The sequence below is a fragment of the Nonomuraea composti genome, from assembly GCF_012034275.1.
Classification (GTDB): domain Bacteria; phylum Actinomycetota; class Actinomycetes; order Streptosporangiales; family Streptosporangiaceae; genus Nonomuraea; species Nonomuraea composti.
On record NZ_JAATEP010000004.1, the window covers coordinates 113,584 to 167,903 of the forward strand.

Annotated in this window: 55 protein-coding genes, 1 tRNA gene and 3 pseudogenes (1 of these 59 running past the window's edge); 28 read left to right on the top strand and 31 right to left on the bottom strand. The window is 70.9% G+C overall.

What is annotated here, in order from left to right:
* On the top strand, positions 1-73 hold the 3' end of the coding sequence (locus HCN51_RS07845; RefSeq protein WP_168008247.1) for a basic amino acid/polyamine antiporter. 1,349 nt of this gene lie to the left of the window's left edge; 73 of the gene's 1,422 nt are visible here — the last part of the coding sequence; its start codon lies beyond the left edge, outside the window; its stop codon occupies positions 71-73.
* Between the two features lie 12 nt (positions 74-85).
* The gene (locus tag HCN51_RS07850; RefSeq protein WP_346433571.1) at positions 86-1,360 is read left to right on the top strand and encodes an arginine deiminase; all 1,275 of its coding nucleotides are present in this window, start codon (positions 86-88) and stop codon (positions 1,358-1,360) included.
* On the opposite strand, the gene HCN51_RS07855 is transcribed toward HCN51_RS07850, so the two are convergent.
* Positions 1,357-2,184: an alpha/beta fold hydrolase gene (locus tag HCN51_RS07855; protein WP_168008250.1), complete on the bottom strand. Its 828-nt coding sequence runs from the start codon at positions 2,182-2,184 to the stop codon at positions 1,357-1,359. The genes HCN51_RS07850 and HCN51_RS07855 overlap by 4 nt on opposite strands.
* A gap of 105 nt (positions 2,185-2,289) precedes the next feature.
* Between HCN51_RS07855 and HCN51_RS07860 the strand changes: the two genes are divergently transcribed.
* Positions 2,290-2,703, top strand: a complete 414-nt coding sequence (locus tag HCN51_RS07860) for a winged helix-turn-helix transcriptional regulator (protein ID WP_168008252.1) — start codon at positions 2,290-2,292, stop codon at positions 2,701-2,703.
* Here HCN51_RS07860 and HCN51_RS07865 read toward each other — a convergent pair.
* Positions 2,655-3,974 carry an alpha/beta hydrolase family protein gene (locus tag HCN51_RS07865; RefSeq protein WP_168008254.1) on the bottom strand — a complete coding sequence of 440 codons (1,320 nt, stop codon included), beginning with the start codon at positions 3,972-3,974 and terminating at the stop codon, positions 2,655-2,657. The genes HCN51_RS07860 and HCN51_RS07865 overlap by 49 nt on opposite strands.
* Before the next feature lie 362 nt (positions 3,975-4,336).
* On the opposite strand from HCN51_RS07865, the gene HCN51_RS07870 reads away from it, so the two are divergent.
* Entirely contained in the window at positions 4,337-4,666 is a 330-nt protein-coding gene (locus tag HCN51_RS07870; protein WP_168008256.1) for a hypothetical protein, read from the top strand.
* Between the two features lie 222 nt (positions 4,667-4,888).
* Entirely contained in the window at positions 4,889-6,418 is a 1,530-nt protein-coding gene (locus HCN51_RS59195) for a PQQ-dependent sugar dehydrogenase (RefSeq protein WP_168008258.1), read from the top strand.
* Between the two features lie 12 nt (positions 6,419-6,430).
* Here the strand turns inward: HCN51_RS59195 and HCN51_RS59200 are convergent, their stop codons facing one another.
* Entirely contained in the window at positions 6,431-6,994 is a 564-nt protein-coding gene (locus HCN51_RS59200) for an ArsR/SmtB family transcription factor (protein ID WP_168008260.1), read from the bottom strand.
* An 82-nt stretch (positions 6,995-7,076) separates the two neighbouring features.
* Between HCN51_RS59200 and HCN51_RS07885 the strand changes: the two genes are divergently transcribed.
* Entirely contained in the window at positions 7,077-8,480 is a 1,404-nt protein-coding gene (locus HCN51_RS07885) for an alpha/beta hydrolase family protein (RefSeq protein WP_168008590.1), read from the top strand.
* A gap of 29 nt (positions 8,481-8,509) precedes the next feature.
* Here HCN51_RS07885 and HCN51_RS07890 read toward each other — a convergent pair whose 3' ends face one another.
* Positions 8,510-9,475: a helix-turn-helix domain-containing protein gene (locus tag HCN51_RS07890; protein WP_168008262.1), complete on the bottom strand. Its 966-nt coding sequence runs from the start codon at positions 9,473-9,475 to the stop codon at positions 8,510-8,512.
* A gap of 110 nt (positions 9,476-9,585) precedes the next feature.
* On the opposite strand from HCN51_RS07890, the gene HCN51_RS07895 reads away from it, so the two are divergent.
* Positions 9,586-10,614: a saccharopine dehydrogenase family protein gene (locus tag HCN51_RS07895; RefSeq protein ID WP_168008264.1), complete on the top strand. Its 1,029-nt coding sequence runs from the start codon at positions 9,586-9,588 to the stop codon at positions 10,612-10,614.
* Between the two features lie 57 nt (positions 10,615-10,671).
* On the opposite strand, the gene HCN51_RS07900 is transcribed toward HCN51_RS07895, so the two are convergent.
* The 7 genes from HCN51_RS07900 to HCN51_RS07930 are packed head-to-tail and all read right to left on the bottom strand — an operon-like array spanning position 10,672 to position 19,281.
* Positions 10,672-11,625: a GlxA family transcriptional regulator gene (locus HCN51_RS07900; protein WP_168008266.1), complete on the bottom strand. Its 954-nt coding sequence runs from the start codon at positions 11,623-11,625 to the stop codon at positions 10,672-10,674.
* 31 nt (positions 11,626-11,656) lie between these two features.
* Positions 11,657-13,555, bottom strand: coding sequence for a hypothetical protein (locus tag HCN51_RS07905; RefSeq protein ID WP_168008268.1), 1,899 nt, complete (start codon positions 13,553-13,555; stop codon positions 11,657-11,659).
* 2 nt (positions 13,556-13,557) lie between these two features.
* Positions 13,558-14,388, bottom strand: a complete 831-nt coding sequence (locus HCN51_RS07910; RefSeq protein ID WP_168008270.1) for a carbohydrate ABC transporter permease — start codon at positions 14,386-14,388, stop codon at positions 13,558-13,560.
* Positions 14,378-15,319 (bottom strand): ABC transporter permease subunit, encoded by a 942-nt coding sequence (locus HCN51_RS07915; RefSeq protein ID WP_206066702.1) that lies wholly within the window; start codon positions 15,317-15,319, stop codon positions 14,378-14,380. Before HCN51_RS07915 ends, HCN51_RS07910 begins: the two co-directional genes overlap by 11 nt.
* Before the next feature lies 1 nt (position 15,320).
* Positions 15,321-16,580: an ABC transporter substrate-binding protein gene (locus tag HCN51_RS07920; protein ID WP_168008272.1), complete on the bottom strand. Its 1,260-nt coding sequence runs from the start codon at positions 16,578-16,580 to the stop codon at positions 15,321-15,323.
* Between the two features lie 19 nt (positions 16,581-16,599).
* Positions 16,600-18,222 carry an FAD-dependent oxidoreductase gene (locus tag HCN51_RS07925; protein WP_346433572.1) on the bottom strand — a complete coding sequence of 541 codons (1,623 nt, stop codon included), beginning with the start codon at positions 18,220-18,222 and terminating at the stop codon, positions 16,600-16,602.
* A 33-nt stretch (positions 18,223-18,255) separates the two neighbouring features.
* Positions 18,256-19,281: a LacI family DNA-binding transcriptional regulator gene (locus HCN51_RS07930; protein ID WP_346433573.1), complete on the bottom strand. Its 1,026-nt coding sequence runs from the start codon at positions 19,279-19,281 to the stop codon at positions 18,256-18,258.
* A 164-nt stretch (positions 19,282-19,445) separates the two neighbouring features.
* Here HCN51_RS07930 and HCN51_RS07935 point away from each other — a divergent pair, with 164 nt between their 5' ends.
* Both HCN51_RS07935 and HCN51_RS07940 read left to right on the top strand, forming a co-directional pair.
* The gene (locus HCN51_RS07935) at positions 19,446-20,063 is read left to right on the top strand and encodes a TetR/AcrR family transcriptional regulator (protein WP_168008275.1); all 618 of its coding nucleotides are present in this window, start codon (positions 19,446-19,448) and stop codon (positions 20,061-20,063) included.
* Positions 20,060-20,629 carry a carboxymuconolactone decarboxylase family protein gene (locus HCN51_RS07940; protein WP_206066705.1) on the top strand — a complete coding sequence of 190 codons (570 nt, stop codon included), beginning with the start codon at positions 20,060-20,062 and terminating at the stop codon, positions 20,627-20,629. The genes HCN51_RS07935 and HCN51_RS07940 overlap by 4 nt, the downstream gene beginning before the upstream one ends.
* A gap of 71 nt (positions 20,630-20,700) precedes the next feature.
* On the opposite strand, the gene HCN51_RS07945 is transcribed toward HCN51_RS07940, so the two are convergent.
* Positions 20,701-21,582, bottom strand: coding sequence for an alpha/beta fold hydrolase (locus tag HCN51_RS07945; protein ID WP_168008277.1), 882 nt, complete (start codon positions 21,580-21,582; stop codon positions 20,701-20,703).
* Positions 21,583-21,730: 148 nt separating this feature from the next.
* Here HCN51_RS07945 and HCN51_RS07950 point away from each other — a divergent pair, with 148 nt between their 5' ends.
* A complete protein-coding gene (locus HCN51_RS07950; protein ID WP_168008279.1) occupies positions 21,731-22,156 on the top strand; it encodes a hypothetical protein in 426 nt (141 codons plus the stop codon).
* Between the two features lie 12 nt (positions 22,157-22,168).
* Here HCN51_RS07950 and HCN51_RS07955 read toward each other — a convergent pair whose 3' ends face one another.
* From HCN51_RS07955 to HCN51_RS07980, 6 genes are all read right to left on the bottom strand, one after another.
* Positions 22,169-22,660 (bottom strand): hypothetical protein, encoded by a 492-nt coding sequence (locus HCN51_RS07955; protein ID WP_080042691.1) that lies wholly within the window; start codon positions 22,658-22,660, stop codon positions 22,169-22,171.
* Positions 22,661-22,843: 183 nt separating this feature from the next.
* A complete protein-coding gene (locus HCN51_RS07960; RefSeq protein WP_168008281.1) occupies positions 22,844-24,430 on the bottom strand; it encodes a serine/threonine-protein kinase in 1,587 nt (528 codons plus the stop codon).
* A 93-nt stretch (positions 24,431-24,523) separates the two neighbouring features.
* Positions 24,524-26,056 carry a pectate lyase family protein gene (locus HCN51_RS07965; protein WP_168008283.1) on the bottom strand — a complete coding sequence of 511 codons (1,533 nt, stop codon included), beginning with the start codon at positions 26,054-26,056 and terminating at the stop codon, positions 24,524-24,526.
* Positions 26,057-26,190: 134 nt separating this feature from the next.
* Positions 26,191-26,619, bottom strand: coding sequence for an SRPBCC family protein (locus HCN51_RS07970; protein ID WP_168008285.1), 429 nt, complete (start codon positions 26,617-26,619; stop codon positions 26,191-26,193).
* Positions 26,620-26,678: 59 nt separating this feature from the next.
* On the bottom strand, positions 26,679-27,683 hold the full coding sequence (locus tag HCN51_RS07975; protein ID WP_168008287.1) for a MerR family transcriptional regulator: 1,005 nt from the start codon (positions 27,681-27,683) through the stop codon (positions 26,679-26,681).
* Positions 27,684-27,764: 81 nt separating this feature from the next.
* The gene (locus tag HCN51_RS07980; protein WP_168008289.1) at positions 27,765-28,535 is read right to left on the bottom strand and encodes an enoyl-CoA hydratase-related protein; all 771 of its coding nucleotides are present in this window, start codon (positions 28,533-28,535) and stop codon (positions 27,765-27,767) included.
* A gap of 90 nt (positions 28,536-28,625) precedes the next feature.
* Between HCN51_RS07980 and HCN51_RS07985 the strand changes: the two genes are divergently transcribed.
* On the top strand, positions 28,626-30,038 hold the full coding sequence (locus tag HCN51_RS07985; protein WP_206066706.1) for a serine hydrolase domain-containing protein: 1,413 nt from the start codon (positions 28,626-28,628) through the stop codon (positions 30,036-30,038).
* Positions 30,039-30,111: 73 nt separating this feature from the next.
* Here the strand turns inward: HCN51_RS07985 and HCN51_RS07990 are convergent, their stop codons facing one another.
* A complete protein-coding gene (locus tag HCN51_RS07990) occupies positions 30,112-30,468 on the bottom strand; it encodes a hypothetical protein (RefSeq protein ID WP_168008291.1) in 357 nt (118 codons plus the stop codon).
* Between the two features lie 217 nt (positions 30,469-30,685).
* Positions 30,686-31,558 (bottom strand): alpha/beta fold hydrolase, encoded by an 873-nt coding sequence (locus HCN51_RS07995; RefSeq protein WP_206066707.1) that lies wholly within the window; start codon positions 31,556-31,558, stop codon positions 30,686-30,688.
* Positions 31,559-32,009: 451 nt separating this feature from the next.
* Between HCN51_RS07995 and HCN51_RS08000 the strand changes: the two genes are divergently transcribed.
* The 7 genes and pseudogenes from HCN51_RS08000 to HCN51_RS59205 form a co-directional block, all read left to right on the top strand.
* Entirely contained in the window at positions 32,010-33,398 is a 1,389-nt protein-coding gene (locus HCN51_RS08000; protein ID WP_168008293.1) for an FAD-binding oxidoreductase, read from the top strand.
* A gap of 130 nt (positions 33,399-33,528) precedes the next feature.
* The gene (locus HCN51_RS08005; RefSeq protein WP_168008295.1) at positions 33,529-33,864 is read left to right on the top strand and encodes a nuclear transport factor 2 family protein; all 336 of its coding nucleotides are present in this window, start codon (positions 33,529-33,531) and stop codon (positions 33,862-33,864) included.
* Between the two features lie 338 nt (positions 33,865-34,202).
* Positions 34,203-34,574: a hypothetical protein gene (locus HCN51_RS08010; protein ID WP_168008297.1), complete on the top strand. Its 372-nt coding sequence runs from the start codon at positions 34,203-34,205 to the stop codon at positions 34,572-34,574.
* 279 nt (positions 34,575-34,853) lie between these two features.
* The gene (locus HCN51_RS08015) at positions 34,854-35,411 is read left to right on the top strand and encodes an EF-hand domain-containing protein (RefSeq protein WP_080042680.1); all 558 of its coding nucleotides are present in this window, start codon (positions 34,854-34,856) and stop codon (positions 35,409-35,411) included.
* A 3-nt stretch (positions 35,412-35,414) separates the two neighbouring features.
* Positions 35,415-37,016 carry an aldehyde dehydrogenase family protein gene (locus HCN51_RS08020; protein WP_168008299.1) on the top strand — a complete coding sequence of 534 codons (1,602 nt, stop codon included), beginning with the start codon at positions 35,415-35,417 and terminating at the stop codon, positions 37,014-37,016.
* A gap of 375 nt (positions 37,017-37,391) precedes the next feature.
* Positions 37,392-38,105: a DUF2637 domain-containing protein gene (locus tag HCN51_RS08025; protein WP_168008301.1), complete on the top strand. Its 714-nt coding sequence runs from the start codon at positions 37,392-37,394 to the stop codon at positions 38,103-38,105.
* A gap of 341 nt (positions 38,106-38,446) precedes the next feature.
* Positions 38,447-38,653: pseudogene (locus HCN51_RS59205) on the top strand (type I-E CRISPR-associated endonuclease Cas1e); the annotation flags it as partial.
* 4 nt (positions 38,654-38,657) lie between these two features.
* Here HCN51_RS59205 and HCN51_RS08030 read toward each other — a convergent pair.
* The 3 genes from HCN51_RS08030 to HCN51_RS08040 are packed head-to-tail and all read right to left on the bottom strand — an operon-like array spanning position 38,658 to position 40,616.
* Positions 38,658-39,260 carry a hypothetical protein gene (locus HCN51_RS08030; protein WP_168008303.1) on the bottom strand — a complete coding sequence of 201 codons (603 nt, stop codon included), beginning with the start codon at positions 39,258-39,260 and terminating at the stop codon, positions 38,658-38,660.
* Positions 39,261-39,308: 48 nt separating this feature from the next.
* Positions 39,309-40,142 (bottom strand): hypothetical protein, encoded by an 834-nt coding sequence (locus HCN51_RS08035; RefSeq protein ID WP_168008305.1) that lies wholly within the window; start codon positions 40,140-40,142, stop codon positions 39,309-39,311.
* A gap of 6 nt (positions 40,143-40,148) precedes the next feature.
* Positions 40,149-40,616: a hypothetical protein gene (locus HCN51_RS08040; RefSeq protein WP_168008307.1), complete on the bottom strand. Its 468-nt coding sequence runs from the start codon at positions 40,614-40,616 to the stop codon at positions 40,149-40,151.
* A gap of 529 nt (positions 40,617-41,145) precedes the next feature.
* On the opposite strand from HCN51_RS08040, the gene HCN51_RS62175 reads away from it, so the two are divergent.
* From HCN51_RS62175 to HCN51_RS08055, 3 genes and pseudogenes are all read left to right on the top strand, one after another.
* A complete protein-coding gene (locus tag HCN51_RS62175) occupies positions 41,146-41,529 on the top strand; it encodes a CRISPR-associated endonuclease Cas1 (protein WP_346433574.1) in 384 nt (127 codons plus the stop codon).
* Positions 41,526-41,764: pseudogene (cas2e, locus tag HCN51_RS08050) on the top strand (type I-E CRISPR-associated endoribonuclease Cas2e); the annotation flags it as partial. The gene HCN51_RS62175 and the pseudogene cas2e, both read left to right, overlap by 4 nt.
* Positions 41,682-42,020 carry an EF-hand domain-containing protein gene (locus tag HCN51_RS08055; protein ID WP_168008309.1) on the top strand — a complete coding sequence of 113 codons (339 nt, stop codon included), beginning with the start codon at positions 41,682-41,684 and terminating at the stop codon, positions 42,018-42,020. The pseudogene cas2e and the gene HCN51_RS08055, both read left to right, overlap by 83 nt.
* A 162-nt stretch (positions 42,021-42,182) precedes the next feature.
* Here the strand turns inward: HCN51_RS08055 and HCN51_RS08060 are convergent, their stop codons facing one another.
* From HCN51_RS08060 to HCN51_RS08070, 3 genes are read right to left on the bottom strand one after another with little or no spacing between them, the layout of a single operon-like run.
* A complete protein-coding gene (locus HCN51_RS08060) occupies positions 42,183-43,349 on the bottom strand; it encodes an MAB_1171c family putative transporter (RefSeq protein WP_168008311.1) in 1,167 nt (388 codons plus the stop codon).
* Between the two features lie 3 nt (positions 43,350-43,352).
* Positions 43,353-43,844: an ImmA/IrrE family metallo-endopeptidase gene (locus tag HCN51_RS08065; RefSeq protein WP_168008313.1), complete on the bottom strand. Its 492-nt coding sequence runs from the start codon at positions 43,842-43,844 to the stop codon at positions 43,353-43,355.
* A gap of 27 nt (positions 43,845-43,871) precedes the next feature.
* A complete protein-coding gene (locus HCN51_RS08070; protein ID WP_168008315.1) occupies positions 43,872-44,324 on the bottom strand; it encodes an XRE family transcriptional regulator in 453 nt (150 codons plus the stop codon).
* A 187-nt stretch (positions 44,325-44,511) separates the two neighbouring features.
* Here HCN51_RS08070 and HCN51_RS08075 point away from each other — a divergent pair, with 187 nt between their 5' ends.
* Entirely contained in the window at positions 44,512-45,933 is a 1,422-nt protein-coding gene (locus HCN51_RS08075; protein ID WP_168008317.1) for a nucleoside/nucleotide kinase family protein, read from the top strand.
* Between the two features lie 33 nt (positions 45,934-45,966).
* On the opposite strand, the gene HCN51_RS58040 is transcribed toward HCN51_RS08075, so the two are convergent.
* From HCN51_RS58040 to HCN51_RS08085, 3 genes are read right to left on the bottom strand one after another with little or no spacing between them, the layout of a single operon-like run.
* Complete coding sequence (locus HCN51_RS58040; RefSeq protein WP_206066708.1) at positions 45,967-46,548, bottom strand: hypothetical protein; 582 nt, start codon at positions 46,546-46,548, stop codon at positions 45,967-45,969.
* Between the two features lie 8 nt (positions 46,549-46,556).
* Positions 46,557-47,162, bottom strand: coding sequence for a metallophosphoesterase family protein (locus HCN51_RS58045; protein ID WP_206066709.1), 606 nt, complete (start codon positions 47,160-47,162; stop codon positions 46,557-46,559).
* Positions 47,159-48,469, bottom strand: a complete 1,311-nt coding sequence (locus HCN51_RS08085) for a UDP-N-acetylglucosamine 1-carboxyvinyltransferase (RefSeq protein ID WP_168008319.1) — start codon at positions 48,467-48,469, stop codon at positions 47,159-47,161. The genes HCN51_RS58045 and HCN51_RS08085 overlap by 4 nt, the downstream gene beginning before the upstream one ends.
* A 487-nt stretch (positions 48,470-48,956) precedes the next feature.
* Here HCN51_RS08085 and HCN51_RS08095 point away from each other — a divergent pair, with 487 nt between their 5' ends.
* Positions 48,957-49,472 (top strand): RICIN domain-containing protein, encoded by a 516-nt coding sequence (locus HCN51_RS08095; RefSeq protein WP_168008321.1) that lies wholly within the window; start codon positions 48,957-48,959, stop codon positions 49,470-49,472.
* 6 nt (positions 49,473-49,478) lie between these two features.
* Here HCN51_RS08095 and HCN51_RS08100 read toward each other — a convergent pair whose 3' ends face one another.
* Positions 49,479-50,462, bottom strand: a complete 984-nt coding sequence (locus tag HCN51_RS08100) for a helix-turn-helix domain-containing protein (RefSeq protein WP_168008323.1) — start codon at positions 50,460-50,462, stop codon at positions 49,479-49,481.
* A gap of 365 nt (positions 50,463-50,827) precedes the next feature.
* Between HCN51_RS08100 and HCN51_RS58050 the strand changes: the two genes are divergently transcribed.
* From HCN51_RS58050 to HCN51_RS08110, 3 genes and pseudogenes are all read left to right on the top strand, one after another.
* Positions 50,828-51,595 carry a serine integrase family protein gene (locus tag HCN51_RS58050; protein WP_206066710.1) on the top strand — a complete coding sequence of 256 codons (768 nt, stop codon included), beginning with the start codon at positions 50,828-50,830 and terminating at the stop codon, positions 51,593-51,595.
* Positions 51,538-51,774, top strand: a pseudogene (locus HCN51_RS62915) (recombinase family protein); the annotation flags it as partial. The gene HCN51_RS58050 and the pseudogene HCN51_RS62915, both read left to right, overlap by 58 nt.
* Before the next feature lie 470 nt (positions 51,775-52,244).
* Positions 52,245-52,634 (top strand): PI-PLC domain-containing protein, encoded by a 390-nt coding sequence (locus HCN51_RS08110; protein WP_168008325.1) that lies wholly within the window; start codon positions 52,245-52,247, stop codon positions 52,632-52,634.
* Position 52,635: 1 nt separating this feature from the next.
* On the opposite strand, the gene HCN51_RS08115 is transcribed toward HCN51_RS08110, so the two are convergent.
* Positions 52,636-52,707: transfer RNA gene (locus HCN51_RS08115), tRNA-Arg, on the bottom strand.
* 115 nt (positions 52,708-52,822) lie between these two features.
* On the opposite strand from HCN51_RS08115, the gene HCN51_RS08120 reads away from it, so the two are divergent.
* A complete protein-coding gene (locus HCN51_RS08120) occupies positions 52,823-53,209 on the top strand; it encodes a response regulator (RefSeq protein ID WP_168008327.1) in 387 nt (128 codons plus the stop codon).
* A 351-nt stretch (positions 53,210-53,560) separates the two neighbouring features.
* On the top strand, positions 53,561-54,229 hold the full coding sequence (locus HCN51_RS08125) for an AIM24 family protein (RefSeq protein WP_346433575.1): 669 nt from the start codon (positions 53,561-53,563) through the stop codon (positions 54,227-54,229).
* Positions 54,230-54,320: the final 91 nt, after the last annotated feature.

Here is a 54,320-nt window from a genome sequence, read left to right on the forward strand (position 1 = left end):
CCTGGCCGCCGTCATCCTGATCGGCGCGGTCGCCGGCGTCGTGGCCCTGGCGACGCGGCTGATCACCATCTGAGTGGAGAGCATCGTGAGCACGAGATTCGGCGTTCACTCCGAGGTCGGCAGGCTGCGGCAGGTGATCGTGCACCGGCCCGAGCTCAGCCTGAAGCGCCTCACTCCGTCGAACAAGGAGGCGTTGCTCTACGACGACGTGCTGTGGGTCAGCCGCGCCCAGATCGAGCACGACGAGTTCGTCCAGGTCATGCGGGAGCGGGGGATCGAGGTGCTCTACCACCAGCGGCTGCTCGCCGAGGCGCTGGACGCGGCGCCCGAGGCCAAGCGGCACGCGGTCGAGCGCATGGTCACGCACCTGACGGTCGGCCCCGCGCTCGTGGACGAGGTCCGCGCGGAGCTGGCCTCCTGGGACGGCGCCACGCTGGCCGCGCACCTGATCGGCGGGCTGACCAAGGAGGAGTTCCTCGACGCGGCGCAGGCGCGCAGGGAAGGCTTCGACGCGCGCTCGCTGGTCACCGCGACGGCGGGCACCGGCTCGTTCATCCTGCCGCCGCTGCCGAACTCGCTCTACCAGCGCGACCCGTCCGCCTGGTTGTACGGGGGAGTCGTGCTGAACCCCCTCTACTACCACGCCCGCCGGCTGGAGACGATCAACCAGAGCATCGTCTACCATTTCCACCCGATGTTCGCGGGCGACGACTTCGCGTACTGGTACCCGCCGATGGGCGACGACGGCGGCTTCGACGAGGAGGACTTCGGCCGGGCCTCGCTGGAGGGCGGCGACATGATGCCGATCGGCAACGGCGCCGTGGCCATCGGCATCAGCGAGCGCACCAGCCCCATCATGATCGAGCACCTGGCCATGGAGCTGTTCGCGGCCGGCGCGGCGACCCGGGTGCTCGCGGTGAACATCCCGCCCAGCCGCTCGTACATGCACCTCGACACCGTGTTCACGCTGCTGGACGCCGACAAGGCCACCGGCTACCCGCCCGTCGTCGACAACGCCGAGGTGTACTCGCTGCGCCCCGGCGACCGGCCGCGCACGGTGGAGGTGCACCGCGAGCCCGGCCTGGCCGCCGCGTTCGCCGACGCGCTCGGCATCGGCACGCTGGACGTCATCCCCACCGGCGGCGACGACCACCAGCGGGCCAGGGAGCAGTGGGACAGCGGCAGCAACTTCGTCGCCCTGGAGCCGGGGGTCGTGGTCGGTTACCACAAGAACGAGTTCACCAACAGGAAGCTGCGCGAGCACGGCGTGGAGGTCGTCGAGATCGAGGGCTTCGAGCTGGGCAAGGGCAGGGGCGGCGGGCACTGCATGACCTGCCCGATCCTGCGGGACCCGCTCTAGCGCAGGAAGGGGCGCAGCAGGGCCAGCAGCTCCTTGGGCCGGTGCAGCGGGATGATGTGGCCGCAGCCCTCGATGACGTGGCCGGTGAGGTCGTCGGCGATCGGGCGGAGCTGCCGCTCCAGTGCCGTGCCGACGGGGTGGGCGCCCACCGCCATCGCCGGCACCGTCAGGCGGGCGGCGGCGACGGCCTCGGCGATCTGGGCCGCGCTCTCCGGCAGCGCCCGGTAGTACGAGAACGCGCAGCGCAGCGCCTCCTTGCCGGTGTAGGCGGCGGTGAAGGCGTCCCGCAGGGCCGGGCGGATGCCGTCGCCGAGGGTGCCGGACTGCAGGAACCAGTCCACGTACGCGCTCTCGTGGCCCTCCAGGACCGTCTCGGCCAGGCCGGGGACGGCGTGGAAGCCGAACCACCAGGGCGGGCCGCCGGCGAGGAAGCTCTCGCCGCCGGGCAGCCGGCCCAGCAGGGACTCCATCACGACGAGCCGCCGCACCAGGCCGGGGTGCCGCATGGCGAGCAGGAACGCGGGCGGTGTGCCCGCGTCGATGCCCACCACGGCGGCCGGCCCGACGCCGAGGGCGGCGAGCAGGGCCGCGGCGTCCTCGGCCAGGGTGCCGGCGTCGTAGCCGGTCGCCGCCCGGCTGCTCGCGCCGAACCCGCGCATATCCGGGGCGATGACCCGGTGCCGGTCGGACAGGCCGGCCATGACGTCCGTCCACAGCTCCCACGTGTGCGGGAAGCCGTGCAGCAGCAGGAGGGCCGGGCCTGAGCCGGCCAGGGCGACGTTGAGCTCGATGCCGTTCACGGGGACACGGCGCAGCTCGGGCATGGGAAGCTCCAGGTGGAAGGTAGTAACCGAAGGTGACAAGCTCACGGTAGTCAACTAGCGTGAGCGCACCAAGACGGCACTTTCCCCTCAGGTGGTGAGCTCCAGGTGACCAGTAGCGGTGCGGCGCGGCGCGGAGACGTGTTCGACCCGGGGTGCCCGACCCGGCGGCTGCTCGACCGGGTCGGCACCAAGTGGACCTCGATGGCGGTCAAGGTGCTCGCGGAGGCGGCGCCGGGCGAGGTCCGGTTCGGGGAGCTGCGCCGGCGCATGCCCGGCATCTCCCAGAAGATGCTCTCTGTGACCCTGCAGAGCCTCGTCCGCGACGGCCTGGTGGCCCGCCGCGTCGAGCCCACGGTGCCGCCCTGCGTGCACTACCGCCTCACCGAGCTCGGCCTGTCGCTCGAAGTGCCGCTCGCCGCGCTGCGGGCCTGGGCCGAGGAGCACATGGCGGAGGTCGAGCGCAACCACCTTCAGGCCGCCGGGCAGGGCGGGAACAACGGCCGGGTGCCGGTCGAGTAGGCCGCCGGGTCGGTGAAGCGGCAGCCGTAATGGGGGTCGGCCACGGTGGCGGGGCGGCTCACGTCGTCGCCCTGGGGCCGCTTGCCGGTGCGCTGCCAGCGTACGAGGTCGTCCCAGGCGGCGCCGGCCTCGGCCGGGCTGAACTCGCAGTGCCCCACCGCCCGGATCGCCCGCTGCACCAGCAGCCCGGAGCGGCCGTTCCTGGCCACGTCGGCCCGGTAGTACTGCTCCATCGAGAACGGCACGAAGTTGTCGCCCAGGTCGTGCAGCGACAGCACGGGCACGGTGATCCTGCCGGTGACGGCGGGCACCTCCGTCAGCCGCCCCGTCCAGCGCGCGGCCGGGTCGGCGGGGTCGACGCGCTGCACGCTCGCGTTGACGTCCACCGGCGCCGACGGGCGGTAGACGGTGCCGCGGTTGGTGGCCACCCGTCCGGGCTCCTGCGCGAGCGGGCCGCCCTCGTCCGGCCCTGCCAGCCCGAACAGGAAGTCCTGCCAGTACGCGAACGCCGCCGACGCCCCCGGCCGCGGGCCGCCGCCGAGGTTGACGACGATGTCGCGGAACTGCCGGCCCAGCTCGTTGGCGGGCTCGGCCCCGCCGGTCAGGCCCAGCCGCTCCTTGATCTCCGGGACGACCGAGGTCGCGTAGTCCGCCGGGATCGGGTACGCGGGCATGTCGGCCAGGTCCTGGGCGACGAGCTGGAAGTCGAGGAAGAAGTCGACCAGCTCATGGTCGCCGAGCACCCCGCACATCGGCAGCGCGGCGTCGTACACGCCGGGGAACTGCTCGATGGAGCGTACGGTGACGTGCCCGCCCATGGACACCCCGGCGAGGAACGTGCGGCGCGGCCGGCCCACCTCGCGCGTGAAGCGCGAGACGAGGGCGCGGGTGCTGAGCACGCCCGCCCGCACGTCGTAGCCGTTGGCGTAGTAGGAGGAGGCGGCCCAGGCGTAGCCCTGCTCCAGCAGCCGCTGCCGCAGGCCGTAGCCGGGCGGCTCGACGGTGAGCACCGTGGTGTCGCCGCGGTAGCCGTGCGCCCACATGACCAGCTCGCCGTTCCAGCGCGGCGGCACCTCGATGTCGAAGGCCGCGTGCTCGTGCACGCCTTGCAGGACCCGGCTGGGCCGGCCGCCGACGGTGGACGGGGCCAGGGGCGGGTTGTCGATCGTGTAGCCCGGCAGCGGCTGGTCGTCGGGGGTCGCTCCCGCGGCGGGCGTGGCGGGTAACGCGCACAGCACGGCGGCGAGAACGACCGAAAGGAGGGTGCGCATCGGTCGTCACCTTTCTTCCGAGGGGCTTTCGAGGGGCTTCCGAGGGGGCTTCCGAGGGGCGCGGCGCCTTCCTCGCTCCTCCCATGAGACACCAGAGGCCCCCACGGCTCCAGACCGTGTGAACCGGGTTATCGCCTGAGATCTGTGGGCTTTGACGGGTTGTTTGGGTTTAAGGAGGTAACTGAGAGTATTCGCATGGGTACGTCTGCTTCCGTCTAGGCGTTCACCCGAGCGGGGGGTCGCCGGACTCTGGCCGATCGATCCATGAATGGAAACGAGAGCACGTGAACACTCAAATTCGGCAATCGCGGCCCGGGCGTCGGCTCGCGGCACTAGCTCTGACCGGCGCGGCCGCCGGTGTCATGCTCCTTCCGGGGGTGGCCTGCGCGAGCGCCGGCTTCCCCGCCGTCCAGGCCGGGGGACCGCCGGCCGAGCCCGTCCGGCACGTCACCAAGACCAGGTACGTCCCGAGGGAGAAGCCGGTCCTGCACAACCCGCGCTACCACATGCCGCGGATCGACATCATCGTCCACAACGACAACCACTCGCGCAACGAGCACCGGCGCCACGACAACTTCAAGCACGAGGACGTCAAGGAAGAGCCGGTCAAGGACGACAAGATCGACCACACCCCGGTGAAGGAGGACCACGACCACGACAACGACAAGTGGTGGTGGCCGAACCTGGACTGACGCTCCAGCGGGGACCCGGGGGCCGCTTCCTGTCGGGGAAGGAGGAAGCGGCCCCTTGTCGTGGGCCCGGCGATGTACGTTTCATCGGCCCCGCCGGGCCGCCCCCGCGTAACCGCCGGTCAGGGCCTCGCGGGAGGGCGGCCCAGGCCGCGGACCTGGTTGGGGCGGCGGGCGAGCGGATACCGTCCGATCTTGACGACGCCTCGCCGCTGGAGCCCTGACATGCCAGGAAAACGCTGGGCAGTCCCCGCGCTGCTCGCCTTGTCCCTGCCCCTCCTGACAGCCCCCATGAGCGCCCCGCCGGCCACAGCGGCGACCTCCTCCGCGCAGGCCGCGGCGACCGTGCCGCTGGAGGAGATCAACGCCACCGCCACCCAGGTCGCCTTCGGCTTACGCCGCCCCACCGCGATCGCCGCGCCCGACGACGGGACGAAGCGGCTGTTCATCACCGAGAAGCGCGGCACCGTGCGCGTCTACCACCCCGACACCGGCTTGGCCCAGACGCCGCTCATCGACATCACCGCGTCGGTGGACGAGTCCGGCAACGAGCGCGGCCTGCTCGGCATCGCCCTCGCCCCCGACTTCGCCGGCAGCCAGAACCTCTACCTCGCCTACACCGCCCTGCCCGACGGCGCCGTCACCCTGGCCCGCTACCGGCTCGGCCAGGCGAAGCTCGAACCCCTCCTCTCTCAGGAGCACTCCGAGAACACCAACCACAACGGCGGCCAGCTCACCTTCGGCACCGACGGCATGCTCTACATGAGCATCGGCGACGGCGGCGGCGCGGGGGACCCCTTCGACAGCGGGCAGCGCCTCGACACGCTGCTGGGCAAGATCCTGCGCGTGGACGTGAGCAGGAGCTGCGGCGACCTGGCCTACTGCGTCCCGGCGGACAACCCGTTCACGAAGGTGCAGGGGGCGCGGGGCGAAATCTGGATGTACGGCGGCCGCAACCCCTGGCGCTTCTCCGTGGACCCGGCGGACGGCTCCCTGTGGATCGGCGACGTCGGTCAGGGCAGGTGGGAGGAGGTCGACCACGTCAAGGCCGGGCGGCAGGCGGGCGCGAACCTCGGCTGGTCCTGCTACGAGGGGCTGGAGGTGTTCGACCAGGCGCAGTGCCGCTCCGACGTCACCTACACCAAGCCCGTCTTCACCTACTCGCCGCACACCGGCGGCTGCGCCGTCATCGGCGGGCAGGTCTACCGCGGCAAGCAGTTTGCCGACCTGGTCGGCGGCACCTACATCGCGGCCGACTACTGCTACATGACCACGTGGGCGCTGCGCGAGAACGGCTCGGGCGGCTACACCGCGGCGGAGATCGGCGAGATGCCGACGCAGGTCACCGCGTTCGGCGCGACGCCGGAGGGCGAGTTGTACGTCGTCAACGACCTGCCCGGCGGCCTGCACCGGATCTCGTTCGAGCACGTCCTGCCGACCTGCAAGATCGCCTACACCGCGCGGACGTGGGGCACCGGCCTGACCATGGACCTCACGATCACGAACGTCGGCAGCACGCCCATCAACGGCTGGACGCTCCGCTTCCCGCTGGCGCGGGGCCAGAGCGTCATCTCCGACTGGAACACCGACCTGGTGCAGAACGGCGACATGGTCATCGCCACCAACGCCGGGCACAACGGCTCCATCGCGCCCGGCCAGAGCGTCACCATGGGGTACCTGGCCAGCCACACGGGAGACACCGCCCCGCCGAGCCGGTTCACGCTCAACAAGGACACCTGCGCCGTCGCCCGCTGACCGGCCGGGGCCTCAGCTCTCGCCGGCGGGCAGGGTGAAGAGGCGGACGTGGACGGGCCGGGCGTCCGGCGGCGCCTCGTCCGCCGGGCGGCTGTACCGCAGGAGCAGGGCGATGTACTCCTCGTAGAACGCGTCCAGCTCCTCCCGGGTCATCCGGGCCAGCCCGCGCGAGCCCCTGGCCCAGCCCGGGTCGGCCCGGTAGGCGGCGGGGAAGCGCTCGAACAGGGCGCGGTCCTCCTCGTAGCCGACCCGGTGGAACTCCTCCAGCACCGCCCGGTCCTCCGGCGCGACCTGGTCGGGGGTGGGCAGCCGCAGGTCGCGGGGCACCTTGGCGCGCCGCCACCAGCGCTCCCGGCCCGTGGAGCGCTCGGGGATCTCCTCGATGAAGCCGTACTTCTCGAGCTGGCGCAGGTGGTAGCTGGTCGTGCCGGTCTTGGCGCCGAGCAGCTCACCGAGGGTGGTGGAGGTCGCGGGGCCGTGCACGTTGAGGTGGGTCAGCATCGCGCGGCGCATCGGATGCGCCAGCGCCTTGAGCCGGTCAGGGTCGTCGAGCAGGTACGGCTCGTCATCCTTCATGAGGAGCAGGCTAGTACTCCAGAACGATATCTGCAGATATTCCTTTGCCGAGAGTTCTCTGCAGACTAGTCTCGGCAACGTGATGAAGCTGTTGGCGGCGATCCTCGCCGTGCTGTTCGCCTTACCGCTCCCCGCCGGCGCCACCGCGCCGCCAGGGCTGCCGGCCGACCTGACGTCCACCGAAGTGAGCTTCCGCGGCGAGGGCGGCCTGGAGCTGCACGGCAGCGTGATCAGCCCCGCGAAAGCCCGCGCCGGGCGGCCCGGAGTCGTGCTGGTGCACGGCGCCGGCACCGGCACCCCCAGGGAGAAGCTGCTGGCCGAGGCCGTGGGGATCGCCCGCCAGGGCCTGTCCGTGCTCATCTACGACAAGCGCTCCCAGGGCTACTCGACCACCGTGCGGTCCTACCCGCAGCTCGCCGAGGACGCGCTCGGCGCCGTCGCCACGCTGCGGCGCCAGCCCGGCGTCGACCCCGCCAAGGTCGGGATCTGGGGGCTCAGCGAGGGCGGCTGGGTCGCGCCGCTCGCCGCCACCCGCCCCTCCTCGGGCATCGCCTTCGTCATCGTCGTCGGCGCCAACGCGCTCAGCCCGCTGCGGCAGCAGGCCTGGGCCGTGGCGGCCGGGCTGCGCAAGGCGGGCGCGGGCGGGTCGCTGGTCGGGCGGGCCGAGCCGAACCTGTACCGGGTGATCGCCGACGGCGGCCTGTTCCCCGAGCCGTACCACGACCCGGAGCCGGTCCTCGCGCGGGTGCGGCAGCCCGTGCTCGCCATCTGGGGCGTGCACGACCTGCTGACGCCGCCCAGGGAGACGCCGCCCCTCTTCGCCGACGCCCTGGAGGCGGGCGGCAACCGCCGCTACACCTTCCGCTTCTTCCCCCAGGCCGACCACGCCGCCCACCTGACCCCCGACGGCGGCGTCACCCGGCTGCCCGAGCTGGCCCCCGGCTACGCCGAGCTGGTCGGGACATGGGTGAGCGAGGCCACCTCGGGGCGGGCCCCCGTGGCGCAGGTCTCCGGGCCGGCCCCGGTGCAGGCCGTCGACTCCTTCGGGGTGCCGCCCACCGCGTGGTGGGAGTCGGCCGCTATGCAGGTCGTGGCGCTGGTGCTGCTCCTGGTGGCGTTCGGCGGTTACCCGGTGGTGGCCCTCGTCCGGCGGGTCCGGCGGCGCGACGCGGGCGTGCCATCTGTGGCGGCGCGGGTGGTCAGCGCGGGCGGGCTGGCGGCGATCCTGGGCGGGTTCGCGTACCTGTTCTACGTGATCATGACCGGCGGGAAGCTGGCCGCGCCCGGCCCCATGCTGGGCGACCGGCCCGTGCTCTGGCTCGCCCTCCAGGCGGTCGCCGTCGCGACCGTCGCCGCCACCGCGATCACGGTGGCGACGTGGCGGCGCGCGGGCACGCGGGGCGAGCGGGTGCGGCTGGGGCTGCTCATCGCGGGCGGCGCGGTGTTCGTGCCCTGGGCGCTGTACTGGGGACTGCTGCTGCCTTGAGCGTGGGTGAGGGGCGCGGGGCGGCTGCCTCAGGCGTAGCTGAGGGCGGCGGGGCGGGAGCGGGAGCGGAACGTGCGGCGGTAGGTGTCCGGGGGCACGCCGACCGTGCGGTTGAAGTTGCGGCGCAACGTCGTGGCGGTGCCCATGCCGGTGGCCGAGGCGATGGCGTCGACGCTGTCGTCCGTGGTCTCCAGCAGCTGCTGGGCGTGGCGGATCCGCTGGATCAGCAGCCACTGGAGCGGGGTGGTGCCGGTGACCGAGCGGAAGTGGCGGCCCAGGTTGCGGGCGCTCATCCGCGCCTGGCGGGCCAGGTCCTCCACGGTCAGCGGCTGGTCCAGCCGCTCCATCACCCAGGGGAACAGCTCCGCCAGCGGATGGTTGTCGGGGGCGGGCACCGGCGTCGTGACGAACTGGGACTGGCCGCCGTCCCGATGCGGCGGCACCACCAGGCGGCGGGCGACCGCGTTGGTGACCGAGGAGCCGTGGTCGAGGCGGACCAGGTGCAGGCACAGGTCCATGGCCGCGGCCTTGCCCGCCGAGGTCAGCACGTCGCCGTTGTCCACGTACAGGACGTCCGGGTCCACCTCCACCTCGGGGAAGCGGGTGGCCAGCTCCCTCGTGTGCGCCCAGTGCGTGGTGGCCCGCTTGCCGTCCAGCAGGCCCGCCTCGGCCAGCACGAACGCGCCCGTGCACAGGGACGCCACGCGGGCGCCCGCCTCGTGGGCCGCGCGCACCGCCGCGACCAGCTCGGCCGGCGGGCTCACGTCCACGTCCGCCCAGCCGGGGACGATCACCGTGTCGGCCTCGCGCAGGTGGTCGAGGCCGTGGTCGGGCTCCAGCAGGAACCGGCCGGCCCGCACCGCGCCCGGCCCGCAGACCACGAAGTCGTACCAGGGATCGGCCAGGTGCGTCAGGTCGGCCCCGAACACCTCGTACGCCAGGGACAGCTCGAAATGCAGCATTCCGTCGGTGACGGCCAGCGCGACTGTGTGCATGTCCGGAATTGTATGGGTGATGGCGTTCCGGACACTCGTGCGGGGGATGCGCCGTTGCCAGGATGGTCACGTCAGATCGCGGCAGATCAGGTGAGCACGGGGAGAGACCCATGGGAGCAGGGCAGATGGTGGCGGTGTTCGGGGCGTACGGGCACACCGGGCGGTTCGTGGTGGCGCGGCTCCTCGAGCGCGGGTTCGTCCCCGTCCTGTCCGGGCGGGACGCCGGGAAGCTGAAGGAGCAGGCGTACGAGAGCGGGCTGGAGGCCCGCCCCGCGACCGTGGACGACCCGGCCGCGCTGGACCGCGCGCTGGCCGGCACCGCGGCCGTGATCAACTGCGCCGGGCCCTTCGCCACGACCGGCGCCCCCGTCATCGAGGCGGCGCTGCGCGCCGGGATCCCGTACGTGGACGTGGCCGCCGAGATCGAGGCCAACGTCGACACGTTCACGCAGTTCGTCGAGCGCGCCCGTGAGCAGGGCGCGGTGGTCGTCCCCGCCATGGCCTTCTACGGCGGGCTCGGCGACCTGCTGGTCACCGCCGCGATGGGCGACTGGACGGCGGCCGACGAGGCGCACATCGCGTACGGGCTGAGCGACTGGCACCCCACCGCCGGCACCCGCGCCGCCGGCGCGATCTCCCGCCGGCGGCGGGAAGGGCGGCGCGTCCGGTACGCCGGCGGCCGGCTGGAGTACCGCGACGACCAGTCCCCGACGCTGGAGTGGCCCTTCCCCGAGCCGATGGGGCCCAGGGCCGTCATCGGGGAGTTCTCGATGGCCGACATCGTCACCGTGCCGAGCCACCTGGCCATCCCCGAGGTGCGCACGTACATGACGGTCGAGGCGGCCAAGGACGTCGTGGCCCCCGACACGCCGGCGCCGGCCCCGGCCGACGAGAAGGGGCGCTCCGCGCAGACGTTCCTCGTGGACGTCGTCGTCCGCGCGGGCGGCGGCGAGCGGCGGGCCGTGGCCACCGGCCAGGACATCTACGCCATCACGGCGCCGATCGTGGTGGAGGCGGTGGAGCGCATCCTCACGGGGCGGACCAGGGCGGCCGGCGTCGTCTCCGCCGGCGAGATCTTCGACGCGCCCGACTTCCTGCGCGCGCTGTCCCCCCACCTCACGGTGGACCTGCACGGGTGAGCGGGCCCGGGACGGGCGGCTCGGCGGCGTGGCCCCCGCTCAGGTGGCGGCCCCCGCTCAGGTGGCGGCCTTCGAGCCGAACGCGCGCCGGTAGCCGGCCGGGCTCACGCCGGTCATCCGCTTGAACCGGTCGCGGAAGGCGGTCGGTGAGCCGAAGCCGACCTGGGCGCCGATGCGCTCGACCGGCTGCCGGGTGGTCTCCAGGAGGTGCTGCGCCTGCCGGATGCGCGCCCGATGCAGCCAGCGTAGCGGCGTGGTGCCGGTCTGCTCGCGGAAGCGGCGGATCAGCGTGCGCGTGCTCATGCCGGCCTGCGCGGAGATGTCGTCGAGCGTGAGAGGCCCGGCGAGGTTGTCCTGCAACCAGCCGAGCAGCGGCTCCAGCTCCGAGCCCCGCGGCACCACCGGGTGGTCGTGCACGATGAACTGGGCCTGCCCGCCCTCCCGTTCGAGCGGCATCACCGACAGGCGGGCTGCGTCGGCGGCGACGGCCGAGCCGTGGTCGCGGCGGATCAGGTGCAGGCACAGGTCGAGCCCGGCGGCGGCGCCGGCCGAGGTGAGGAACTGGCCGTTGTCCACGTACAGGACGTCGGGGGCGACCTCCAGCTCGGGATAGGCGGCGGCCAGCCGCTCGGCCAGGACCCAGTGGGTGGTCACCCGCAGCCCGTCCAGCAGCCCGGTGGCGGCCAGCGGGAACGCGCCCGAGCAGATGGAGGCGATCCGGGCGCCGTGCGCCGCCGCCGCCCGCAGCGCGTCGCGGACGCCGCCGGGCAGCGGCGCGAACGGGTCGGAGACGCCCGGCACGATGACCGTGTCCGCCGCCCTGAGCTCGTCCAGCCCGCCCGGCACGCGCACCATGAACGCGCCCGCGTCCACCTCGGGCCGCTCCCCGCACACCCGCACCCGGTAGGCGGGGTGACCGCCGGGCAGCCGCGTGCGGGTGAACGTCTCGATCGGCACGGAGAGGTCGAACGGGATCACCTGGTCGAGCGCGAGGACGGCGACGGTGTGCATGGCCGCAACCTACCGGGCCGGTCTGCCGCCCTCAGCCCATGGTCACCGTCAGGTCGAAGGCGCCCTGGTGCGGGATGCGCAGGGCGTGGAAGCGGCGGCTGCCGTCGCGGAAGTACCGCACGGTGCCCGCCGCGAGCGTCGCCTCCAGGGGCGTGCCCCAGCGGAAGCGGATCGTGGTGCGGCCCCTGCGCACGTCGAACCCGTCGGCGGTGGCGGTGGTGGCGCCGCCGAACGCGGCCCGCGTCCCGTCGGTGAAGGTGAGGACGTCCGACGGGTGCAGGACGAGCGGGATCTGCTCGGTGGCGGCGGCGCTCGCCGTGACCGTGCGCCGGACCGTGCGGCGGGTGACCAGGACGTCGGTGGTGACGTTCGCGTTGCCGTACCGGATGCCGAGGGCGGCGGGCGCCCGGCCGCCGGTCCACTGCCTGCCGCCGGAGGGGGCGCCGTGGAAGTAGGCGGCGGGCAGCGAGCCGTTCGCGTCGGGCACCTGGCCGGGGAAGACGGTGGCCCAGCAGGCGTGGTTGTTGTCGTTGAGCCCGCACACGACGGTGCCGGCCTCGGGGTGCCACAGGAAGGTCAGGCCGGTGCGGGCGCGGGAGGCGCGGGCGCCGAAGTAGCCGCCCAGGTAGAGGCCGGGCTTGCGGACGTACAGGAAGTCCTGGCCGTTGTCGCGGCGCAGCTCGGCGAAGTCGGAGGAGCGCAGGTAGGGCAGGTCGGCGATGGCGGCGGCGCGCTGCCGCCGGCTGGGCAGGCGCTCGTCGTACAGGGCGTGGGTGAGGATGCGCGGCGAGGTGTCCTGCTTGGCGAGCGGGGTGACCGGGTCGGGGGAGGCGGCCCAGGCGGCGCGGGCCTCGGCCAGGTCCTCGCGGGCGGTCATGAACGCCGACAGCAGCGGCACCTGGCGGGTGAACGTCCAGTTGAGCGCGGTCCGGTCGGGGTCGGGCCGGACCTCGTCGTACCAGCGGGTGCTGGTGCGGGTGGACGGCGCGACGTTGACGAGGTAGCCGGCGCCGTCCGGCTCGCGCAGCAGGTTGTAGGACAGGAAGCCGGTGAACGCGCGCGCCATGTCCACCAGGTGCGGGTCGGGGCTCTGGTGGTGGGCGTCGGCCAGCTCGGGGAGCATGACCTCGAAGTTGTAGTTCATGTCGTGGCCGCCCTCCTCGTTGAAGAAGCCGGCCGTGCTCAGGCCCGTCGCGGCGATCCTGGCGAACGCCTCCGTCAGGCGCGCGGACAGCGCGGGGTCGGGGTCGAGCCTGAGCGCGAGCGCCGCTCCGGCCAGGCCCGCGCTGGTCTGGTTGGCCCAGGTGAGACGCTCCTGCCAGACGGTACGGTTGCCGCCGTCCAGGAACCACGTCATGGCCGTCCGCAACGCGGCGCTGATCTGCGCCTGCCGCGCGGGCAGCGCCCCGGTGGCACGCAGGATGCGCAGCGTCTTGGCCAGGTAGCCGATGCCGAACCCGGTGGGCGCCAGGCCGTGCTGGTCGCGGCTGTACTCGGGGAAGGAGCCGTCGGCGTGCTGGAGCGACAGGTAGTGGCCGAGCGCCGCGTCCAGCGCGGCCAGCAGGCCCGCGTCGCCGGCGTACGGGTTCCACGGGCGGGCGCTGGCGTGGAACCAGGCCAGCGTGAACACGTGCTCCTGCACCCGGGCGTTGTACGGCGCCGCCGGGCTGCGCCACCAGCCGCCCGCGAAGAAGCCGCTGTCGTCCATGTCGTTCACCATCGGCGCGAGCGTGGCCAGGTAGGGCGCGAAGCGCTGCTCGTGGGGGGCGAACAGCCGGCGGTCGGGCGTGCCGGCGGGCAGCGGCGCCAGATCGGGCACGGCGGCGGCGGAGGAGGCGGAGGCGGTGGCGGGCAGGAGCACGGGGGCGGCGGCGGGGAGCAGGGCGGCGGCGCGCAGCAGGGAGCGCCGGGAAAGGTGGGGGGTGTGCATGGTCAGCCTTTCAGACCGGTGTGCGCGAGCCCCTCGATGAACTGCCGCTGAGCCAGCACGAAGACGACCAGGATGGGCAGGGCGGTCATCGTCGCGGCGGACAGCTGCACGTTCCACAGGGGCGAGCCGTAGGCGTCCACGAACTGGGTGAGCGCCTGCGGCAGGGTGAACTTCGACGGGGTGGACAGGAACACGATGGGTTCGAGGTAGAGGTTCCAGGAGTGCAGGAAGGTGAAGATGGCGACCGCGCCGAGCGCGGGCCTGGCCAGCGGCAGCGCCACCTTGCGGAAGGTGCCGAAGCGGCCGAGGCCGTCCACCCTGGCGGCCTCCTCCAGCTCGCCGGGCAGCGTGATGAAGAACTGCCGCATGATGAACGTGGCCAGCACGCCGGGCGCGCCCAGGATCGGCACGAGGATCAGCGGCCAGTGCGTGTCGGTCAGCCCCGCCGCGTGGAACATCTGGAACAGCGGCACGATCGTCACCTCACTGGGGATCAGCAGGCCGACGAGCACGACGAGGAACAGCAGGTTCTGGCCGGGGAAGCGGACGCGGGCGAAGGCGTAGCCCGCCATCGCGGCCACCGCCATCGTGCCGACAGTGACGACCGCCGCGATGTAGAGGCTGTTGAGGTACTGCTGGCCGAACGGCTGCAGCTCGAAGACCCGGCCGTAGGTGGAGAAGTCAAACCTGGAAGGCACCAGCGCGGGCGGGAAGGCGAAGATGTCGCTGATCGGCTTCACCGACGAGGTGACCATCCACCAGGTGGGGAACACGAACGGCACGCACAACACGCACAGCAGCGCGTACAGCGCGAGCTTGACCCTACGACTCATGGAAGACCCACTTCCGGCGCAGCCACCACTGCAGCAGCGTCAGCGCCGCGACGATCAGGAACAGCAGGACCGACAGGGTGGCGCCGTAGCCGAGGTGCCGGAACTGGAAGGCCTGCTGGTACAGGTAGTAGACGAGGACGGTGGTCGACAGGCCGGGCCCGCCCTGGGTGAGCACCGCGATCTGGGCGAACACCTGCAGCGACCCGACCACCGTGATGATCGAGGTGAGCAGGATGGTGGGGCTGATCTGCGGCACCGTGATGCGGGCGAACCTGGTCCACGCGCCGGCGCCGTCGAGCTGGGCGGCCTCGTAGAGCTGGCGCGGCACGCCCTGGAGCGCCGCCAGGAACAGCACCATGTTCAGGCCCACGTTCTTGACGACCTGCACCACGACCACCGACAGCAGGGCGGTCGCATCGCCGCGCAGCCAGTTGGGGCCCTCGACGCCGGCCAGGCCGAGCAGGCCGTTGACGCCGCCGTCCTGCTGGAGCAGGAACTGCCAGACGATGGTCCAGGCGACCAGCGACACCAGCACCGGCGAGAAGAACAGCGTGCGGAAGAGCGTGGTGCCGCGCAGCCGCTGGTCGAGCAGGATCGCGAGGACGAGGGCGAGCGTGAGGTTGAGCACGACCAGGCCGGCCGAGAAGAGCGCGGTGCTGGTCAGCACCTGTCCCATGTTCGGGTCGGCGAGCAGCTTGGCGTAGTTCTCGCCGCCGACGTACTCGAACGTGCCCGCCAGCACGTTCCACTCCTGGAGGCTGTAGAACACGACCAGGCCGAGCGGCAGCAGCACGAACAGCACGCTGCCCGCGAGCTGCGGCGAGATCATCAGGTAGCCGACGAGGGCGTCACGCCGGGGGATGGTCCAGAAGGGGCGGGGCCGGGCGGCGGCGCGCACGGCCACCCGGTCCCCGAGGTCGGTCGCCGTCACGTCATCCGCCCAGCAGCGGCTGGATCTTCGCGCACACGCCGTCCAGCACCGCCTTGACGTCCGCGTCCGGCTTCCACAGCGGGTCGAGCGCGGCCCTCGCGGTCTGGGCCAGCTCGGCCTGGCCGGTGTGGCTCGGCTTGACGACGCCCTTCTCGATGCCGTCGATCACCACTTCCTGGAGCTGGTCGCCGTTCAGCATGGGGCTGGTCTTGGCCATGGTGGCGGCGGTCAGCAGCGAGCTGCGCGCGGGCGGGAAGTAGGCGGCGAGCTTGGCGGAGTTCGCGGCGTTGGCGAAGTAGGCGAGGAAGTCGGTGGCCTGCTCGGCGCGCGGCGACTTCTTCAGCACGCCGATGCCGGCCTGGCCGATGACCGCGTACGGGCCCTTCGGCCCGGCGGGCAGCGGCACCAGGTCCCACTTGAACGTGGCGTCCTCCAGCATCGCGGCGCGGGAGATCTGCGCGACGGCCATCGCGGTGTCGCCGGAGAAGAAGTCGACGGCGGTGCCGGGGCCCGGCATCGACTTGTCGGTGAAGATCGCCTTGTGCAGGAACGTCATCGCCTCGACCATCTCGGGCGCGTTGAACTGGCACGTGCCGCCGTCGTCGCTCCACGCCTTGGCGCCCCAGCCCTGCCAGACGGTGGCGAGGTTGTCCCACGCCTTGTAGTCGAAGTTGAGGATCGTCAGGCCGTTCCTGCCCTTCGCCGCGACCGCCTTGTTGATCGCGTTGGCGTGCTCCCAGTCCCACTGGCCGGCCTTCATCAGCTCCCGCGGCGCCTTCTGGCCCGCGGCCTTGACCAGGTCGGTGTTGACGAAGACGCCGAAGGGCGAGGTGGAGAACGGGTAGGCGTACAGCTCGCCGCCCTGCTCCCACAGGCGGGTGGCGGACGGGACCAGCTCGCCCGCGTTCTCGATCTTGCTTTTCAGCGGGACGAGGGCGCCGGAGCCGACGAAGTCGGGGGCCGAGTTCTCCATGATCCACGCCAGGTCGGGGGCGTTGCCGCCGGCGATCTGCGTGGTCAGCGTGGTCGTGTAGTTCTCGAACGGGATCGGGTCGAAGGTGATCTCGCCCACCTGCGGGTGGGACTTGCGGTACTCGGCGGCGATCTCCTTGAACAGCTTCAGATGGGCCTCGTTCGAGGTCCAGATCGACATGCGCAGCGGCTGCGGGCCCTGCGCGGCGCCCGTGTCCCGCGCGCCGCCGCCGCACGCGGAGACCGCGAGCAGGGCGGCCAGCGTCAATGCCGCCAGGGGTGCTTTCATGGGGGTTCTCCTTCTGGCATCAGTAGCCGGTGACGTCCGGCCAGCGCAGCTCCACGCCGTCCCGGACCAGCCGGTGCTGGAAGTCGGCCAGGAGCCGCTCGTCCGCCCGCACGGCGTGCGGCGTCGTGGCGCGCTCCAGGCAGAAGGCGGCGAGCGCGCCGGCCGCCTCGCCGGCGTTCCACTCCACCGGGTGCAGGCGGTAGGCGCCGTTGGTGATGTGGGTGGTGCCGATGTTCTTGCAGGCCGGCAGCAGGTTGGTCATCCGCTGCGGGATCAGCGCCCCGAGCGGGATCTCGAACGGGGAGCAGGCGACGTCGATGTAGTTGTCGCCGCCGGTCGAAGGGTGCAGGTCGATGCGGTACATGCCCACGCCCACCGAGTCGTGGTAGCTGACGGCGCCCTTGTCGCCGCGCACCGCCACCGACAGGTCCTGCTCGGTGACGGTCGTCAGGGCCCGGATCCGCCGGGACTCGCGGATGTAGGGGGCCTGGGCGAGCCCGTCGGCGCCGCCGGTGACGTCGCCGCGCAGCCGCAGACCCGGGTAGCCGGTGCCGCCGTCGTGGCGCGGCGCCTCCGTCTGCAGCCAGTACAGCACCGACTTCGACAGCTCGCGGGCCCTCGCCAGGTGCAGGTCAGGGTCCGGTACGTCGATGACCGGCCCCTCCAGGTAGTCGATCATCGGCCAGTTGACGAGCGTGATGTCGCTCTCGTAGGCGCCGGGCACGAAGTTCTCCCGGGCGGCGATCCTGCGGAACGTCCACAGGTTGCCGTCGCCCGGGTTGACCCGCTGGTCGGCCTCCACGAGGCGGGGGTCGTCGCCCGGGTTCGGGGTGAAGGAACGCTCCACGATCTCCAGCGTCCGCGGGCTCGGGCAGCGCCACGACAGCAGCCGGTCCCCCCAGAACGGCGGCTGGTACTCCCGCCAGAAGTCGTACGAGGCGGGCTTGTCGATCGTGTGGTCGCCGTCCACGTGGTCGATCGCGAAGCACACCGACACGGCCTGCATGTTCATCGGCTGCGCCGTCGCCGGAGCGCTCGGCTCGCCGGTCTCCTCCTGCGACTCGAAGCCGGTCACGTACTCGGTGCCGGTCAGGGGTAGCAGCTCGCCGGTCTCGGTGGCGTCCAGCACGTACGGCGCCACGGCGACGATCTCCCCGTCCCCGTCCCCGTCCCCGTCCCCGTCGCGGTGCGCGAGCCGCACGGCCGTGACGCGGTCGCCGTCCACCTCGGCCCCCACCGCCCGGTACGGCTGCAGCACCCGCAGCCGGCCCGACCCCCGGTAGGGGGCGAGCATGGCCTCGATGACCGCGACGGCCACGCGGGGCTCGTGGCACAGCTTGCTGACGTGCCCGGCGCCCGGGTTCAGCTCCCGCCACGCCCGCGCCCGCTCGGTGAGCGGGTAGTGGTCGCGGTAGTAGCGCCGGATGCCGTCGCGCAGCGCCCGGTAGCTCGCCGTGACGCCGAACCGCTCCACCCAGGTGTGCTCGTCCGGCGGCACGGCCTGGCTGGTGAGCTGGCCGCCCAGCCAGTCGTACTCCTCGGTGAGCACCACCGAGCGGCCCGCCCGCAGCAGGGCGAGCGCGGCGGCCACGCCGCCCAGCCCGCCGCCGACGACGAGCGCGTCTGCCGAGATCTCAACCACGTGGGGATTACCTCTCCTCAAGGACCAAGGGGTTCAATGGTGGGCCGGGGGTGCCAGGGTCGAGCCCTCGACCAGCTCGCACGCCAGCAGCTCCTGCGGGGTTCCGCCGTGCTCCAGGACGTGGGTGAGCAGCTCGACGGCCCGGCGGCCCATCTCCCTGCGCGGGATGCGGAAGCCGGCGAAGTCGATGTCGGTGGAGACCGGCCGGGTCGGCGCGCCGAGCGCGACGATCGACAGGTCGCGCGGCACGTCCAGGCCGCGGGCGCGGGCCACCTCGGCGATGGCCGCGCCGTCGGCCAGCTCCTCGGCGAACACCACCGTGGCGCCCGCGTCGAACAGGCCGTCCGCGCTCGTCAGGTGCACCCCTTCGACGCCCGGCGCGGCGGCCACGCCCTCGGTGAAGCCGCGCAACCGGTCGGCGTAGGACTCCGGGCCCTGGCCGGACCCGACGTAGGCCATCCGCCGGTGCCCGAGCGCCGCGGCCCGCCCGACCAGCGCGCGCACCGCCGGCGGGTAGTCGGCGCCGACGTACGGCACCGGCCCGCCGGCGTCGTCGCGGCGGCCGACCGACACGAACGGGATGCCCTCCGAGAGCAGCCTGGACAGGTCATCGCGGTCGATGGTGCGGCCGAGCAGGACGCAGCCGTCCGCCAGCCGGATCCGGCTCTCCGCGCTGAAGATCCGCCGCCGCTCGCCCTGCTCCACCTTGGCGCTGGTGAACAGCAGCAGGTCGCAGCCCGCCTCCTCCGCGCACTCCTCGATCCCGACCAGGAACGGGTGGTAGAAGTCGGCGCTCTCGGCCGGGAAGACGGCCTCGTAGGTGAACACGCCGTAGATGCGGTTGCGCCGCTCGACGAGCCGGCGCGCCGCCGGGTCGGCCACGTAACCGGTCTCCCTGATCACCTGGAGCACGCGGTCGCGGGTCTCGGGGGAGATCCTGACCTCGCCCTCGGCCCGCCCGTTGAGCACCAGGGACACGGTCGTCTGGCTCACGCCCGCCATGCGCGCGATGTCCTGCTGCGTCAGACGCCGACCTGAAGGAGCCACAGTGCGTATCACCTGTCCTGCTGATAATGCGTATTAGTTCGGCAATTGTGAGACCGGACAGAACGGGACGTCAAGGGCTAATAGCTGAAGTAATCCGTATTAGCAGATTCGGGGTTGCTTGGACGGCCTTCGCGGCCCTATCTTGGAACGGTCGTTCCGAGATAGGAGGAGGGCGCATGCCGGACGTCAAGCACTTCGACCCCGACGCGGCGCTGGAGCAGGTGATGCGGCTGTTCTGGGAGCGCGGCGCCGACGTCACCGGCATCGCCGACGTCGTGCAGGCCACCGGCCTCAGCCGGTCCAGCCTGTACGCCACTTTCGGCGGCAAGGAACGCCTCCAGGCCGCCGCCCTCGGCCGCTACCTGGAGCAGCGCTCGCGGCCGGTGTTCGACGCCTTGGCCGCCGACCGCCGCGGCCTGCCCGCCATCGCGAGCTTCTTCGAGCAACTGGTGGCGGCCCGCTGCACCGGCGAGCACGCCCGCTGGGGCTGCCTCGTCACCAACACCCACACCGGCACCGGCCGCGGACTGCCCGAGGTCCGCCAGGTCCTCGACGCCCACCACGCCGAGCTGCGCGCGGCGATGCGGGCCGCGCTCACCGTGGCCGCCGGCCTCGGCCAGGTGCGCCCCGGGCTCGACGCGGACGCCGCCGCCGAGACGCTGGCGCTGCTGGCCTACGGGGTCAACCTGCGCTCCCGGGCCGGCGCCGACCCCGGCGACCTGCTCGCCGGCGTCCGCGCCGTCCTGGACGGCTTCACCCGCACTGTCGCTGAGATTTCCACTGAGGAGAGATGATGACCGAGTTCCGCGTCTACGACGAGAGCGACGCCCCCGAGGCGGCCCGCCCGATGCTGGCGGCCGCCAAGAAGCGCATGGGCTTCGTGACCACGCTCAACGGGGTGATGGCCGAGTCGCCCGAGCTGCTCGCCGGCTACAACGCGCTGGCCGAGCAGTTCGGCAGGTCCTCCCTGCCGGGCCCGGCCAAGCACGTCGTGTGGATCACCGCCAGCGTGGAGAACGGCTGCGAGTACTGCGTGGCCGCCCACTCCACCCTCGCGTTGCGCGCCCGCGTCCCCGCCGAGGTGGTCGAGGCGCTGCGCGCGGGCAAGCCGCTGGAGGACGAGGCGCTGGAGGCCGCCCGCCGCCTCACCCACGCGATGGTCTCCCGGCGCGGCTGGGTGGACGACGCCGAGGTCGAAGCCTTCCTGGCCGCCGGCTACACCCGCCGGCACGTGCTCGACATCGTGCTCGGGGTCGGCATGAAGACCCTGTCGAACTACACCAACCACCTCGCCCACACCCCGCTCGACCCGGCCTGGCAGGGCCAGGAGTGGACCCGCGACGCGAGCTCACTCCGCTGAAGGGACGGCGACCCGACCGCCGCCGGCCTGGAGCACACTTGACCCGGGGGGCGGTCACGAGGCGTGGCGGCTCACCCGGCCCCAGGCGTGGCGGCGGGGCGGAGGAAGGCCAGCAGGGCCGCCGCCACCTCGTCCGGAGCCTCCTCGGCCATGTGGTGGCCGCTGCCGATCGAGTGCCCCGTCACGTCGGTGGCCCAGGTGCGCCAGACCGCCAGCGGATCGCCGTACAGATCCACCATGTCGTCCTTCTCCGACCACAGGAACAGCGTCGGGCACGCGACCCGCCGCCCCGCCGCGCGGTCGGCGTCGTCCGCCGCCCGGTCCACCGTCAGGCCGGCGCGGTAGTCCTCGCACATGGCGTGCACCGTGGCCGGGTCGTGGATGGCCCGGCGGTAGTCCTCGTACGCCTCCCGCCCCATCTGCTCGGCCGTCCCCCGGTACCAGGCGTCGGGGTCGGCATTGATGACCCGCTCGGCCGGCTTCTCGGTCTGGCCGAGGAAGAACCAGTGCCACCACGCCGCCGCGAACCGCGCGTCCGCCCGGGCCAGCGCCTCGCCGATCGGGATGCCGTCCATCACGACCAGCCGCGTGACCGCATCGGGATGATCGGCGGCCAGGCGGTGGGCGACGTACGAGCCGCGATCGTGGCCCGCCACCGCGAACCGGTCGTGCCCCAGCTCCCGCATCAGGGCCACCATGTCGGCGGCCATGGCCCGCTTGGAGTAGGGCGCGTGGTCGGCGGCCGTCGGCGGCTTGCCGGAGCGCCCGTAACCGCGCAGGTCAGGGCAGACCACCGTGTGGTGCGGGGCGAGGAGCGGAGCCACGCGGTGCCAGGTGGCGTGGGTGCGGGGGTGGCCGTGCAGGAGCAGCAGCGGGCTGCCGGAGCCGCCGTACCGGACGTACAGCTCGGTCTCGCCCACGTCGATCATGCCGGTCTCGAAGTCGTCGAACATCCGCCCGCCCCTACCCCTTGCCGGCCACGATCAACGAGCGACCCGGCCGAGCCGTGGCACAAGGCAGCCATGGGCAGCCCGCCCGGCAGGAACCAGCCGTACGTGCCCTCCACGTGCTGCCGCAGATCCAGCCAGATCATCTTCACCTGTGAGCGCAGCGCGGCCAGGCCCGAGGGAAGGGGCCGTAGCCCGCACAGCCCATTGCGCCGTCGCCTCGAACCACCCCGGCAACCACGAGGACAGGAAGCTCAGCGGACCGGTCGCCGTCCTGCTCTCGGGCGCGGCGGCGAGCCGGTCGGGACGCCGGCTCGCCACCCTGGCCGGGCTGGTCGCGGCCCTGCTCGTGGCGGCGGTCGCGCTGCACTGGGCGCTCATGGCGTTCTCGTACTTCCTCCTGGCCGACTGCGCGGGCGGGGAGGCGAGGCTGCTGCCGTGGATGGCCGACGCCTCCTCATGGCCGCCGGATACGCCTGCGCGACCGTGCTGCTCCTCGCCGGCGTACGTGCGCGCCGGGCGGCACCCTCGCCTTGGGCGGCAGGCTGCGCCGGGGGTGCGGTCGCTAACCGTCCGGTGAGGTCGCCGGCCTCTACAGGTGGCGGGTCGCGGCGGTCAGCTCGCGCAGCCGCTCCAGGAACGTCCGGCCGGCCGGGCCGGTGTCGAGGGGCAGCAGGTACGAGCTGGCCTCCGTCGAGCCGAACCAGCGGGCCTGCACGTGCACGCCCGTCGCGTTCCCGTACGTCGCCGGGTCCGCGACCGTGAGCGACACGTCCGCCAGCCGGGCGCCCAGCCGCACCTCCGTGCCCTTGTCGGTGACCGTGGCGATCACGATGACCCCGGTCGTGACGAGAGCGGCCGTCGTGAACGGCCCGACCTCCAGGCCGGCCGCCCGGAAGACGCCCAGGAAACCGCGCGGCGTCTTGACCGGGACGCTGCGCGTCTCGCAGCACACCTCCGCCATCCGGTCCAGGTCGCCGAGCAGCTGCTGGTCGGCGTAGGAGGTCATCGCGGCGCGCAGCCGGTCGTCGAGCTCGGCCATGGAGCACAGGCGGGTGGACCGGGTGTAGTCGAGCAGGCTCATGGTGATCCTTATTGCTGGAGGTCGGGCAGGCGCCATCGCTGGAGGTCGGGCAGGCGCCCGCGCCATGATCGGCGACGGCGCTTGCGCGGCGCTGAACGCGCGCTTACGACCTCCAGCCACCGCCGCCGCCTATATGGGCGGCCCCGGCCTATGGGCGGCCCCGGCCTATGGGCGGGCTCCGGGCTACGAGCGGCCCTTGGCGTTGCCCTTGCCGGGGTGCCCCGCGCCGTGCCTGGGTGGCGTGCGGCCGCTCGGGGTGGTCACCTTCTTGCCCTGCGCCGGCGGCTGCGTCACCTCACGCGCCGCCGCCGCCGCCGCGGGCGCGCCGGCGTGGTCCCTGGCCCGGCGCCGCACCGCGACCGGGCGGGCCTTCAGCACGGCGGTCGTGGCCGACACCGTAGTGGTGGTGGGCCCGGGGGACGGGGTGGTGGACATCCGCTCCTGCGGACGCGCCTGCGCCACGGGCGGCGCGGCCGAGGTGTCCGGCCAGAAGCTGGCCACCAGCACGCCGGCGATCAGCGCGGCCACCACGGCCACGTGCCGCATCTGGGCGCGGCGCGTCTCGCTCAAGCGGGCCTGACCGGGGTGGGCGTGGGTGGGGCGGGCCTGAGCAGGGCAGGCGTGGGTGGGGCGGGCCGGGGTGGGGCGGCGGGCACCCCGATCCCTCCGACCGCCCGGTGCGGCAAAGGCATGGTCACCCGTCGCGGGCGGCTCGGCAGGTGACGGCCGGTCGGGCTCCCCGTCCCCTGCCCCGGATGGCCTGGCGGGTGATGGACGGTTGAACTCCCCGTCCTCCGCCCCGGACGGCGCCCCGAACGCCGCTTCCTCAGCAGCTTCGCCCGCTGCCCCGGTGGCCACGCCGCCCGCCGCTCCGGTCGCCACTTGAATGGTCGTGCCGGCTTCGGTCTCGTCGGTGAGCGTGAGCGGGAGGTCGTCGCCGGACAGGGTGAGGAGCCGTTCGAGCTGGCGGCGGGCGGCGACGAGGCGGGTGCGGCGAGCGGGGTCCTTCTCGAGGAGGCCCGCGATGACGGGGGCCAGCGCCCCGGCCCGCTCGAACGGGGCCGGCTCGGCGGTCAGGACGGCGCTGATCGTGGCCAGCGCCCCTTCCTGCTCGAACGGCGAGCGCCCCTCCACCGCCGCGTACAGTGTCACCCCCAGCGACCACAGGTCGCTCTGCGGCGTCGGCGGCCCGCCGCGCGCGCGTTCGGGGGCGATGTAGGCCGGCGTGCCGACGACCTCGCCCGCGATGGTGAGGTCCACCGGTTTCTCCAGGCTGGTGGCCAGGCCGAAGTCGGTCAGCACGGCGTGGCTCTCGCCGCCGTCCAGCAGGATGTTGGCGGGTTTGACGTCGCGGTGCACGATTCCGGCGGCGTGGGCGGCGCGCAGGGCGTCCAGCACCTGGAGCCCGATGCGGGCGACGGAGACCGGCGGCAGCGGCCCGCGCGTGGCGAGCACGTCGGCGAGGGTGGGGGCGGGGACGAGCTGGAGCACGATCCACGGCCGCTCGTCGGCGACCACCACGTCGTAGATGGTGGCGACGTTCGGGTGGGAGAGCCGGGCGGCCAGGCGGGCCTCGCTCATGGTGCGCCCGAGCAGCGCCTCCCGTTCGGACTGGGGCCGCCGGTCGAGAGTGACCTCCTTGACGGCGACGGGGCGGTCCAGCACTTCGTCGTGGCCGCGCCAGACCCGTCCCATGCCGCCCTGCCCCAGCTCGTCCTGGAGCCGGTAGCGGCCGGCGAGTAACCAGCCCTCGTAACCTGAAACCGACATAGCGCCCGGCTTACCCGATCTTTGACGCCTCATGCAACCGTTTCTGATGCGGGAAGGACGAGGGCCGTCAGCCCCCGCCCTTCACCTGGATCGTTATCCGGCGTAGGTCTCGAACTCGGCGACCTTCGGCGTTCCCGACGAGCTGGTGATCCTGAACGTGATCTTGCTCAGCGCGGCCGGCGTGAACGTGATGGCGCCCGCCCCGCTGCCGGACTTCAGCACGGCCCCGGTGCCGGCGTTGACGAGCTGCCAGGCGCCGATGCCGCCTGCGGCGCCCGCCGCCTCACGGATGACGACCCGGCCGACCGTCGTGGCGGAGCCCCACTTGATCGAGATGTCGCCGGTGGCGCCCGATGGTGACCAGTAGGTGCTCAGGTCGCCGTCCCGGACGTTGCCGTAGCTCGTCCCGTCGGCCTTGCCGGAGCCGTCGGAGCCGGCACCGATGCTGAGGTTCGGGCCGTCGGGTGTGGAGGTGGGGGTGACGGTGGGGGTCGTGGTGGGCGTCTGCGGCGTGCAGGTGCCGTTCGACTCCTGCAGCCCCTTGCCGGCGCCGGCCGTCTGCCGGACGATGTCCGGCACGCAGCTCGCCCCATCCAGGGTGTAGGAGTAGGGGACGCTGACCGTGGTGGTGGAGCGCGGGTCGGGCCCGGCCGGGTTGTTCTCGCTGCCCGGGGCGGACCAGGTCACGTTGTCGAAGATGTTGCCGGCGACCTGCCAGTAGCCGGCCTCGCTGGTGTAGAAGGTGCCGAGGACGTCCTTGGAGTCCTTGAAGTAGTTGTTCTCCACCTTGGCGCGGCCCCCGGCGCGGGAGTTGATGCCCGATTCGTTCAGGCTCACGTAGGAGTTGTTGTAGATGTGGGCGATGCCGCCGCGCAGCAGGGGAGTGCGGGAGTCGATGTTCTCGTACGAATTGTGGTGGAAGGTGACGTAGCCGTTCGAGCGGTCGCTCTCGCTGGAGCCGATGAGCCCGCCCCGGCCTGAGTTGCGCAGGATGCTGTAGGACAGGGTGACGTACTGGGTGTCGTCCTTCATGTCGAAGAGGCCGTCGAAGCCCTCCGACTCGCCGCCCGACGCCTCCAGGGTGACGTGGTCGACCCACACGTTGCGCACGCCGCTCTCCATGCCGATGGCGTCACCGCCGTTCGACGTGGGCGAGCCGGACTTCTTGACGTTGCGGACGGTCACGTTGCGGATGATGATGTTGCTGGACTCGCGGATGTGGATGCCCAGCTGGTCGAAGACGGCCCCGCCGCCGACCCCGATGATCGTGACGTTGCTGATCTGCTTGAGCTCGATCACGCCGGCCGCGGTGTTGCAGCTCTCGCCTGACACCTTGGCGGTGTTGCCGTGGTTGATGGTCCCCTCGACCTCGATGGTGATGGGGGTGCTGCTGCTGGCCCGGCCGCACAGGGCGGCGTGGATCGCGGTGCCCGTGGTGGCCCGCACCGTCTGCCCGCCCGCGCCGCCGGTCGTCCCGCCGTTGGCGCTCGCGTAGCCGGTGGCCCCGCCGGCCGCCGCCGACGCCTGCGTCACCGGCAACGACACGGCGACCACCCCGGTCACGGCGGCGGCGGCGGCCATGGCGGCCAGCACCGCTTGGAGTCGTAACGCGACTGCTCGTCTCATCCCTGGTTCACCTTTTTCCTCGGACAACGATGGCGTACTGCTCCGCGCGGTTCGCCTCACCGTAGGAAAGCGCTTTCCCAGTGTCAACGAGCGATGAAACTTTCATCCCTCGCCCCCTCGCGGGGGCAGGTGGCCTACTTCGCCTTCAACGGCTCGCCGAAGGACTTGCGGAGCGAGGAGGGGGCGGCGAGCGGAAGCAGCGCGGCGAGCAGCTTGCCCTTGAGTGTGCGGGGCTGCCGGGTGAGCTCGACGTTGACCCGCGTGCCGTCGCCCTCGGGCGTGAGCCGGATGTCCCAGCCGCCGCCGGGGCCGAAGAGCTTGGAGTCGAGGGTGGTGATGACCACGCGGCCCTGCTCGGGGTCCCACTCGTAGCGGGCGCGTTCCCAGGCGGCGGCCGTGCCCTCGGTCACCTCGGCCCAGCTCTCGCCCTGCTGGTGGACGGTGAAGTGCTGGGCGTCGATGCTGGGCCAGCTCTGCGCGCGGGCGGGGCCGAAGTCGGTCAGCACCCGCATGGCGGCGGCGGGGGTGAGGGAGGAGAGCAGGTGGAAGCGCACGACTGTCATGGGGAGTTCCTTCATCGAGTCACCGGTTCAACTGGTGATGATCCTGGCACGCGTATGCGTCACCTGTCAAAGGGGTGACGCATGGCTTCCGCGATCCACAGGTACGGGATGGCGTCGTGGTCCTCCTCGACCGCTGTGCCGTTGATCCGCGCCACCAGCGACAGGTAACGGCCATGGGTGTCGTCGTAGGCGGCGGCGGCGGGTTCCTCCTCGGCGAGCTCGCGCAGGATGGCGGGGATCCGCCGGTACCCGTCGGCCATCCGGTCGCGTACCTCAGGCGTGAGCGGCGTGCTGGACAGCGCGGTGGCCGCCTCCATGAAGCGGACGACCGCCTGCTGCGCGCGCGCCGACCGGGGCGGCTCCCCCGCCCGGTACGCCGCGAGCAGCTCCTCCATGAGCGAGGCCCCGCTGCCGTGGATGAAGTCCTGGAACGGCTCGGTCGCCACCGTGCGGGCCTCCGGCGCCGAGTAGGTGCTTCGCAGGTAGGTGCGCACCGCGTCGCGGAACCCGGCGTCCGACACCAGGTCGGCCAGCTCGATCCAGGCTTCGAGCTGGGCCGCGCTGGGATCCGCCGGCAGGGCGGGGCGCATCGCCCGCAACCGGTCGACGAACCCCTCGGGCACGTCCAGGCTCTCGCCGACGCCGCTCCAGAAGTCGTCGATGATCCGCTCGCGCTCCTCGTCCGTCATCGAGACGAGCTTGTGCATCAGGGCGGCCTGAGCGGTCGTGCCGCCCTGCTTGATCAGCGCCCTGAGCACCGCCCGCCTGGCCCGCAGCGTGCGCTCCTGGCGTTCGACGACCTCCAGGTGGGTGGTGAGCAGGTCGTGCAGGGTCGTGCCGCCTTCGAGCAGGCGGCGGATCTCGTCCAGGTCGGTGCCCAGCTCGCGCAGCGTGCGGACGAGCTCCAGCCGGGCGATGGTGTGGACGTCGTACATGCGGTGGCCGGCCTCGTTCAGCGCCGTGGGCTCGATGAGCCCGATGTCGGCGTAGAACCGGACGGCGCTCACGCTCAGGCCGCTGCGGCGGGCGGCGTCTCCGATGGGGTACAGCTCGTCGTCGCTCATGGGGGCCACTGTCGCGCCTCAAGCCGCTTGAGACGCAAGCCCCCTCGTTCGTGCCGCAAGCCGCTTGAGAGGCAAGCCCCCTCAGTCGCTCCACTTCGGCTGGCGCTTGCTCAGGAACGCGGACATGCCCTCGCGGGCCGCCGCCGACTGCGACGACTCGGCCATGACCTTGGTGGCGAGCCGGTACGCCTCCGCCTGCGGCAGCGACAGCTGCTGGTACAGGGTGCGCTTGCCCAGCGCCTTGGAGGAACGGCTGCCGCGCGTGGCCCGGCCGAGCAGGTCGGCGACGGCGGCGTCGAGGTCGGCGGCGGGCACCACCCGGTTGACCAGCCCCCATTCGAGGGCCTGCGCGGCGGTGATGGTGTCGCCGGTGTAGGCCAGCTCGGCGGCCCGTTTGCGGCCGATGTTGCGGGCGATGGCGACCATCGGGGTGTGGCAGAACCAGCCGCCTTTCCCGCCGGGCGCGGCGAACCCGGCCGAGTCGGCGGCGACGGCGAGGTCGCAGGTGGCGACGAGCTGGCAGCCCGCTGCGGTGGCCAGCCCGTGCACGCGGGCGACGACCGGCTGCGGCACCGCTTCGATCAGCTCCATGAGCTGCAGGCACGTGTCGAGGAGGGTGCGGACCGCGCTCTCGTCGGCCTCGGCGACGTCGGCGAAGTCGTGGCCGGCGCTGAAGACCGGGCCCGCCCCGGCCAGGATGATGCCGGAGGCGTCGCTGTCGCCGGCGGCGCCGAACGCGCCGATCAGGTCGCGCAGGTGGGCCAGCGACAGGGCGTTGCGCCGCTGCGGCCGGTTCATCGTGATCGTCACGAAGTCGGCGTCCCGGCTGACCAGTACATGATCGAGGTTCATGGGCGGGCTCCTGAAGTCGTCGCGGTGGCCGGGCTCGGCCACGTGAATATTCGTTCCCGTCCGGCGCCGCCCCTGTCATAGGGTTCCTGGATGTCTTCTCAGCGTGCCCTGCTGCCGCGGTCCGCGCCGGGAGTGGCCTCCCGCGCGGTCGCCGCGCTGCTGGACCGGCTCGAAGCGCGGGCCGTCGAGTGCCACTCCCTCATGGTCGTCCACCGCGGTCACGTCGTCGCCGAGGGCTGGTGGGCGCCGTACTCGGCCGAACGCCCGCACCTGCTCTACTCGCTGACCAAGTCGTTCACCTCCGTCGCCGTGGGCCTCGCGATCGCCGACGGGCTGCTCTCACTGGACGACCGGGTGGTGGACGTGCTGCCCGGCCACGTTCCGGCCGGCGTCTCCGAGCAGGGGCGCCGTCTCACCGTTCACCATCTGCTGTCCATGACGACCGGACACCGTACGGACAGCCTCGCCGAAGCCTGGCGGCTGGAGCCGGGCGACCTGGTGAAGGGGTTCCTGCGCGTGCCGTTCACCGAGACGGAGGGCACCCGGCACGCCTACGACAACCCGACCACCTTCGTCCTGGCCCGGATGGTGGAGCGGGTCACCGGCCGCGGCCTGCCGGAGCTGCTCGACGAGCGCCTGTTCGGCCCGATGGGCATCGAGCACGCCGAATGGGACCGGGTGGCGAGCGGCGCCGCGTTCGGCTTCCACGGGCTGCACCTCACGACCGAGGCCGTCGCCGCCTTCGGTGAGCTGCTGCTGCGCGGCGGCCGGTGGGGCGAGCGTCAGCTCGTCCCGCGCGAGTGGGTGGAGCTCGCGACCCGCCGGCACGTCGACACCCTGCCCCTTGAGGACGGCCCGGGGGACGCCGACTACCTGCGCGGCTACGGCTACCAGTTCTGGGTGTCGCGCCACGGGTACCACGGCGACGGCTCCTTCGGCCAGCTGTGCGTGGTCGTCCCCGCGCACGAGCTGGTGGTCGCCACGACCGGCGGGCACCGGCAGGCCCAGGTGGTGCTCGACGCGATCTGGGAGCGCCTGCTTCCTGGTCTGGACGAGGAGGGTGACGACCCGCTCCTCGCCGGCCGCCTGAGCCGCCTGTCCTTCGCACCGGTGCCGGGCGAGGCCGCTCCTGGCCGCTCCGCCAAGGCGTCCTTCGACGCCGCCGCCGGCGACCCGGCCCTGCCCGATGGGGCCACGGTCGCCGTCGAACCGGTGGACGGCGGATGGCTCCTGCGGCTCGGCCCGCTCCTCGCCGTCGAGGCCGGCCACGGCGCGTGGCGGGAGAGCGCGCCGCTCGGCCGCCCTGTCGTCGCGTCCGGCGCCTGGCAGGGCGGCACGTTCGTCGCCGACCTCTACGTCATCACCACCCCGCACCGGCTCCGGCTGACGGTGGACGTCGCGGCGGGGACGGCGGCGGCGACCTGGAACATCGTGCCCCTGACCAGCCCAGACCTGGCGGTGCACGTGCGCTCCCCGCTGATGACCCGCCCGGACGTCGCGTAGACCGCCACGAAGCCGAGCGCCGACCGCACACCTCAGCCAGGGCGGTGGCGGGGACCCCGCACGTTCGCGAGATCTACGTGCGCAACACGGTGTACGACCGTGGCGTGGCCGACGGCACCGCGCAGTCGCCCGTCGCGGTCGCCTCATAGATCCACGCCGAGCCGTCGGGCGCGGTGTAGAGGTGCCGGGTGGTGACCGACACGCCCGAGCAGACCTCGCCCGCCGCGGCGGCCTGCTGGTTCAGCGCGGCCCTGGCGTTGCGTTCCGCCGCTGCCCTGCCCGCGTCCGGGCTGGGACCCCACCCGGTGGAGGTGGCCGAGCGGAGGGTGGCGGCGAACGCGGCAGGGGTGCACAGCGCCGCGCCCGCCGTCAGCGTCAGGGCGAGGACGAGGAGCAGAACCTGGGCAGGACGACGAACGTTGGATGCCATGGTGTCCCTCTCGCGGGGAGGCCGGGGGTTCGAGATCGTCACCATAAGACGGAGGGGGCCGGGCCGACCAGCGCGGAGGGCGCGGGCCGGCGTCCGCGCACGTCGGGGCCGAAACTTTCACCACCGCCGTCCGCTCATGTCGGGGCCGAAACCTTCACGGCCGCTGTCCGCGCATGTCGGGGCCGAAACCTTCACGGCCGCCGGCCCGAGGGGGCGCTCAGCCGGCCGTGGCCAGGGCGAAGGAGGTCACGGCGCGGGCGAAGGCGTCCGGCTCCTCGACGTGCCCGAGGTGCCCGCTGTGCTCCAGCATCACCAGCTCGGCGCCGGGGATGCCGGCGGCCAGCTCGTTCGCCCAGCGCGGGCCGCAGATGACGTCGTGGCGGCCGGCGACGACGAGCGTGGGCGTCTTGATCGAGGGGAGCGCGGCGCGGTCGTCGACCAGGTCGGGGACGCCCTGGTCGTCGAGGCCGGAGACGAAGGTGCCGGTGATGGAGAACAGGGGCGCGTACCTCTCCTGGTGGTCCCAGTACTCGGCGAGGTAGGCGGGCAGGATGCCCCGGGCGGCCCGGGTCGTAGCCTCGTCATCGGAGAGGCCGCCCAGCGACTGCCACGTGTCGAGGACGTCCTTCAGCTCCGGGCGTCCGGCGTTGCGCCGCGCGAACGCCTCCATGGTGCGGGCGGCCTCGGCGAAGTGCTCGGGGCCGGTGACCGGGGCGCTGCCGTACAGGATGACGCCGGCGAGCCGGTCGGGGCGGGTCAGGGCGTAGTGCTGGGCGACGAAGCCGCCGTGGGAGTGCCCGAGCAGGTGGACGGGGCCCGCGCCGAGGTGGTCGATCAGGCCGTCCAGGGCTCGCGCGTAGCGTTCGCGGGTGTAGCCGTGCGGGTGCGCGGGCAGGCGGCCGGACGCGCCGGTGCCGATCGGCTCGACGTACACCATCGTGAGGTGCCGCTCGGCGGCCGGCATGCGCAGGTACTCCCACGCCAGCCCCGGGCCGCCGGGGTGGGCCAGGACGACGGGCCCGCTGCCCGCCACGTGGAAGCGCTGCGCGACGCCCTCGACGTCGATCGTGTGGCTCTTGTGCATGGTCATGTCCGTCTCATCTCGTCAGGCATCCGCAACGGCGGCGACAGCTCGTCCAAGGCATGCCACACCCAGTCGCGCAGGGCGCCGGCCTCGATGAGCTGATCGGGCGCAGGACCGCCGCCCGGCAGCGCGGCCTCGTCCGAGATCGGCAGGACGGGCGCGGCCCGCTGCCCGCCCGATGCCGGGCCGGCAGCAGGCCCAGCGCGGGCGCTTCACCCGCCTGGGCGCGCAGGGTCAGCTCGGCCTCGGACGGCGGCAGGTCCTTCATTCTTCCGAGTGTTCCGCGCCCGGCGAGCACGTCGTGCCGGCCCCGCTCGCCAGGCAATCCACCGTCAACCGGACGCATGCGGTGTCAACCGTTCGTGTAGACGGCGCCGACAACGGTCGTATCGCTGTCGTCGACACGGGCTGCCTACGTTCTGGAGCGCCAGACGATCCCCACATCAGGAGCACTTCCATGCGCGACCAGCGCCCGCCCACCGGTCCCTCCCTCTTCGACCGGAAAGAACTGCCTGCCGACCTGCGGGCGCTGCTACCAGGGGACGACGGCTACGCCGACGAGACCCGTACCTACAACCTGAGAGCCGACGTGCGGCCGGGCGTGGTCATTGCGGCGGCGTCGGCAGGCGACGTGCAGGCCGCGGTGCGGCTGGCAGCGGCCAGGAACGCGCCGATCGCCGCCATGGCCACCGGGCACGCCGTGCAGCCGGTGCCGATCGGGCCGGACGCGGTGCTGGTGACCACCCGCGCCATGCGGGGCGTCACCGTGGACGCCGAGGCCCGTACCGCCTGGATCGAGGCGGGCGTGCTCTGGGGGCAGGCCGTCGCCGAGATCACCAAGTTCGGCCTCGCGCCACTGAACGGCGCCAGCCCCAGCGTGGGCGCCATCGGCTTCGTCCTGGCCGGCGGGCACAGCCCCACGCTCGGCCGCGCCCACGGCTACGCCGCCGACCACGTCCACCGCATCCAGGTGGTCACCGCCGACGGCGAGCTGCGCACCGTCACCGCCGCCAACGACCCCGAGCTGTTCTTCGGCCTGCGCGGCGGCAAGGGCAACTTCGGCATCGTCACCGCCGTCGAGATCGCGCTCTTCCCCGTGACCACCCTGTACGGGGGCTCCCTCATCTTCCCGGCCGCGAGCGCCCGCACTGTACTCAACGCCTACCGCGCCTGGACGGAGACCGTCCCGGAGACCATGTCGTCCTCCGCCGCGCTCCTGCGGCTGCCGGACGTCCCCTTCCTCCCGGAGCCGCTGCGCGGCCGGCAGGTCGTCACCCTCCGCCTCTCCTGCACCGACCCCGCACCCGCCGGTGCCGCGCTCATCGAGCCCCTGCGCGCCGCCGCGGCACCGATCATGGATCTGGTCCGGGAGATGCCGTACGCCGACTGCGCCTCCATCCACTCCGACCCCCTCGACCCGGCCCCCGTCCAGGAACGCGGCGGCCTCCTGCGCGAGCTGACCGCCGAGACCGTCGACGCCCTGATCGCCATCGCCGAAGCCCCCGCCGCGCCTCCGGACCTGGTGGAGATCCGGCACCTCGGCGGAGCCTTCGCCCGCGAGCCCCTCGTGCCGAACGCGATCTCGTACCGGGACGCCGCCTTCACCGTCTTCATGGCCGCCATCGGCGCGCCCGACCCCGCGCAGACCCACGCGGCCCAGTCCGCGGCGATGGAGCGGCTGCGGCCGTGGTGCACCGGGTACACGCTGCTCAGCTTCATGGCGGACGTCGACGGGGTGGAGCAGGGGTACCGGCCGGAGGTCCTGCGCCGGCTGGTGGCGCTGAAGCGGCGCGTCGACCCGGCCAACCTGTTCCGCCTCAACCACAACATCCGCCCCGACGCCTGACGGACCGGCTGCTCGCCATCGCGGGCCCACCAGGGACCAGGCCAGTGACCCACCCTGGTCCCTGGTGGCCCCCTTGCGACGAGAGTGATCGATGCCGATCCAGGCTCCACGTCCAAAGGGATGATCGATCATGGATGCTCTCGAGCGTCTGAGCACAGTCGAGGACCTTCGCCGCCTGATGGGCCGCTACGTCCGGTACGCCGACCACCAGCGCCGGCAGGACCTGGCGAGCCTGTTCACCCCGGACGGCACGTTCACCCCCCACAAGCCCGACGGGTCGGTCTGGCTGCGCATGCGAGGCCGCGAGGAGATCGCGGCCACGGTGGGCGCCGGCGGGGGCCCCGGCGTCACCCTGATCCACCACCTGTTCTCCGACGAGATCGACGTCGACTCCGCGACCGGCGCGCGGGGCCGCGAACTGTCCGGCGTCCTGAACACGACCGCCCGCACAGCCGAGTCAGCCTGAACCACACCGAGCCCACGGTGAGGTGGGTCGAGCCGGGGACAGCGAGCCGGCGCGGACGGTACGGCCCTCGGCGAGGGCCACAACGCGGTCGCGTCCGGCCAGTTCCCCGGCCCAGGCGTTGGTCCGGGCGCGCACGCGACGACCAGTACGTCTATGTCGGCAGCGCGCTCCCGTGCCCAAACGCGGCGGCGCTCACCCACCAGCGCGGCCTCTTCGCTGAACCGATCGCCCAATCGCCGTACGACCCGCGACTCGATGAGGTCGACCCCACGCGTCGGCGCGCCGCTGATGACGCCTTCTGGGCCGAACTGACTGCCCTCATCAGCAGACAAGGCGCGGTGCTGCTTGAGGAGGGCTACCTCTCCAACGCCTCACGCTGGCATCGCCTCACCCTGGACGAGCTTGCTTCGACCCGTGACGGGCTGACCCCGCGAGCCAGGTTGCTGATCTGGCCCGACCTGTCGACAGACGTGAGGGCCGCCCTTGCCGCCCTTCCCCATGAGGGCCTCATCGACATCGTCTGGCAGAACTCTCAAGGGGACATCACCAGCCTGACCGTCGACGAAACCGAATACGCGGCACTGCCCGCCGTACTGGCTGAGGCCCGCGCGGTGATGGTTCTCTCCGGGTACGAGGAAGAACGTACTCCGCTGATGGCCGCCGTACTCCCCGACCCTGACGGCGTGCTTCGCGCCCGATGGCTGCCTTGACGCTTGGCAGGGCTGCTCTCGCCGACACACAGGCCATCGCCACCGTCGTGGCGCCCGCGCCGTCACCCCGTAGCGTCTCGACCTGTCGCGCGCCGCTGCGGAACACCAGGCATATCGGCGCCCCCTCGACGCGACCGGTCTTTGCCTGACACTGGTGACCTGGCCGGGCGGAGACACCAACATAGCCCGCTGTTTACTCTAGGTGACGACGCAAATACAAAGAGGTAAGGCCGGTCATCTCATGTGACCGGCGTGACGATCTCCGACGGAAGGCCGGCCATGCAACCTCTGGACCTGATGACCCGCAAGATCGACACCTGTTTCGGGCATCTCGACGTCGACGGCAACGGCACGATCGAACGGGACGACCTGCTCGGAGTCGGCTCGCGCCTGGTCGCCCAGTTCGGCGAGTCCCCGACCTCGCCGAAGGCGACGGCCATGGCCGCGGGGATGGTCCGGTTCTGGGACGCGCTGTGCTCGGCCGCCGACGTCAACGGCGATGGACGGCTCACTCCTCAGGAGTATCGAACGGGCATGACGCGAGCGTTCGTCGACGATCCCACCGGCTTCGACCGGGCGTTCCTGCCCATGGCCGAGGCGTTGTGCGGGCTCTTGGACACCGATGGCGACGGCACGGTCAGCCGCCAGGAGTTCGCGGAGTTCCACAAGGTGATGCGCACCTCCGTGGAGAACGCGGACCTGGCCTTCAGCAAGCTGGACACCGACGGCAGCGGTTCCCTGAGCGTCACCGAACTGCTGGCCGCCATGCGCGACTACTACACCAACCCCGATGAGAGCGCCGACGCGCTCGGACACTGGCTGTTCGGCAGGGTTTGAGGCGTGCTGCGCAGCTACCGGTCGCTGGTCGGCGGCCATCCGGTGGATGGCCATGCGGACGGCGCGGGATGGGTGCATTGGGTACGAGCCGGCGACGCGCTCGAGGCCCCGTACGACATGGCGGCGCTGAAAGCGACGCTGGACACCGGCGCGGCCGGCCCCGATGCGTTCACCCACCCGTCCCTGGTCGGCAGGGTCGCCCTGAGCGGCCCCGACCAGCGCCGTCAGGCCCTGGCTGCCGCCCGTGCCCATCAGCCGGCCTGGGGCAGGGTCCCGCTGGCCGAGCGCGTGGGCTTCGTGACCGCCTTCCACCAGGTGCTGCGCGCCCGGCAGGACGAGCTGCTGGATCTTCTGGTCGCGGAGGGCCATCCGGTACGCGTGGCGCGGATGGAGATCTCCACCATGCTCGCGGCGGTGCACCCCAGGACCGCCACCGTCGCGGCCGGGTTGATGAACTGCGATCACCGCGTCAACGGCCGCAGGATCGAGCTGGTACGCAAGCCGGACGGCGTGGTCGGCCTGATCCCGGCCCGCAACGCCGCCGCCGCGACCCTGGTGTTCTCCGCGGTGATGACCTTGGCCGCAGGCAACGCGGTCGTGGTCGATCTGCCGCCCAGCGCCCCGCTCAGCGCGGCGTTCGTCTGCCACGAACTGATCGCGCCCTTGCTGGCCGGCCATGCCCGCGTGTTCAGCGCGTTGTGTGCTCCCGTGCGGGAGGTGGTGCCGGAGTGGCTGGCCAGCCCGGACCTCGACGACATCTACTACTTCGGCCCGTCCCGCCGGGGGCTGGAGTTGGCGGCGGAATGCCTGCGGCACGGCAAGAAGCCGATCCTGGAACTGTCGGCCAATGACACTGTGGTGGTGTGGCGGGACGCTCGCCTGGACCTGGCGATCGCGGCCATGCTGGAGGCCTTCTACGCGTCGGGACAGATCTGCCTGACCCCCAACCGCGCCGTGCTGCACCCTCAGATCGCCGATGAGGTGATCAAAGGGCTGCGGCGGGAGATCGAACGGCTGGTCGTAGGACGCCCGGAACGTACCGATGTCATCCTCAGCCCGGTCGTCCGGCGCGCGGAGTTCACCGAGGTCGTCGCGGAGGCGGTCGGTGCGGGCGCGACGCTGGTGACCGGCGGCGAGTTCGTCGACGTCCACGAGGTGCCACGCGCGCGGGGGCCGTTCATCCGGCCCGCCCTGCTGCGGGTGGACGGACTGAAGCAGGCACGAACGCTGCGCGCGGCATGCGAGGAGACCTTCTGCCCCTTGCTGACCGCGGTGATCGCCGACCCTGCCCGCATCGACGACGTGATCGCCTTCCTCAACGCCAACCGCTACGGGCTGCGTAACTCCCTGTGGGCCACCGACCGCGCCGTCATCGCCGCCTTCAGGACGGAAGTACGCAATGGGGGCACCTTGAAGATCAACGACAGCCATCTGGGCCCCGTCCCGCTGCTCCCCATTGACGGCGGCACCGCCCGCACCAGCGGCCCCGGCGGCGAAGCCAACCTGCCGATGCTGCGTACCACTCATCTGCAAGCAATCAGCACCGCAACGGACGTGCCGGACGACCTGCTCTTCGACTACTCCTCCGCCGTGGCGGACACCTGACCGGCGAGAGAGCTGGAGCCTGCTCGGCGCCGGGGCCGGGCAACGGCGGCTCTCACCCCGACCGGAACGTGCGCCGTCAGGAGCCGTCGAAGGAAGACGCTCCGCATCACCGTCAAGGAAGACAACCCGCCAGCGATCAAGGCCCTGACAAACACAATCGCCGACCCTCCCGAGAGAGGATCGGCGACCGAAGCTGGTTCCGTTGTTCTGTGTGCCCCCTGCGCGGGACCCAGTACTAGGGAACCTGCCGAAGGGCCATCTGAGCAGGGGTTCTCTGCTCGTGCTGACCGTAGCGGGAGTCGGCAGGGCGAAGATCGAGGCCGTCCGGCGGCTCCCGCGGCGGCAGGCCAAGTCGGCATCGTCGGCAGGTGGGCGATGACCTTGACCAACGCTCTGGCCGAGAAAGCGGACGTTGCACTGGCGACGCCGGCTTCTGGTGACTCGTCAGCCGTGGCGGAGAGAGTACGGCTGGCGGGAGTGATCTCGTCGGATCGGTGGATTCGGTGGACGACCACGGCGGCCGTTGTCGTGCTGGCCGGTATCGCGGCGGTGGTGTCGTTCCGGCATATGCGCGAGCTGGCTCTTGCGCATGGCGAGGACGAGTTGGCGGCGGCTCTCATCCCGTTGGCGGTGGACGGCACGATCGTGGCGGCGTCGATGGCGTTGCTGCGCGCCAGTAGGCAGGGCGAGCGCGGTGGGGTGCTGCCGTGGATGTTGTTGGTCGTCAGCAGTGTGGCGAGCATCGGGGCCAACGTGGCGGTCGCGGAGCCGACGGTCATCGCCCGGGTCATCGCGGGTTGGCCCAGTCTGGCGTTGATCGGCGCGTACGAGATGCTCATGTGCCAGATCCGCCCATCTGCAACCACGGCGAGGCGGCCCGGCTGTCGTTCGGGTGGTGATTCAGCACAGACGCCATCGGTCGGGGAAGGGGAGCGAATGCTTCAGCGGGCGGCCTGGCAGTGGGCCAGGGATACGGCGGGCGAAAGCGGATCGCTTCCGACTGGTGTGATGATCGCGCGGCAGTTCGAGCGCTCCCCTCGGTGGGGGCGCCTGGTCAAGAGAGCGGGCAACGCGGGCGAACTGGGATAAATCCCTGGCCGGTTCGGGGTAGCTTCGGAAGTTTGTCGCAAAGCCAGCCATTTCCTTGCGCGAGGAACGCACCGACTACGGCGGCGCGCCTGCCAGCGTCCAGGGGACCATCCCCGCGTGCGCGGGGAGCACACGAGAGCAGCCTGGCCGAGGTCGCGTTCATGGTCCTCGAAAAGGCGCCCTAGCCACGCCTGCACGTCGAGTTGGGTCCCTACGACTCACTGTGTACGACCGTCAGCAACTCGACTTCACCAAAGCCGGCCAGTGAAGGTCTGTCACCCTGGTCACCGTCACCTTCGACGACCGCTCCAGATGACCGACCCGGACGCCTGCACCGGTAAGACAACGCCATCACCGCTGACGACGCCAACGGCGTCACCCACATCCCCGCCACGACGATCGGTCCCTTGCTGCTCGGCCCCGGCATCCGCGTCACTCACCAGGGCATGAGCCTGCTCGGCGACTGCGGGGCCGGCGTGGTGGTGGGCGAGCAGGGCGTGCGCTTCTACTCCGGCGGCAGGTCGCTCAACCGCTCGTCGTCACTGCTCGCGTTCATCCAGGGCCGTATTCCTGTGGGCAACTCGGGCCTTTGGCGGGACTGCACACGGCGATCGTGTTCACCCACTCATCTGTGTACGTATGACCCTTGTAGGAATAGGTGATCTCAACGAGGGACCGGGCGCTCCTTCCGGCCGCTTGCGTCACCTGCATGCCTATGAGTAACTCATGGCCCTTTTTCCGTGGGCGGCCTTCCTCCGCAGGCAAGACGTATCCTTCGGCGGCGGTGAGCGGCCCCAGGGATGCCTTCCTCGGGGGATAGTCGTCGATCGTCTGCTCAGCGGCGAACTTGCGACCATACCCGGCGACCAACGCCCCGAGCTGCCGGAGTCCGTGCCCTTCGAACTTCGATCTGACCCGCATGATCGTGATGGGAGCGTCACCGAAGTTGTAGAGCACGACCCATCCGTCGGTGAGGACGGCTCCCTTGTCGCGTCGTAGTGCGTAACCGGTGGGAGGGGCCGACTTCAAAGGACCCTCTCCGGTGCGTGAATCAAGGGAGGCTCGCCCCTTGTCCGTCGCGCCTGCCGGCTCCGGGCCGGAGGGCGTGTCCGCGCAACCCGACGTGCTCAGCACCAGGAACATCAGCAGGCCCATGGGCCACGCGATGACGCGCGGCCCATGGCTGTTACGCATCAATCTCACTCAGTACTCTTCCATCACGTAGGACGCGTAGATCGGAAGATCCTCCAGGCCGCAGATGCTCGCCGTCCTTTCAGGGGTCACGGTGAGTTTCCAGTTCGACCCATTCGTCGTGCGTGAATCGAGTTTGACGGTGCCGAAGTCGACGCCGCCGTATCTTGTCCACGTGGTGTCGCGGGCGACCCACGTGGCGCTGGAGATGGACGTAGTGGTGTCGGGATCCGGGCACACTCCCTGGTTTCCGCCGCCCGGGATGATGTCGTTGCCGCCGGCGAATCGGTAGGGGCGCCATTCGTACTTCCCCGAGATTCGAGTTTCGAGGATGGTGTAGTTCTGGCACCAGAGGTCCCACGTACGGAAGTCGAATTCCGCCTGGAAGTGCGCCGGCCGGAAGTGACCGATCTCGAAATTGATGCCTGCGGAGACGGTCTGTACGTTGGTGAAACCTACCTTGGCCAAGGCTCCGGCCGTGGCGATGTTGGCCGCAGCCTCGATCTGCGTCGTCGCCGTGGTGCCCCATGCATAGGTGGCTGAGGTGTTCGGCCCCGTCGCGTGCGCACGCACGGTGACGTAACTCCGCTTGACGGGGATGTCCGCCAAGGCGAAGAAATAGCCTTCGTTGCTGTTGCAGTATTGCGCGGGATTCGGCATCGCTCTTTGCTGTGGTGTGCCCGATGAAGAGTCCGAGTAGCCCACGAGTTCAAGTGTGGATTCGCTCTCCACCGTAGCCGGCGGCGCGAAGCCGGATCCGTCGATCACGCGCTGCTGCCTTGTAACGGCCTTGCGGTTCGGTGCAGGCTCGGCCAAGGTCCAGCGATCGTCCTTGGCGGTAGGCACGTGCAGTTAGATCCGCCGCCAGACGTTGTGCTGTCCGCCGGCGGAGGTGATCAGGGCCGAGGCGACCCCGTTCTGATCCGCGTATCCCGTCAGATCCTGGAAGCGGCCGGAGGTGAAGGCGAAGGTGCCGTCCTGCGCCGTTCGTGCTTCAGCGAGCTTGACGTACTCCAGGCCGATGCCTACTCCGGTGGTAGAGATGAGAGCGCGCGTCGGTTCCAGGTCTATGCGTAGCGGGGTGTCTGCCAAGGCATGGCCCGCACTGTCGCGGAGTGTTCCGGCGATCAGTGGCACCGAGTCCCGCTGGGTCAGGTGTGAGTTCCTGGCCGCTTCCACGAGGGCCGCATTCGGCCGCTGGGTGCCCCTGAGTGGGTGTTCGGGTTCGATGGCCGCATTCGAGGTTTGCGCGCCGGCGACTAATGTCGTCGTGGCAAGGAGCGCGCAGAGTGCACCGTGGAGCGCCCGCTTGAGGGGCATGGGATTAGACTCCGATCGCATCGATGATGCGCCACGGACGGGCAACTCTGACAGGCTCCCGTCCGTGGCTATGCCGTGCCTCGCGAAGCCACCAACACCATGCTGGACGGCGGATTAGGACACAAGGTCTTGACAATATTCATATGTCGCTTTACATGGTAACTGTCATTTTCGGGATGCAGTCTGTGGTTTGCCCAGGTGGGAACGCTTGAGTTGTAAGAAGCGATCAAGTCGTAAGCGCCTCACAACGCGACCGAATTGCTTCACTGGTCGAAGCCCAGGCGGCCAAATGGGTCAACCGTCGTACCCGGCTTGAGGTGGCCCGGGAGATGTACCGCATGCGGTTCCCCGGGGAGGACCCGTCGGCCTTCACCCGGCACGAACTTCTCGGGCGAGAGGGCCGCCGGGTCAAGGAGCACTACCGCAAGGAAGCCGAACGAGTCGGTCTTTCTTGGCACGGCAGGGTGTACGTACCCGGCGACTTCAGCGCCAGCGACCCGTTGAACCAGGCAGTCACGGCTGCGGCGCAATGATGTACGGCGTCGTTCAGACCACGGTGGCCGCGCTCGGCTGCTCGCCGGGGCTGGGTTTCATCCATTCCGGGCACGAGCTCGCCTTCGTCCTCGACATCGCCGACCTCTACAAGACGGAAACCGCCCTTCCCGTCGCCTTCGAGGAAGCGGCGCACAGTCCGGAAGACGTCGGGTCACGTACTCGTCGCGTCATCCGCGACAGAATCAACAAGGTCGGTCTTCTCAGGCGGTGTGTGGAGGACATCAAGCATCTGCTCCTGGCCGATACGGCGGGCGGGCCGGAGTCCCTGGACGAGGACATCGACCAGGTGCTCTTGCAGAGCGATCATGGCATCGAACTGGAGTCCGGCCGTAACTATGCCGATGAGGTGCCCTGGTGACCGTCATCGTGCTCACGCGTTGTCCTGTCGGCCTGCGGGGGTTCCTGACCCGCTGGCTCATGGAGATTGCTCCGGGCGTGTTCATCGGAGGTCGTCAGCGCGGATCTGTGAACAGCTGTGGCTTCAGGTTCAGCAGTACGCTGATACCGGCCGTGCGCTTCTCGCGTACACCACGGACAACGAGCAGGGCTTCGCCTTCGAAACACACGACCGTCAGTGGCACCATCCTCACCATCTTCGACGCCTGCGACGGCGACCAGGACGGCTGGCTCACCAGGGAGGAGTTCGAGCGCCTTTACGGATCGACGGGAATGCGGGCAGAGGCCACGCGGATCGCCTTCGAGCACATGGACGTCAACGGGAACGGCTCGGTCTCCAGGGAGGAGTTCTCCTCGGGCGTCGACGTCCTGCCGACCAGTACGGACCTGAGCAGTCCGGGCGTCTGGATGTTGGGCAGGACCGGTCGTGGGGCAGAGGGCGACCACGGCTAAAAGGGCCACTATCGCGGCCCACTGAGCGTCATCAGTAGCGGGCGGCCAGGGAAGCGGCGGCCTGGGAGAGTGCTGTGCCGACCGAGGTCATCGCCGCGAAGCCGGCGCCGACCAACAGCACGCGAGCGTGACGGCCAGGTTCTTCCACCTGCCGGAGCAGGCTCAGAAGCCGTGCACCCGGCGGAAGGCGCGCGCGACCTCCCGCAGCCGCTTGGCCTCGGTGGCGACGAGTTCGCCTGACATGGGCGTGGGGTCCCGCGGCGGTGTCACGGGCGGCGTGGGCGACGGAGACCCGGCCGCCAGCGCCCGGCGCAGCAGGTACGCCTCGACCGCGGCCTCGCTCAGCCCTTGCCGCCGGCAAAAGTCCTCCGCCTCTCGATAAGCCTCGTGAGCCAGCCTCGTGCGCAGCTCCACGATCGCGTCGTTGATCTCGATGATCCGACGCGTCAGCCGGTACCCGGCGTCCCTGACCCGCAGCAGATCGTGCAGCCCGGAGGCGGGTGGCGGCTCGAGCGCGATGTGCGGCAAGGCCCGGTGCAGCGCGGCCCACAGCCGGTAGAGGCGCACGCGGGCACTGTGGTCACGCAGCCACGCGGCGGCGGCCGACGCCCGCGCGCCCCACGAGGAGGCCGTGCAGCCGACGGAGGCGAGCACCACCCCGCCGAAGATCACCAGCCGGGCGACCGGTTCCATCTCCTGCACGGGATACCCGGCCTGCCTGCCGAACACGTCGAGGCCCCTCAGCACGGCGTAGACCAGCCCCAGCAGGGACGCGGCCGACACCAGGTGCAGCCCCAGCCGCTGCCACCCCGGCCGGTCCTCACGGGCGTTGCGCCAGCACAGCCACGTGTTGCGCACCTGGACGGCGCCGAAGATGGTCACGTACACGCCGAGGTAGGTTGCCACCCGCGGGTGTCCCGCGTACCTGACGACGAAGTCGGTCGGCTCCTCGGGCAGTGGCGTGATCCGCAGGAAGAGCAGCACCATCACGCCCAGGATCAGCGTCCCGACCAGCAGGTGCCAGCGGACGGCCGCCGCGACCCGCCCCTCGGGGATGAGCCAGAGCAGGACGAGCAGGTGGATGGTGAGCGCGAAGCCCATGGCCGAGGCCTGGGAGAGCAGGGCGGACAGGTTGGGCACGCCGAGGATCGCGTCGATACCGGTCCAGACGGCGGGAACGGCGACGGTCATGGTGAGGGCCAGGAAGAGCATGGCCACCGACAACGAGATCAGCCCGGGGTTGCGGCCGTCCCTGACCACGTACGTCAGCTTGTGGAGGACGACGATCCACACAAGCACCGCGCAGGGGAGGTAGAGCGCAGCGTTCACCGCTCACCTCGGACGGCGGCCGAGCGTGCGTTCAAGACGCGAAAGGAGTCGGTGCTCCGGAGGCGGCGGCGGATCCTGGCCCCGGTGCGCCTTCTCCAGGATCCGCGTGGCCACGTATTCGGCCTCGTACTCCACCCGGTCCTTGAACGTGGTCCTCAGGTGACCCGCCACCAGCTCCGGCGACAGGTCGGGAAACAGCGTCCGCAGGAGATCCTTCGGGTCGTGCCCGAGCAGCAGGTGGGCCAGCTCGTGCAGGATGATGTGCTGCTGGTGCACGGGCGTGGTGTGCGGCTGATAGACGATCACGTCGCGGTTCTCGTGCATCAGCGTCACCCCGTGGAGCGTGCCGGCCGCCATGGGGACGGGGATCACCAGGATCTCCCGCCCGCGCGCTGCGCCGACTTGCTCACACAACGTGTACGCGTCGAAGGGGACGGGCAGCTCCAGCCCCCGGACCAGGCGGTCGCACTTGCGCCGCATTTCCTTGAGACACACGTCCCCGCCTCCTGAAGGACCGCGCGGTTATGGACCGCTCGCCGTGTCCTGACCCGCATCGCCTTGCCGCAGGTCTTCGAGCTCGCGCATCCTATCGACGACTTCCCGGATGGAGGCGAGGCTCTCCGCCGACAGTCCTACTGCCCTCATTGCCATCGCTTTAACATCGGCGTCGCGCATGGCGTTGAGCAGCATGAGCTGCTCGGTGATGGCGGGGTCGTCCTCCAGGAAATAGCGCGGGGGCACCTCGAAGAACTTGGCGAGCGCCTCGATGTGCTTGATGGTCGGGTTGTCACGCTCGCCCTTGCGCAGGTACCAGATGTAGGTGCCCGAGATCGTCGGACCGCCCTGCTTCCTGATCCCCGCCGCCACCTCGTCGTTGCTGTACGGGCCCCGGTCCCGCGGGTGGAAGTGCTGGAAGAGGTATTCGAGCTTCTCTGCGAGCGTTGCCGGCGGTCGTTGCGGCCCCTGGTCCGTCATGACGGTCTCCTCCGTGCCGCGGCAACTGTTGTGAAGAGCATACCTCATGCATCTTGACATGAGTTGACAACCGGTCGGCGAACATCCAAGCTGATCCTCATAACTCACATGAACTTCCAACAGCAAAATCTTAACAGTCGTTGAGATGGTCGCTGCCGGATCGGTCACACGAGAGGACTCAAGGCCGATGCGCACGATAGACACCATCACAGGGATGTTCGGAGCCGGCTGGGAGGATTTCATCATCCCCGTCACGAGCGGCATCTTCGTCACCATCATCATCGGTGGCGTTCGGGCCATGTGGTCGCGCCGCCGCGTGCCCACCGCCATCTCCCGCCGCGTACGCCGCGAGACCTACCTCGACACGGTGCGTACCGAGTCGGCGAAGAAGGGCACCGAGCGGATCGACGTCGTGGCCCCCAACCTGGCGCCGGCCTCGGAGAAGCGCACGCGGGACATCCTGGAGACCTGGACCAGGATCAACGAGAACGGCCGCGTCCGCGTCGTCACCCACGACTCCGAGGACAACATCCGCGGCGGCGTCGAGCTGCTCAACCGCGGCATCGCGGTCCGGGTGGCCGAGCCGGAGCTGGGCATGGGCAACTTCAGTTTCCACCTGTTCTCCCGCGAGCCGGCAGCCGACTCGACGGTGATAGTCAACCACCGCGTCAAGGGCAAGGACCGTCCGGCCAGGCAGGACGGCATCGCCGCCACCCAGATCCTCGGCGAGTACTACCAGCAGGTCTGGACCGGCGGCCAACCGCTGGAGGCGGTCCTGGCCAAGCGGATCTGCGGCCACGTCGCCGAGCCCGGCGACCCAGCCTCCGTGCAGGCGGCGCTGCGCGGGACCGAGCGGCTGCTGGGCATCGACCTGGGGGACGCCGCCAAGGTGCTGCCGCACTTGGCGTTCGGCAACGGCTGCCAGGTGGTGTTCATCCTCGGCCTGCCGGGGGCGGGCAAGTCACTCGTACGGCGCTCGCTGGCCGACCGCCTGGAGGCCATGGGCATCCGGACGGCCCAGTTGTCCGACTACAGCTTCATCTACGGCGGCTACGTGCGCGACGCGATCAAGCTGGAGCAGGCCCGCGGCGGCAGCTTCATCGCCCACCCCGCCGGCGCCTTCGAGGTCGACGACATCGCGGTGCTCGGCCCCGCGCTCCAGGAGCTGGCCCAGGCAGTGCGCGTCAGCGTGAAGGAGCACAGCAGGGTCGCCCTCGTCGAGTTCGCACGCCCCAACCTGCTGACCGCGCTGCGCGAGTTCGAGGATTTGCGGCCCAACAGCCAGGTCGTGTACGTCAACGCCCCCGCCCAGCTGCGCGCCGAGCGGCTCAACCGCCGGGTCGAGCCGCACCAGGTGGTCGTGTCCGGCAGCGAGATCACGATCAGGACCAGCGACAACCATCTGCTCCCGCCCTCGGCGAACCAGGCCATCTACGGCAAGGACAACATCGACGACCTCAAGGCCGACACGCACTGGAACCGCCGCGTGTTCCAGATCAGGAACGACGTGGACGACAGCGGCGCCAAGATTCAGGCGCGGTTGGAGGAGTTCGTGGAGAACGTCATCGGCCCCTACCGGTCGGTCGGCGGGCAGCGCACCCGGCCGTAGAGTTCGCGGCGGCGATGGCGGGGCCGGTGAGGATCATGCCGCGTCTCCTGTCCGGCCGGTCAGCACCTCTTGTACGGCCTGGGCGAGCGGGAGGGGCGGGCCGTTCCAGCGTCCGCCGAGGAAGGTGTCGGCCAGGTAGCGGGTGGTCCAGGCGCACCGCATCCGGTCGCGACCGCGGTGCACGATCAGCGGGCCGACCAGGGAAGTGAGCGTGTCGAGGAAGGCGTCGTCGGCTGCGTCGGCGAGGTGGGCGCGGACGAGGTGGTTGCCGAAGGGTTCGATGGCCAGCAGGTCGCCCACGCGCAGGGCCGCGCCGAGCGGGACGGAACGCAGGCTGGTCTCGTTGAGCAGCACGGCCCCGGTGTTACGCAGGTGCCGGGCGATCAGCGTCAGGACCCGATGCCGGTCAAGAGCCGTGCCGCGGAAGGGGACGGCGACTGGCGAGATCGGCTGATTCAGGCGATCACGCAAAGCGTTGAGGCGGTCGGCCAGGCCGGCCACCGGCAAGGGGATGGAGACGGCGTCCGGGAACGGTGCCGTACGGGCGGTCCAGCCGTGGTCGCCGGGTTCGGCCTGGGCGTAGCCGGCGCCGAGTTCGGGGCCTTTGACCACCACGGTGTCGTCTACGCGGTCCGGCCTGTACCGGGGCTGTGGCGGCGCCCGGAGAAGATCACGGACAGGAAGGGACAGGCGGCGGCCAGGGCGAGGTCGTGGTCATAGCCGGCGTGGCTGAGCGGGATCCAGTCATCGACCGCCTCCCGGTGACGGTGGTGCAGGTCGTGCAGGGCGCGGCCGGGCGGGAGGACGGCGTGGCCGGTGCGGTCGGCGGCGGGGATGGTGGCGAACGCCTGCTCGCCGATCACGGCGGTGATGCCGACGCGGTGGTGGCCGATGTGTTCGATGCGGAGTGTGCGGAACAGGGGCTCGCCGGTGAGGTTGTGCACGGCGTTGGCGCAGACGGTCAGGGCGCGCAGGTCGGGTTCGAAGTGGTGGCGCCAGCCGTGGTTGCCGGGCGCGAGCACGTCGTACAGCAGGATCAGGGCGCGGCGCTCCAGGTCGCCGCCGCCGAGCCGGTAGTAGCCGCTGCCTTCGAAGAAGTCGCCGCAGTCGGCCACCAGCGCCCGCCGGCGCGCGCTGTGCAGGTGGGCGAACATCGGCAGCGGCCGGTCGAAGCTGGAGTGCACGTCGGTGGTGGCCACGATGCCCTCCAGGATGCGCCGGCCGGTCATGCCGGTTCCCCGGTGATGTCCGCGCCGAGACGGCGCAGCTTGCCGGGCAGGTCCGCGTGCCCGCGCCGGAGCTGGGCCAGACCGGACACCGTGGTGAGGCCGTCGGCGGCCAGGGCGGCCAGGAGCAGGGCCGAGCCGCTGCGGATGTCGTTGGCCGTCACCGCGGCGCCGGTCAGCCGTTGCGGCCCGGTGATGCGGCAGTGCGTGGCCGACAGTTGCTCGATCGCCGCGCCGAGGCGGGCCAGTTGCGGGATGAGGTTGCCGTGCCGTCCCGGGTTGATGGCGTCGGCGAACAGGTGCACGCCGCGCAGGCCGAGCGCGAGCGCCATCAGCGACGGCTCGAAGTCCGCGTCCAGCCCGCCCGGCGCCAGGGACGCCACGGCTCGCAGCGGCTGGCCGGTCAGCTGGGTGTCCTGGCCGTGCACGGTGACGGTGTCCGCGCTCGCGTGGGCGGGAATGCCGAGCCAGGCCAGCATCTCCATGGCCGGCAGCACGTCGGCCGCCCGTACCCCCTTGATCTGCGCCGACCCCCGGGTCACCGCGACCGCGCAGGCCAGGGTGACCGCCTCCACCTTGTCCCCCGGCACCTCCCAGGCCAGCGCCGCCGACTCGCCCGCGTGCAGGGGCGTGAGCCGCAGCCTCTCCTCGGTCGCGAACGCCTGCCAGCCGGCCGCGCGCAGGAAGGCGAGGATCTCGGCCACCTCCGGCGACACATTCGGCTGGGTCACCGTCAGGCAGCAGCGCTCGATCACGGCCCGCAGGATGGCCGCGACCGTGGCGCCGCGCGACCGGAACGGCAGCACGATCTCCACCTCCGGCAGCCGTTCACCGGCCCTGACCACGTGGTAGCCGGAGCCGTCCAGCACGACCCGGTCCCCGAACGCCTCATAGACGCGAAAGTGCAGGTCCATGCCGCGCTCGCCGACCGGGCAGCCGCCCGGCCACGGCAACCGGGCCCGCCCGTTGGAGGCCAGGAGCGCGGGCACCAGGTAGTAGGAGGCGCGGATGGCCGCCGCGCCGGCCAGGTCGGCCGGTGGGGCCGCGCCGCAGACGGGCAGGATGACGACCTCTTCGGGGTTGATGACCGAGCGCGCCACGCTGTAGCCGCACAGCCGCAGCGGGTCGAGCATCGTGCGTACGTCCTGGCATTGGGGCATGTTGCTCAGATGGGTCAGCCGCCCGACGGCCGTGGCTGCCGCGATCAGCGGCAGCGCGGCGTTCTTCGATCCGTCCACCCGGACGGAGCCGATCAGCGGCTCCCCGGAACGGATGGCGATGGCGTCGGCGACAGAGATGGTCGAAGGCATGGTGGCCTGCGCTCCTCTCGAGGCAGGAAGTCGAATGACTCTCAGCAGACGACCTGCGTCGGAGCGTTGTCAGGAGGACAAGGAGTGGCACACGCGGACACGCCTGTCCGTCCTCAGGAGGGAGAAGGGACACGCCGTGTCAGCCTCCTTAACGCGTTCGCGTGCTGTACGGCTGCGCAGGGCGTACAGGAGCAGGTAGAGGATGGCCGAGGCTGCGGCGACGTAGCTGAAGGCTTGCGGTAGGGCCCGAAGGCCAGGCCCAGGCCGAGGGTGACGGCCGGGCCCGCAAGTACGGAGCCTTCGTAGCGAATCTCGATCGCCGCCCTGGTGATCGTCTCCGTCGCGGTCAAGGAAGGCCGCGAGGCCTGGCGCGGTGAGGCCTGCTGCGAGAGCTGTGTTTGAAATTCTTCGAAAGGTTCGAGGCCGGGTGATGGCGCGGTGAAACTGACTCCTGAATCGGTTCGGCCAACCAGACGAAGGAGATGGGATGAAGGGAAGCACGTTTCTGCGGCTGGCTCTCGTAGCCCTGCTCGCCTGTTCAGCGACGTTTCTGGGAGGGGCTGCCAGTGCGCAGCCGTCCGCCGCGGCACTCGTGAGCATCTCGCGAATAGCGAACTGGAACAGTGGTAAATGTATCGTGGTCCGGGGCTACGCGGAGCGTGCCCAGGCGACTCAGACCACTTGCGACAGCTACCGTGACCAGAACTGGGTGTTCACGCGGGTGGGCGGCACAGGGGACATCTACTCGATTCGCAATATGAACAGCGACAAATGCCTGGTCGCCCAAGGTCACCAGCCGTCTTATGTCTTCCAGAACACATGCGCCAATTACCTGGACCAGCACTGGCAAGCATCTCCAGACTTCGGCACCTTCCGTCTGATCAATCGCAACTCCTTCCTCTGCATGGTCGTACAGGGAACGGCACTGGAAAGCCCGGTCATCGCGACCGACTGCAACGCGACCTACGCCGATCAGTACTGGCGCCAGCAGCAGCTGACCTGAACCCGGTCACGTGAGCAGGTCGAGGAGTTCCGCGCCGCGGTGGGTCAGGCGCAGGCGGACCTCGCGCCCGCGCCGCTCGCGGTGCAGCAGCCCCGCGGCGGTGAGCTGGTCGCAGTGGTAGGTGATCGTGCCAAGGCTCAGGTGGAGGTGGCGGGCGAGGTCGCTGACGGACGGCTCCCAGGACGAGGCGCGCAGGATGCCGGCTCTGATGGGGCCCAGGATCCTGGTCAGCGCACTGTCCTGGGAAGGGGCCGGGGCGGCGCGGGTGACGATGCGACCAAGGCCGGGCAGGGGGTAGCCGATCCACACCAGGTCGTCGCGTTCGACGCCGTACATGCTGGCCTTGAATCCCGAGGCGAGCGGCACCAGCACCAGCCGGCGTCCGTCCAGCCCGGGACGGGCGCCGGCGGGAACGCGCGGCAGGCGCAGCCGGCCGTCGAGGTAGCGCAGGGAAGGGCTCAGGCCGGTCAGGACGGCGTCGAGGCCGCCGCTGACGACGGCGGCGCCGATTGGTTCGGTCTCCCGCGCGAAGAGGCTGTCGGCCCGGGCCCACAACGGCTCTATCACGGTCGCGGCGGCCCGTACCACCTTCACGTAGACGGCGAGGAAGGCCTCGGGGTCGTCCAGGATACGCTGCCAGAACGGCGGCGCCGAGTCGCCGAAGTGGCGGGCCACCTCGGCGGCGAGTTCTTGCGGGTCGAGTTCCTCCAGTTCGCGCAGGAGCGTGCTCATGCTGGTGGTACGGGCGCTGTCGACCAAGGTCAGGGAGCGGGGTGTCCAGGGACAGCCGCTGCCGTTCAGCAGCGGGCCGATCAGTGCCGCGCTGGCGGGCAACGCCTCGCGTACGGCGTGACGCCACGATGCGGGCACGCCGCTGGGTTCGCCGCCCAGGATGTCCCTCAGCAGGGAGAAGAGGGTCGCGCCCGGCGAGCGGCGCACCTCGACGCGTACCTCGTCCAGCGAACCCAGTAACAGCGTGCCTCCGGCCATCCGCGTCTCCTTGTCGCTCGATCTCCGCGAAGATGAGAACCCGGTGGCATGTCACCCTCTTCCCGGTTGGCATACCGGTTCCGGGTCGTCGAGAATTCCACGGTGACCGGCATGTATCCGCTCTTGGGCGCACCCGCGCCGACGAGATACCAGTCGTAGTGCTCCGTACCACACTTGAAATAGGGCTTCTCGCGCCCAATTACCTGCCAACAACGGGGGACGGGCGGGGTGGCCTGGTGGATGGTGGTGCGGGCGGAGGGCCAGGCGGCCTCGATGGCGTGTTCGACGAGGTATTGCGGGATTTGGCCGGGCACCCATAGGCGGATGGTTACGCCGTCGGCGCTGAAGCCGTACTCGAAGCTGAGGTGTGGTTGTGGTGGAGCGTCGCAAAACGTGAGCTTCCCCTGGATGACGCCGACGGCGTCGCAGCCGTCCAGGCCGCCGGGATACCCCTCTCGGTGGCCTGGCTCGGCCGCACCTCAACGGATGATCAACAGAACCCGACTCTTTCGCTGCCTCGGCAGTTGCGCTCCTCCAGGGATGCCATGCCGGAAGGTCCCGTGATCGTCGCTCACTTCTACGACGTGGAGGCTCGTGAGGCGTTCAACATCCCGATCGCCCGTGACGGCAGTATTCGCGACCTTCTGGCGGAGGCGAAGCGGCCGGACCGCCGCTTCGCCGCCGTGATCTGCGAGTCCGTGGAACGGGTGGCTCGGCGTACGTACTTCGGCACGAAGATCGAGTACGAGCTGGAGCAGGCCGGCGTCATGCTTCTGGCGGCCGACGAACCGATGCCGCAACTCGACCGCCCCAAGGGGGGCCGCGCCCGCAAACGCGCGACGCCGGTACTGACCAGGCGAGTCAAACAAGCCGTGGCCGAGTGGTACGTGCTCCAGATGCTGGAGCTGTCCTGGGACGCCTTCTGCGAGCATACGGAGCAGGGCTGGAACGTCGGCAAGCCGTGTTACGGCTACCGGGCCAAGAAGATCCCGCATCCGGTGGCCGCCAAGCGTGCGGAGGGCAAGAGCAAGACGCGCCTGGTGCGCACCCTGTCGAGGGGCCAACGGTCACCCACATCTTTCTTCTCCGCGCCGTTCACAAGCTCGGGTACGACGCCATCGCGGACAAGCTGAATCTTGAGCCGCAGAAGTACCCGCCACCGATGCCTGTAGATCCCAGGCGTGCCCTGGGGCGTTGGAGCGGCTCCGCCGTCCGGGAGGTGCTCTCCAATCCCAAGTACACCGGCTACATGGTGTGGAACCGTCGCGCCACGAAGAAGGGCGGCAAGAACAACCCGATCAGCGAGTGGGTCTGGTCGCCGCGTCCCACGCATGAGCCCCGGGTGACAAAGGACCTGTTCCAGTCGGCCACCACGATCGGCCGCGTCCGACAAGGTTCGCGCACGGCCCCGGGACCCAGCAGTCACCCTCAGGCCAGCCGCACGTACGAGCTCCGCTCATATCTCGTCTGCGAGATCTGCGACAGGCGCATGTACGGCAAGAGCCGCAGGACCACGCAGTATTACGCCTGCGAACCCGACATGCGCCACCACAAGGACCGCCGCGACTGGTACGCCAGCCATCCCAAGAGCTTGTGGGTCCGCGAGGATGACCTGCTCGATCTGGTGCACGAGTTCTTCGCGGTGCGTGTCTTCGGCGCACCGTACATCGAGGCCCTGGGCCGCCAACTCCCTCAGCAGCCCTCTGAGAGCGACATCCGCAGTGACGGCTCGAGAAGGAGATCGCCGATCTGGGTAAACGCCAGGACAACGTCCTCAACCAGATGGAGGAGCAAATCTCCAGCGGGGATGAGGAGATCGATCGGGAGTTCCGCGAGCGCCTTCAGCGCCGATACGCCGACCTGTCCCGCGTCCGGAAGGTCAAGCTTGAGGAGCTCAAGACCTTGGGCGCCAGCGCTGAGCCGACCGAGGACAAGGAGCTGCTCGACGAGCTCCCGCGACTCGCCGCCAACCTCGCCACCGTTGGCGAGGACCTGCAACGCAAGCTCTTCGACGCGTTCAACCTCGAACTTCGCTACCGCGTCGACACCCACGAGGTGCTCATCCGCATCACTGTCAAGGAGGACAACTTGCGCGCGATCAAGGCTCTGACAAGCAAAATCGCCGATCCTCCCGGAGGAGATCGGCGACCGATGATGTTTCCCTTGTTCTGAGTGCCCCCTGCAGGATTCGAACCTGCGCACCCGGCTCCGGAGGCCGGTGCTCTATCCCCTGAGCTAAGGGGGCTCAACGTGTGACTAGGCTACCAGCTTCCGATGACCACTCCGCACCAGATAAAGCCTCGCGAACACTTCCCGCGAAACCGCTCGTGACCGTGCCGCTACGCGTTAGCTTTGCGCCCGTGGGTGAGGTTCTTGGGAAAGTACTGGTCGTAGACGATGACGAGGTCATCCGGCAGCTCATCGCGGTCAACCTGAACCTGGAGGGGTTCGAGGTCGTGACCGCCACCGATGGGCAGGACTGTCTGGAGCAGGTGCTCGACGTCATGCCCGATGTCATCACGCTCGACGTGATGATGCCGTTCCTGGACGGGTGGACGACGGCGCAGCGGTTGCGGACGGAGGAGGCCACCAGCCACATCAAGGTCGTGCTGATCACGGCCAGGGCGCAGGATGACGACAAGATCCGAGGGTGGGGGATCGGGGTGGACGCGTATCTGACCAAGCCGTTCGATCCTGCCGAGTTGATTCAGGTCGTGCGGGAGTTGGCGGCCGGCGCCAAGGAGTGAGTGTTTGACCTGTGGGGTTGTGCTTTGAGCGCTCGCTCCCAGGGGTGGGTGTGGCGGCCGGGGTTCGCGGATCACATGCGCGAGTCCCGGCCGTTGTGCTGGGCGGGTTCGTTCGGTGGATGGTTGGGCGGCGTTTCCGTGGGGGTGTGGGCGTTTCAGGGGTGGGAGGGGCTGGCGGGTTTCTGGCGGGGGGAGTGGGCAACCTGGTTGGATTGGGGCATCTCGCTCTCGGTTGAGGGTGGTGCGGTGGGACGGCGGTGCGGGGGCTGGGGTCGTCGGGGCTGGATCTTGGGGGCCGGTCTACACGCCGTGAGAGTCATCAGTGGTAGCCAGGAAAGGTTGGTTGCGGACGTGCGTAGCTCGATATTTCGGAATTTGGATCCTCAGCAGCTGCCCCCGGGGTTCGCGCTCGAGAACGGCAAGATGCTGCGGGTCCAGTTGCCCCACGAGGTGCTGGCCAAGCAGGGGTCCATGGTGGCCTTCCAGGGGCAGATGGACTTCGACTACGAGGGCGCCGGCGGGATCGGGAAGCTGTTCAAGAAGGCCATGACGGGGGAAGGCGCCTCGCTGATGCGGGTGCGGGGGGAAGGGCTGCTCTACCTCGCCGACAACGCCGATGACATCCACCTGTTCTATCTGGAGAACGAGGGGATCACGGTCAACGGGCGTAACCTGCTGGCGTTTCAGCCGCAGCTCACCTGGGACATCCAGCGGGTGCAGGGGGCGGGGGTGGCGGCCGGGGGGCTGTTCAACACGACGGTGACGGGGACCGGGTGGGTGGCGGTGACCACGCATGGCACGCCGGTGCTGCTGGACGTGGCGCGCATGCCGACGTTCGCCGACGGGCAGTCCGCGGTGTGCTGGAGCTCGGGGCTGCAGGTGGGGGTCAATCGGACGATGAAGATGGGGGCGTTGATCGGGCGAGGGAGTGGGGAGGCCATGCAGCTGGCGTTCAGGGGGCAGGGGTTCGTGCTGGTGCAGGCCAGTGAAGGGGCTCCGGTCGTTCAGGCCTCCCATTGAGCCCTCGATGCGGGGGTTCTCGTCGGTCCCAAGACTCCATGGACAAGGTGTTCTACCAGCGCGACGAGGATCGGATCGCCGCGGCGAAGGA

What these genes read in the sequence shown, in the direction of transcription:
- HCN51_RS07955 (WP_080042691.1), bottom strand. Translation starts at nt 22,660, where the DNA reads ATGAGCCTGCTCGACTACACCCGGTCCACCCGCCTGTGCTCCATGGCC.
- HCN51_RS08015 (WP_080042680.1), top strand. Translation starts at nt 34,854, where the DNA reads ATGCAACCTCTGGACCTGATGACCCGCAAGATCGACACCTGTTTCGGG.
- HCN51_RS08025 (WP_168008301.1), top strand. Translation starts at nt 37,392, where the DNA reads ATGACCTTGACCAACGCTCTGGCCGAGAAAGCGGACGTTGCACTGGCG.
- HCN51_RS08040 (WP_168008307.1), bottom strand. Translation starts at nt 40,616, where the DNA reads ATGCCCCTCAAGCGGGCGCTCCACGGTGCACTCTGCGCGCTCCTTGCC.
- HCN51_RS07895 (WP_168008264.1), top strand. Translation starts at nt 9,586, where the DNA reads ATGGGAGCAGGGCAGATGGTGGCGGTGTTCGGGGCGTACGGGCACACC.
- HCN51_RS07870 (WP_168008256.1), top strand. Translation starts at nt 4,337, where the DNA reads ATGCTCCTTCCGGGGGTGGCCTGCGCGAGCGCCGGCTTCCCCGCCGTC.
- HCN51_RS07970 (WP_168008285.1), bottom strand. Translation starts at nt 26,619, where the DNA reads ATGACAGTCGTGCGCTTCCACCTGCTCTCCTCCCTCACCCCCGCCGCC.
- HCN51_RS58045 (WP_206066709.1), bottom strand. Translation starts at nt 47,162, where the DNA reads ATGACCGGCCGGCGCATCCTGGAGGGCATCGTGGCCACCACCGACGTG.
- HCN51_RS07855 (WP_168008250.1), bottom strand. Translation starts at nt 2,184, where the DNA reads ATGCCCGAGCTGCGCCGTGTCCCCGTGAACGGCATCGAGCTCAACGTC.
- HCN51_RS07940 (WP_206066705.1), top strand. Translation starts at nt 20,060, where the DNA reads ATGATGACCGAGTTCCGCGTCTACGACGAGAGCGACGCCCCCGAGGCG.
- HCN51_RS08095 (WP_168008321.1), top strand. Translation starts at nt 48,957, where the DNA reads ATGAAGGGAAGCACGTTTCTGCGGCTGGCTCTCGTAGCCCTGCTCGCC.
- HCN51_RS08110 (WP_168008325.1), top strand. Translation starts at nt 52,245, where the DNA reads ATGGAGGAGCAAATCTCCAGCGGGGATGAGGAGATCGATCGGGAGTTC.
- HCN51_RS07990 (WP_168008291.1), bottom strand. Translation starts at nt 30,468, where the DNA reads ATGGCATCCAACGTTCGTCGTCCTGCCCAGGTTCTGCTCCTCGTCCTC.
- HCN51_RS07865 (WP_168008254.1), bottom strand. Translation starts at nt 3,974, where the DNA reads ATGCGCACCCTCCTTTCGGTCGTTCTCGCCGCCGTGCTGTGCGCGTTA.
- HCN51_RS07945 (WP_168008277.1), bottom strand. Translation starts at nt 21,582, where the DNA reads ATGTTCGACGACTTCGAGACCGGCATGATCGACGTGGGCGAGACCGAG.
- HCN51_RS07995 (WP_206066707.1), bottom strand. Translation starts at nt 31,558, where the DNA reads ATGACCATGCACAAGAGCCACACGATCGACGTCGAGGGCGTCGCGCAG.
- HCN51_RS08075 (WP_168008317.1), top strand. Translation starts at nt 44,512, where the DNA reads ATGCGCACGATAGACACCATCACAGGGATGTTCGGAGCCGGCTGGGAG.
- HCN51_RS07885 (WP_168008590.1), top strand. Translation starts at nt 7,077, where the DNA reads ATGAAGCTGTTGGCGGCGATCCTCGCCGTGCTGTTCGCCTTACCGCTC.
- HCN51_RS07910 (WP_168008270.1), bottom strand. Translation starts at nt 14,388, where the DNA reads ATGAGTCGTAGGGTCAAGCTCGCGCTGTACGCGCTGCTGTGCGTGTTG.
- HCN51_RS08100 (WP_168008323.1), bottom strand. Translation starts at nt 50,462, where the DNA reads ATGGCCGGAGGCACGCTGTTACTGGGTTCGCTGGACGAGGTACGCGTC.
- HCN51_RS07900 (WP_168008266.1), bottom strand. Translation starts at nt 11,625, where the DNA reads ATGCACACCGTCGCCGTCCTCGCGCTCGACCAGGTGATCCCGTTCGAC.
- HCN51_RS08000 (WP_168008293.1), top strand. Translation starts at nt 32,010, where the DNA reads ATGCGCGACCAGCGCCCGCCCACCGGTCCCTCCCTCTTCGACCGGAAA.
- HCN51_RS07920 (WP_168008272.1), bottom strand. Translation starts at nt 16,580, where the DNA reads ATGAAAGCACCCCTGGCGGCATTGACGCTGGCCGCCCTGCTCGCGGTC.
- HCN51_RS08030 (WP_168008303.1), bottom strand. Translation starts at nt 39,260, where the DNA reads ATGGGCCTGCTGATGTTCCTGGTGCTGAGCACGTCGGGTTGCGCGGAC.
- HCN51_RS62175 (WP_346433574.1), top strand. Translation starts at nt 41,146, where the DNA reads ATGATGTACGGCGTCGTTCAGACCACGGTGGCCGCGCTCGGCTGCTCG.
- HCN51_RS08005 (WP_168008295.1), top strand. Translation starts at nt 33,529, where the DNA reads ATGGATGCTCTCGAGCGTCTGAGCACAGTCGAGGACCTTCGCCGCCTG.
- HCN51_RS07980 (WP_168008289.1), bottom strand. Translation starts at nt 28,535, where the DNA reads ATGAACCTCGATCATGTACTGGTCAGCCGGGACGCCGACTTCGTGACG.
- HCN51_RS07960 (WP_168008281.1), bottom strand. Translation starts at nt 24,430, where the DNA reads ATGTCGGTTTCAGGTTACGAGGGCTGGTTACTCGCCGGCCGCTACCGG.
- HCN51_RS07975 (WP_168008287.1), bottom strand. Translation starts at nt 27,683, where the DNA reads ATGAGCGACGACGAGCTGTACCCCATCGGAGACGCCGCCCGCCGCAGC.
- HCN51_RS07985 (WP_206066706.1), top strand. Translation starts at nt 28,626, where the DNA reads ATGTCTTCTCAGCGTGCCCTGCTGCCGCGGTCCGCGCCGGGAGTGGCC.
- HCN51_RS07935 (WP_168008275.1), top strand. Translation starts at nt 19,446, where the DNA reads ATGCCGGACGTCAAGCACTTCGACCCCGACGCGGCGCTGGAGCAGGTG.
- HCN51_RS59200 (WP_168008260.1), bottom strand. Translation starts at nt 6,994, where the DNA reads ATGAAGGATGACGAGCCGTACCTGCTCGACGACCCTGACCGGCTCAAG.
- HCN51_RS08070 (WP_168008315.1), bottom strand. Translation starts at nt 44,324, where the DNA reads ATGACGGACCAGGGGCCGCAACGACCGCCGGCAACGCTCGCAGAGAAG.
- HCN51_RS07890 (WP_168008262.1), bottom strand. Translation starts at nt 9,475, where the DNA reads ATGCACACAGTCGCGCTGGCCGTCACCGACGGAATGCTGCATTTCGAG.
- HCN51_RS59195 (WP_168008258.1), top strand. Translation starts at nt 4,889, where the DNA reads ATGCCAGGAAAACGCTGGGCAGTCCCCGCGCTGCTCGCCTTGTCCCTG.
- HCN51_RS08085 (WP_168008319.1), bottom strand. Translation starts at nt 48,469, where the DNA reads ATGCCTTCGACCATCTCTGTCGCCGACGCCATCGCCATCCGTTCCGGG.
- HCN51_RS07905 (WP_168008268.1), bottom strand. Translation starts at nt 13,555, where the DNA reads ATGCACACCCCCCACCTTTCCCGGCGCTCCCTGCTGCGCGCCGCCGCC.
- HCN51_RS07965 (WP_168008283.1), bottom strand. Translation starts at nt 26,056, where the DNA reads ATGAGACGAGCAGTCGCGTTACGACTCCAAGCGGTGCTGGCCGCCATG.